48 protein-coding genes and 1 pseudogene (1 of these 49 running past the window's edge) are annotated in these 57,671 nt (G+C 70.0%); 34 read left to right on the forward strand and 15 right to left on the reverse strand.

The genetic code is table 11. The features are described from left to right. Positions 1–259 precede the first annotated feature (259 nt). The gene (locus tag SMA5143A_RS37560) at positions 260–655 is read right to left on the reverse strand and encodes a PLD nuclease N-terminal domain-containing protein (RefSeq protein WP_107467287.1); all 396 of its coding nucleotides are present in this window, start codon (positions 653–655) and stop codon (positions 260–262) included. A gap of 154 nt (positions 656–809) precedes the next feature. Here SMA5143A_RS37560 and SMA5143A_RS37565 point away from each other — a divergent pair, with 154 nt between their 5' ends. Genes SMA5143A_RS37565 through SMA5143A_RS37575 form a run of 3 tightly spaced genes read left to right on the forward strand, consistent with a single transcriptional unit; the run spans position 810 to position 3,786 of the window. Then, positions 810–2,267, forward strand: coding sequence for a menaquinone biosynthesis decarboxylase (locus tag SMA5143A_RS37565; RefSeq protein WP_107467288.1), 1,458 nt, complete (start codon positions 810–812; stop codon positions 2,265–2,267). Then, positions 2,264–3,166 (forward strand): menaquinone biosynthesis prenyltransferase MqnP, encoded by a 903-nt coding sequence (gene mqnP, locus SMA5143A_RS37570; RefSeq protein WP_107467289.1) that lies wholly within the window; start codon positions 2,264–2,266, stop codon positions 3,164–3,166. Before SMA5143A_RS37565 ends, mqnP begins: the two co-directional genes overlap by 4 nt. 47 nt (positions 3,167–3,213) lie before the next feature. Then, positions 3,214–3,786: a Uma2 family endonuclease gene (locus SMA5143A_RS37575; RefSeq protein ID WP_107467290.1), complete on the forward strand. Its 573-nt coding sequence runs from the start codon at positions 3,214–3,216 to the stop codon at positions 3,784–3,786. Here the strand turns inward: SMA5143A_RS37575 and SMA5143A_RS37580 are convergent. Further along, the gene (locus SMA5143A_RS37580) at positions 3,776–4,399 is read right to left on the reverse strand and encodes a rhomboid family intramembrane serine protease (protein WP_107467291.1); all 624 of its coding nucleotides are present in this window, start codon (positions 4,397–4,399) and stop codon (positions 3,776–3,778) included. The two genes, SMA5143A_RS37575 and SMA5143A_RS37580, sit on opposite strands and share 11 nt — an antisense overlap. A 90-nt stretch (positions 4,400–4,489) precedes the next feature. Between SMA5143A_RS37580 and SMA5143A_RS37585 the strand changes: the two genes are divergently transcribed. The 7 genes from SMA5143A_RS37585 to SMA5143A_RS37615 all read left to right on the forward strand — a co-directional run bounded on the left by SMA5143A_RS37585 (position 4,490) and on the right by SMA5143A_RS37615 (position 10,357). Beyond that, positions 4,490–5,206 carry a UbiX family flavin prenyltransferase gene (locus SMA5143A_RS37585; RefSeq protein WP_107467292.1) on the forward strand — a complete coding sequence of 239 codons (717 nt, stop codon included), beginning with the start codon at positions 4,490–4,492 and terminating at the stop codon, positions 5,204–5,206. Positions 5,207–5,298: 92 nt separating this feature from the next. Then, on the forward strand, positions 5,299–5,754 hold the full coding sequence (locus SMA5143A_RS37590) for an Lrp/AsnC family transcriptional regulator (protein WP_055513474.1): 456 nt from the start codon (positions 5,299–5,301) through the stop codon (positions 5,752–5,754). Between the two features lie 60 nt (positions 5,755–5,814). Next, on the forward strand, positions 5,815–6,978 hold the full coding sequence (gene mqnE, locus SMA5143A_RS37595) for an aminofutalosine synthase MqnE (RefSeq protein WP_107467293.1): 1,164 nt from the start codon (positions 5,815–5,817) through the stop codon (positions 6,976–6,978). Between the two features lie 253 nt (positions 6,979–7,231). Then, a complete protein-coding gene (locus SMA5143A_RS37600) occupies positions 7,232–7,756 on the forward strand; it encodes a GNAT family N-acetyltransferase (protein ID WP_107467294.1) in 525 nt (174 codons plus the stop codon). Positions 7,757–7,879: 123 nt separating this feature from the next. Further along, positions 7,880–8,269, forward strand: coding sequence for a DUF4229 domain-containing protein (locus SMA5143A_RS37605; RefSeq protein WP_107467295.1), 390 nt, complete (start codon positions 7,880–7,882; stop codon positions 8,267–8,269). A gap of 76 nt (positions 8,270–8,345) precedes the next feature. Next, complete coding sequence (locus SMA5143A_RS37610; protein WP_107467296.1) at positions 8,346–9,002, forward strand: TetR/AcrR family transcriptional regulator; 657 nt, start codon at positions 8,346–8,348, stop codon at positions 9,000–9,002. Positions 9,003–9,187: 185 nt separating this feature from the next. Further along, positions 9,188–10,357, forward strand: coding sequence for a DUF418 domain-containing protein (locus SMA5143A_RS37615; protein WP_107467297.1), 1,170 nt, complete (start codon positions 9,188–9,190; stop codon positions 10,355–10,357). A gap of 121 nt (positions 10,358–10,478) precedes the next feature. Here the strand turns inward: SMA5143A_RS37615 and SMA5143A_RS37620 are convergent, their stop codons facing one another. Continuing rightward, positions 10,479–11,399 (reverse strand): MaoC family dehydratase, encoded by a 921-nt coding sequence (locus tag SMA5143A_RS37620; protein ID WP_107467298.1) that lies wholly within the window; start codon positions 11,397–11,399, stop codon positions 10,479–10,481. A gap of 267 nt (positions 11,400–11,666) precedes the next feature. Here SMA5143A_RS37620 and SMA5143A_RS37625 point away from each other — a divergent pair, with 267 nt between their 5' ends. Further along, entirely contained in the window at positions 11,667–13,706 is a 2,040-nt protein-coding gene (locus SMA5143A_RS37625) for an AMP-dependent synthetase/ligase (RefSeq protein WP_107467299.1), read from the forward strand. A gap of 57 nt (positions 13,707–13,763) precedes the next feature. On the opposite strand, the gene SMA5143A_RS37630 is transcribed toward SMA5143A_RS37625, so the two are convergent. Next, entirely contained in the window at positions 13,764–14,246 is a 483-nt protein-coding gene (locus tag SMA5143A_RS37630) for a hypothetical protein (RefSeq protein ID WP_258193969.1), read from the reverse strand. Between the two features lie 155 nt (positions 14,247–14,401). Between SMA5143A_RS37630 and SMA5143A_RS43300 the strand changes: the two genes are divergently transcribed. From SMA5143A_RS43300 to SMA5143A_RS37650, 4 genes are all read left to right on the forward strand, one after another. Next, a complete protein-coding gene (locus SMA5143A_RS43300) occupies positions 14,402–15,130 on the forward strand; it encodes an ABC transporter ATP-binding protein (protein ID WP_181362210.1) in 729 nt (242 codons plus the stop codon). Between the two features lie 188 nt (positions 15,131–15,318). Next, positions 15,319–19,644: a LamG-like jellyroll fold domain-containing protein gene (locus tag SMA5143A_RS37640; RefSeq protein ID WP_107467301.1), complete on the forward strand. Its 4,326-nt coding sequence runs from the start codon at positions 15,319–15,321 to the stop codon at positions 19,642–19,644. Between the two features lie 203 nt (positions 19,645–19,847). Next, positions 19,848–26,741 carry a polymorphic toxin-type HINT domain-containing protein gene (locus SMA5143A_RS37645; protein WP_181362211.1) on the forward strand — a complete coding sequence of 2,298 codons (6,894 nt, stop codon included), beginning with the start codon at positions 19,848–19,850 and terminating at the stop codon, positions 26,739–26,741. A gap of 50 nt (positions 26,742–26,791) precedes the next feature. Then, on the forward strand, positions 26,792–27,286 hold the full coding sequence (locus tag SMA5143A_RS37650; RefSeq protein WP_107467303.1) for a hypothetical protein: 495 nt from the start codon (positions 26,792–26,794) through the stop codon (positions 27,284–27,286). A gap of 269 nt (positions 27,287–27,555) precedes the next feature. Here SMA5143A_RS37650 and SMA5143A_RS37655 read toward each other — a convergent pair whose 3' ends face one another. Together SMA5143A_RS37655 and SMA5143A_RS37660 are read right to left on the reverse strand one after the other, a co-directional pair. Beyond that, positions 27,556–27,792 carry a DUF397 domain-containing protein gene (locus SMA5143A_RS37655; protein ID WP_107467304.1) on the reverse strand — a complete coding sequence of 79 codons (237 nt, stop codon included), beginning with the start codon at positions 27,790–27,792 and terminating at the stop codon, positions 27,556–27,558. After that, positions 27,789–28,653: pseudogene (locus tag SMA5143A_RS37660) on the reverse strand (helix-turn-helix domain-containing protein). The gene SMA5143A_RS37655 and the pseudogene SMA5143A_RS37660 overlap by 4 nt, the downstream one beginning before the upstream one ends. Before the next feature lie 130 nt (positions 28,654–28,783). Between SMA5143A_RS37660 and SMA5143A_RS37665 the strand changes: the two are divergent. Then, positions 28,784–29,206 carry an ATP-binding protein gene (locus SMA5143A_RS37665; protein WP_107467305.1) on the forward strand — a complete coding sequence of 141 codons (423 nt, stop codon included), beginning with the start codon at positions 28,784–28,786 and terminating at the stop codon, positions 29,204–29,206. A 6-nt stretch (positions 29,207–29,212) separates the two neighbouring features. Here the strand turns inward: SMA5143A_RS37665 and SMA5143A_RS37670 are convergent, their stop codons facing one another. Together SMA5143A_RS37670 and SMA5143A_RS44645 are read right to left on the reverse strand one after the other, a co-directional pair. Beyond that, on the reverse strand, positions 29,213–29,806 hold the full coding sequence (locus SMA5143A_RS37670; RefSeq protein WP_146194018.1) for a hypothetical protein: 594 nt from the start codon (positions 29,804–29,806) through the stop codon (positions 29,213–29,215). A gap of 48 nt (positions 29,807–29,854) precedes the next feature. After that, positions 29,855–32,680, reverse strand: coding sequence for a helix-turn-helix transcriptional regulator (locus SMA5143A_RS44645; RefSeq protein ID WP_308812065.1), 2,826 nt, complete (start codon positions 32,678–32,680; stop codon positions 29,855–29,857). Between the two features lie 374 nt (positions 32,681–33,054). On the opposite strand from SMA5143A_RS44645, the gene SMA5143A_RS37680 reads away from it, so the two are divergent. Continuing rightward, the gene (locus SMA5143A_RS37680) at positions 33,055–33,873 is read left to right on the forward strand and encodes a hypothetical protein (protein WP_107467339.1); all 819 of its coding nucleotides are present in this window, start codon (positions 33,055–33,057) and stop codon (positions 33,871–33,873) included. Positions 33,874–34,200: 327 nt separating this feature from the next. Here the strand turns inward: SMA5143A_RS37680 and SMA5143A_RS37685 are convergent, their stop codons facing one another. Further along, positions 34,201–34,518, reverse strand: coding sequence for an AzlD domain-containing protein (locus tag SMA5143A_RS37685; RefSeq protein WP_107467308.1), 318 nt, complete (start codon positions 34,516–34,518; stop codon positions 34,201–34,203). After that, entirely contained in the window at positions 34,515–35,228 is a 714-nt protein-coding gene (locus SMA5143A_RS37690; protein ID WP_107467309.1) for an AzlC family ABC transporter permease, read from the reverse strand. Before SMA5143A_RS37690 ends, SMA5143A_RS37685 begins: the two co-directional genes overlap by 4 nt. 68 nt (positions 35,229–35,296) lie before the next feature. On the opposite strand from SMA5143A_RS37690, the gene SMA5143A_RS37695 reads away from it, so the two are divergent. Then, a complete protein-coding gene (locus SMA5143A_RS37695) occupies positions 35,297–35,905 on the forward strand; it encodes a helix-turn-helix domain-containing protein (protein WP_258193971.1) in 609 nt (202 codons plus the stop codon). 201 nt (positions 35,906–36,106) lie between these two features. Here the strand turns inward: SMA5143A_RS37695 and SMA5143A_RS37700 are convergent, their stop codons facing one another. Then, positions 36,107–36,310 carry a cold-shock protein gene (locus SMA5143A_RS37700; protein ID WP_003992177.1) on the reverse strand — a complete coding sequence of 68 codons (204 nt, stop codon included), beginning with the start codon at positions 36,308–36,310 and terminating at the stop codon, positions 36,107–36,109. 321 nt (positions 36,311–36,631) lie between these two features. Between SMA5143A_RS37700 and SMA5143A_RS37705 the strand changes: the two genes are divergently transcribed. The 6 genes from SMA5143A_RS37705 to SMA5143A_RS37730 all read left to right on the forward strand — a co-directional run bounded on the left by SMA5143A_RS37705 (position 36,632) and on the right by SMA5143A_RS37730 (position 42,696). Then, the gene (locus SMA5143A_RS37705) at positions 36,632–37,477 is read left to right on the forward strand and encodes a menaquinone biosynthetic enzyme MqnA/MqnD family protein (protein ID WP_107467311.1); all 846 of its coding nucleotides are present in this window, start codon (positions 36,632–36,634) and stop codon (positions 37,475–37,477) included. Positions 37,478–37,635: 158 nt separating this feature from the next. Next, positions 37,636–39,450: a serine/threonine-protein kinase gene (locus SMA5143A_RS37710; protein ID WP_107467312.1), complete on the forward strand. Its 1,815-nt coding sequence runs from the start codon at positions 37,636–37,638 to the stop codon at positions 39,448–39,450. A 47-nt stretch (positions 39,451–39,497) separates the two neighbouring features. Next, positions 39,498–40,070, forward strand: coding sequence for a GNAT family N-acetyltransferase (locus SMA5143A_RS37715; protein ID WP_107467340.1), 573 nt, complete (start codon positions 39,498–39,500; stop codon positions 40,068–40,070). Positions 40,071–40,075: 5 nt separating this feature from the next. Next, the gene (locus SMA5143A_RS37720; protein WP_107467313.1) at positions 40,076–40,948 is read left to right on the forward strand and encodes a prepilin peptidase; all 873 of its coding nucleotides are present in this window, start codon (positions 40,076–40,078) and stop codon (positions 40,946–40,948) included. 91 nt (positions 40,949–41,039) lie between these two features. After that, positions 41,040–42,239, forward strand: a complete 1,200-nt coding sequence (gene mqnC, locus SMA5143A_RS37725; RefSeq protein WP_107467314.1) for a cyclic dehypoxanthinyl futalosine synthase — start codon at positions 41,040–41,042, stop codon at positions 42,237–42,239. Positions 42,240–42,246: 7 nt separating this feature from the next. Next, positions 42,247–42,696, forward strand: coding sequence for a hypothetical protein (locus SMA5143A_RS37730; RefSeq protein ID WP_107467315.1), 450 nt, complete (start codon positions 42,247–42,249; stop codon positions 42,694–42,696). 52 nt (positions 42,697–42,748) lie between these two features. On the opposite strand, the gene SMA5143A_RS37735 is transcribed toward SMA5143A_RS37730, so the two are convergent. Then, positions 42,749–43,744, reverse strand: coding sequence for a chitinase (locus SMA5143A_RS37735; protein WP_375136596.1), 996 nt, complete (start codon positions 43,742–43,744; stop codon positions 42,749–42,751). 180 nt (positions 43,745–43,924) lie between these two features. Between SMA5143A_RS37735 and SMA5143A_RS37740 the strand changes: the two genes are divergently transcribed. Further along, on the forward strand, positions 43,925–44,623 hold the full coding sequence (locus SMA5143A_RS37740; RefSeq protein WP_107467316.1) for a demethylmenaquinone methyltransferase: 699 nt from the start codon (positions 43,925–43,927) through the stop codon (positions 44,621–44,623). A 139-nt stretch (positions 44,624–44,762) separates the two neighbouring features. Beyond that, positions 44,763–46,907, forward strand: coding sequence for a zinc ribbon domain-containing protein (locus SMA5143A_RS37745; protein WP_107467342.1), 2,145 nt, complete (start codon positions 44,763–44,765; stop codon positions 46,905–46,907). A 44-nt stretch (positions 46,908–46,951) separates the two neighbouring features. On the opposite strand, the gene SMA5143A_RS37750 is transcribed toward SMA5143A_RS37745, so the two are convergent. Continuing rightward, positions 46,952–47,275, reverse strand: a complete 324-nt coding sequence (locus SMA5143A_RS37750; RefSeq protein WP_107467317.1) for a PASTA domain-containing protein — start codon at positions 47,273–47,275, stop codon at positions 46,952–46,954. 147 nt (positions 47,276–47,422) lie between these two features. Then, complete coding sequence (locus SMA5143A_RS37755; protein WP_107467318.1) at positions 47,423–47,929, reverse strand: GNAT family N-acetyltransferase; 507 nt, start codon at positions 47,927–47,929, stop codon at positions 47,423–47,425. 119 nt (positions 47,930–48,048) lie between these two features. Here SMA5143A_RS37755 and SMA5143A_RS37760 point away from each other — a divergent pair, with 119 nt between their 5' ends. Continuing rightward, positions 48,049–49,353, forward strand: a complete 1,305-nt coding sequence (locus tag SMA5143A_RS37760; RefSeq protein WP_107467319.1) for a geranylgeranyl reductase family protein — start codon at positions 48,049–48,051, stop codon at positions 49,351–49,353. 465 nt (positions 49,354–49,818) lie between these two features. Here the strand turns inward: SMA5143A_RS37760 and SMA5143A_RS37765 are convergent, their stop codons facing one another. Next, positions 49,819–50,646 (reverse strand): C40 family peptidase, encoded by an 828-nt coding sequence (locus tag SMA5143A_RS37765; RefSeq protein ID WP_107467320.1) that lies wholly within the window; start codon positions 50,644–50,646, stop codon positions 49,819–49,821. A gap of 713 nt (positions 50,647–51,359) precedes the next feature. Between SMA5143A_RS37765 and SMA5143A_RS37770 the strand changes: the two genes are divergently transcribed. The 7 genes in view from SMA5143A_RS37770 to SMA5143A_RS37800 are tightly spaced (at most 29 nt apart) and all read left to right on the forward strand, a layout consistent with a single transcriptional unit that may run on beyond the window. Further along, a complete protein-coding gene (locus SMA5143A_RS37770) occupies positions 51,360–51,719 on the forward strand; it encodes an NADH-quinone oxidoreductase subunit A (protein ID WP_009310323.1) in 360 nt (119 codons plus the stop codon). A 15-nt stretch (positions 51,720–51,734) separates the two neighbouring features. Beyond that, positions 51,735–52,289 carry a NuoB/complex I 20 kDa subunit family protein gene (locus tag SMA5143A_RS37775; RefSeq protein WP_003998928.1) on the forward strand — a complete coding sequence of 185 codons (555 nt, stop codon included), beginning with the start codon at positions 51,735–51,737 and terminating at the stop codon, positions 52,287–52,289. Further along, complete coding sequence (locus SMA5143A_RS37780; protein WP_099969790.1) at positions 52,286–53,029, forward strand: NADH-quinone oxidoreductase subunit C; 744 nt, start codon at positions 52,286–52,288, stop codon at positions 53,027–53,029. Before SMA5143A_RS37775 ends, SMA5143A_RS37780 begins: the two co-directional genes overlap by 4 nt. Then, positions 53,026–54,348, forward strand: a complete 1,323-nt coding sequence (locus tag SMA5143A_RS37785) for an NADH-quinone oxidoreductase subunit D (protein ID WP_107467321.1) — start codon at positions 53,026–53,028, stop codon at positions 54,346–54,348. The genes SMA5143A_RS37780 and SMA5143A_RS37785 overlap by 4 nt, the downstream gene beginning before the upstream one ends. 29 nt (positions 54,349–54,377) lie before the next feature. Next, positions 54,378–55,259, forward strand: a complete 882-nt coding sequence (gene nuoE, locus SMA5143A_RS37790; protein WP_107467343.1) for an NADH-quinone oxidoreductase subunit NuoE — start codon at positions 54,378–54,380, stop codon at positions 55,257–55,259. After that, a complete protein-coding gene (nuoF, locus tag SMA5143A_RS37795) occupies positions 55,259–56,614 on the forward strand; it encodes an NADH-quinone oxidoreductase subunit NuoF (RefSeq protein WP_107467322.1) in 1,356 nt (451 codons plus the stop codon). The genes nuoE and nuoF overlap by 1 nt, the downstream gene beginning before the upstream one ends. Further along, positions 56,611–57,671: the 5' portion of an NADH-quinone oxidoreductase subunit G gene (locus SMA5143A_RS37800; protein ID WP_107467323.1), read on the forward strand. It continues 1,444 nt past the right edge of the window; the window shows 1,061 of its 2,505 coding nt (coding positions 1–1,061); its start codon is at positions 56,611–56,613; its stop codon lies off the right edge, out of view. Before nuoF ends, SMA5143A_RS37800 begins: the two co-directional genes overlap by 4 nt.

The raw sequence follows: 57,671 nt of genomic DNA on the forward strand, positions 1-57,671 counted from the left end.
GGGCGGTGCGGGGAGGGGCGGGGTAGGGAGGGCGGGGCGGGGAGCGGGGTGCGGGTGGTTCGGCGGGTGCGGGTGCGTCGTGGTTTCTCGCGCAGTTCCCCGCGCCCCTGAAGGGACCGGGCCTGCGGCCCGCCCTTCATGAAAAGCACGGGGCGTAGCCCCGGTCGCTTTTCAGGGGCGCGGGGAACTGCGCGACCAGCCCCCACGCACCCGCACCCGCCGACGAACCGCGCACCCCCGAGCTGCAAGGCGCCCGGCCCTACTCCTCGCCGTCCTTCTCCCGCTTCTCCTTCTCCTGCCGCTTCAGTTCCTCCTCGCGGCGCCGCAGATCCGCCTCCCAGCTCTTGAGGAGCGACTCGTCCTTCTTGTTCTCCTCGGACAGCGACTTCAGGAACTCGGGATTGTCGTCGGGAGCGACATACTCCGCGCGGTGGTTGCGGTGCCACTCGGAGGGCGTGCGCCCGTTCGCGGGGGCGTGGCGCAGCTTGCCCGCGGCGAGCCACGCGATCGGCCCGACGATCCAGAAGAGCAGGATGATGAACACCCAGGCGATCTTGGGCAGGTGCTTCGCCTCGTCCTCGGGGGTGTTGAGGCAGTCGATGAACGCGTAGATGGTCAGCGCCAACGGCACGAGGTACATCAACACCCTGAGCATGGAACGCCCCCTGAAAAGCGGTGGTGGGCCCGTCCGCCGGGCCCCCTGGTGACCGGCGGGACCGTGCGGCGCCGACCCTGTGCGGCGGAAAGCCATGACCCTACGCCGGGCCCCGTGACGGGGTCAGGGTAGCCCCTCGGGGATACTGGACCGCATGGCTTACGACGATCTTCGTTCCCTGCTCCGCGCCCTGGAGCGCGAGGGCGATCTCAAGCGGATCAAGGCCGAGGTCGACCCGTATCTGGAGGTCGGGGAGATCGTCGACCGGGTCAACAAGGCCGGCGGTCCCGCCCTCCTCTTCGAGAACGTCCGCGGGTCGAGCATGCCGCTCGCGATGAACGTCTTCGGGACCGACCGCCGCCTGCTGAAGGCCCTCGGCCTGAAGTCGTACGGCGAGATCAGCGAGAAGATCGGCGGGCTGCTCAAGCCGGAGCTGCCGCAGGGCTTCGTGGGGGTGCGCGAGGCGTTCGGGAAGCTCGGCTCGGTGGTGCACGTCCCGCCGAAGAAGGTGAAGGCGGACAGCGCCCCCGTGCAGGAGGTCGTCCTCCAGGGCGACGACGTGGACCTGGACCGGCTGCCCGCGCTGTTCACCTGGCCCAAGGACGGCGGCTCCTTCTTCAACCTCGGGCTCACCCACACCAAGCACCCCGAGACCGGCGTCCGCAACCTCGGCCTGTACCGCCTCCAGCGCCACGACAAGCGCACCATCGGCATGCACTGGCAGATCCACAAGGACAGCCGCAACCACTACCAGGTGGCCGCCAAGCGCGGTGAGCGGCTGCCGGTCGCCATCGCCTTCGGCTGCCCGCCCGCCGTGACGTACGCCTCCACCGCGCCGCTGCCCGGCGACATCGACGAGTACCTGTTCGCCGGGTTCGTCGCGGGCAAGCGGATCGAGATGGTCGACTGCAAGACGGTGCCGTTGCAGGTGCCGGCGAACGCCGAGGTCGTCATCGAGGGCTGGCTGGAGCCCGGCGAGATGCTGCCCGAGGGCCCCTTCGGCGACCACACCGGCTTCTACACCCCGCAGGAGCCCTTCCCCGCGCTGAAGATCGACTGCGTGACGATGCGGAAGCGCCCGCTGCTCCAGTCGATCGTCGTCGGCCGCCCCCCGACGGAGGACGGACCGCTGGGCCGCGCGACGGAACGCTTCTTCCTCCCCCTCCTCAAGATCATCGTCCCGGACATCGTGGACTACCACCTCCCCGAGTCCGGCGGCTTCCACAACTGCGCGATCGTCTCGATCGAGAAGAAGTACCCGAAGCACGCGCAGAAGGTCATGCACGCCATCTGGGGCGCCCACATGATGTCCCTGACCAAGCTGATCGTGGTCGTCGACTCCGACTGCGACGTCCACGACCTCCACGAGGTCGCCTGGCGGGCCCTCGGCAACACGGACTACGCCCGCGACCTCACCGTCGTCGAAGGCCCCGTGGACCACCTCGACCACGCCTCCTACCAGCAGTTCTGGGGCGGCAAGGCCGGCATCGACGCGACGAGGAAGTGGATCGAGGAGGGCTACACCCGGGACGGCGGCTGGCCCGACATGGTCGAGTCGGACCCCGACACGGCGGCGCTCGTCGACCGGCGCTGGAAGGAGTACGGCCTGTGAGCAGCGCATCCGCGGCGATCCCCCAGCCGGGCCGGACCAAGGCGTTCCTGCGGCTGGTGATGATCGAGCACTCGATCTTCGCGCTGCCCTTCGCGTACATCGCCGCGCTGACCGCCATGTTCCAGCTGGACGGCAACATCCACTGGGTACGGCTGCTGCTGGTCACCGTCTGCATGGTCGGGCTGCGCACGTTCGCGATGGCCGCCAACCGGATCATCGACCGCGAGATCGACGCGCGGAACCCGCGCACCGCGCACCGCGAGCTGGTGACCGGCGCGGTGTCCGTGAAGCACGCCTGGACCGGCGCCCTGATCGCCCTGGTGATCTTCCTGGGCGCGGCGGCGCTGCTGAACCCGCTCTGCCTGGCGCTCGCCCCCGTCGCCGTGATCCCGATGGTGGTCTACCCCTACGGCAAACGCTTCACCAACTACCCCCAGGCCATCCTGGGCCTCGCCCAGGCGATGGGCCCCGTCGGCGGCTGGCTCGCGATCACCGGCGAGTGGTCCTGGGACGCGGTGATCCTGGGTCTGGCCGTCGGCGTCTGGATCGGCGGCTTCGACCTCATCTACGCCTGCCAGGACGTCGACTCCGACCGCGACACCGGCGTCCTGTCGGTGCCGGCCCGCTTCGGCATCCCGGCGGCGGTGTGGGCGGCGCGGGTGTGCCACGCCCTCACGACTGGCTTGTTCGTCTGGTACGCGCTGGCGACGGACGCGGGTTCCTTCCTGTGGCTGGGCCTGGCGATCGTGGCGGGCGCCTTCGTCTACGAGCACACGATCGTGCGGCCCCACGACCTGTCGCGGCTGAACCGCGCGTTCTTCTCCGTCAACGGCTTCATCGGCATTGCCCTGTTCGTGTGCGCGCTGCTGGATCTTCTGGTTCGGGGTCTGACCCTCTGAATACGGTGCGGCCTACCATCGAGTGCAGAAACTCCAGGGAGGCCAGCGTGACCGTCTCGGGCATCGACCGCCTGCACTCGCAGCTCAGCCGGTTCGAGGACATGTTCCCCGGCTATCGCATGGAGATTGTCGAGGGCAGCATCATGATGAGTCCGGTCAAGCCCCACCACGCGGAGACCATCCGACTGGTGTGGAACACCCTGCGGGAGCAGGTGGCCGAGGAATGGGGCTTCACCAGCGATGTTGCCTTCCCCTTCGACGATGAGAACGAGTTCTGCCCTGACCTGGCCGTCATTCCCGCGGCGGAGGTCGAAAAGAACCAGGGGGCGTACTCACCCGACCTCGTCGAAATCGTCGTCGAGGTCGTGTCCCAGGGCAGCATCCGCCGCGACTACGAGCTCAAGCCACGTTGGTACGCCTCTCGCGGCATCGCCAACTACCTGATCCTCGACCCGCTCAAGGGCCACTGCGTCACGATGTGGAACCCCGGCCCCGACGGTTACCGGGGTCGCGACACGATCTCCTACGGCCCCGACGTCACCGTCGACTCGCCGCTGGGCAAGCTCACGATCGCCACCGGCCGCCTCCCCGTGGACCCGAAGGCACGCCCTACGCGGTGAGCACCGCGCGGTGTTGGCGGCGCCGGAACACGAACGCCGACACCACCCCCGCCACCAGCCCGATCAGGTGGCCCTGCCAGCTGACGCCTGCCGCGGTCGGTGCGATGCCCGCGAGGATCGAGCCGCCCCAGATCGCCCCGACCAGCACTCCCACCGCGACCCCTGCCAGCCGGCGCTCCACGAAGCCGCTGACGACGAGGAAGCCGAAGAGGCCGAAGACGACGCCGGAGGCGCCCGCCGTGTTGGTGTTGTCCGGGGATATCAGCCAGACACCCAGACCGTCGGCCACGATGATCAGCGCGCAGACCGCGGCGAACCGGCGGATCCCGCCCAGCGCCGCGAGGAAGCCGAGCACCAGCAGCGGCACGCTGTTGGCCGCGACATGGCCGAAGCCGAAGTGGATGAACGACGCGGGCACGACGTCGACCAGCTCGGGCACCGACCGCGGCATGATGCCGAAGTCGTCCAGCGCGTTCCCGCTGGCCACGTCGATCACTTCGAGGATCCACAGCAGGGCCACCCAGCCCGCCATCAGCTTGGCGGCGGCCTTCGCGCGGTCCCCGCGCGACCACTCCCGATCAGGGCTCAGCGCCCCGCGCACTCCACCTGCCATGTCAACCCCCGACTCAACTCGTCCCCTCAGTGGAACGGCCGTGCCCCCTTGACCGGTTCCCGCCCCACGGCGCCGGATAGGCTCGGTGTCGTGAACCGAGTCAAGCCAGGAGAGACGGCGCGTACGCCTTGGATCGTAGGGGTCTCCGGCGCATCCGGCACCCCATACGCCGCCGCCGTGCTGCGCGCGCTCCTCGCCGCGGACGAAAGCGTCGACCTCGTGGTGTCCCGAGCGTCGCGGCTGACCCTGCTGGACGAGACGGGCATCGCGTTCCGGGACGCGCACTGGCGTGACGACCTGCGGGAATGGCTGTCGCGCGGCGCCGACGGCAAGCCCGGCACCTTTCCGGTGGACGTCGACGGCGACCGTGTACGGCACTGGAGCGCCGGCGACCTGGCCGCCGGACCGTCCTCGGGCTCGTACCCCGTCAAGGGCATGCTGATCGTCCCCGCGTCGACGGCGTGCGTCGCGGGCGTGGCCCTGGGGCTCAGCAAGGACCTGCTGCAACGGGCGGCGAGCGTCACCCTGAAGGAACGGCGCCGGCTCGTCGTCGCCGTACGGGAGACGCCGCTGAACGGGCAGACCCTGCGGCATCTGGTGACCCTGGACGACGCGGGAGCGACCGTACTGCCCGCCTCCCCGGCCTTCTACGCGGGGGCCACGCACATCCAGGACCTGGTGGACTTCGTGGCCGGACGGGTGCTGGACGCGGCGGGCGTCCCGCACACCCTGTACCGGCGCTGGGAGGGCGAGATCGGCGGGTCCCGCCCCTCCGGGACGAGCGACACCACGCGCAGGGGCACCTGAGCGGCGTCCGCGCACCCCGCGCGTACGCGCACCACTGGCAACTCACCGAGCAATTCTTCAGTGCAACTCTTCAGCGGAAGGCAACCGATCGCATGGACGCGGTGGACAGGCAGCTCATCCAGGCCCTGAGGGAGAACGGCCGGGCCTCCTACGCGGAGCTGGGGCGCCTCGTCGGCCTGTCGGGACCCAGTGTCACCGACCGCATCAACCGGCTGGAGGCCGCCGGTGTCATCACCGGCTATCGCGCCACCGTCGACGCGGCCTCCCTCGGCCTCGGCGTGATCGCGCTCATCGGGATCTCGCTCTCCGACGCCGCCGACCACGAGGACGTGGCGAACCGGCTCCGCGACCTCGACGAGATCGAGGACTGCTGGTTCATCGCCGGCGACGACTCCTTCATGCTCAAGGTGCGCGCCACCGACGTCGACGGCCTGGAGAAGACGATCCGCCGGCTGTCCGGCACGAAGGGCGTCTCCCGGACCCGTACGACGATCGTGCTCTCCACGAAGTGGGAGAACAGGGTGGGTGAGCTGCCCGAGGAGCAGTAGACCTCGGGGAGTACGGTGGCGGGGTTGTCCATTGAGGGAAGACTGAGGGAAGGCGGAGGCATGGACGTCGGGCTCAAGCGCGAGCTGGAGGAGAAGGTCCGCTCCGGTGAGCGGCTGACCCGCGAGGACGGCATCGCGCTGTACGAGTCGGACGACCTGGCGTGGCTGGGCGGGCTCGCACACGAGGTGCGGACGCGGAAGAACGGCGACGTCGTCCACTTCAACGTCAACCGTCACCTCAACATGACCAATGTGTGCACGGCCTCCTGCGCCTACTGCTCCTTCCAGCGCAAGCCGGGGGAGAAGGACGCGTACACGATGCGCATCGAGGAGGCGGTGAAGCTCGCCAAGGCGATGGAGTCGGAGAACCTCACGGAACTCCACATCGTCAACGGCCTGCACCCGAACCTGCCGTGGCGCTACTACCCGCGCTCGCTGCGGGAGTTGAAGGCGGCCCTCCCGCACGTCTCGCTGAAGGCCTTCACCGCCACGGAGATCCACCACTTCGAGACGATCAGCGGGCTGTCGGCGTCGGAGATCCTCGACGAACTGATCGACGCGGGCCTGGAGTCCCTGACGGGCGGCGGCGCGGAGATCTTCGACTGGGAGGTCCGCCGGCACATCGTCGACCACCGCACCCACTGGGAGGACTGGTCGCGGATCCACCGCCTGGCGCACGAGAAGGGGCTGAAGACCCCGTGCACCATGCTCTACGGCCACATCGAGGAGCCCCGGCACCGCGTCGACCACGTCCTGCGGCTGCGGGAGCTCCAGGACGAGACCGGCGGCTTCCAGGTCTTCATCCCGCTGCGCTACCAGCACGACTTCGTGGACGTGAAGGACGGCAAGGTACGCAACCGGCTCCAGGCGCGTACGCAGATGGCGACGGGCGCGGAGGCGCTGAAGACCTTCGCGGTGTCGCGGCTGCTCTTCGACAACGTCCCGCACGTGAAGGTCTTCTGGGTGATGCACGGCGTCCAGACCGCGCAGCTCGCGCTCCAGCACGGCGCGGACGACATGGACGGGTCGGTCGTCGAGTACAAGATCACGCACGACGCGGACAACTACGGCACGCCGAACAAGCTGACCCGGGAGGATCTGCTGGACCTCATCCGCGACGCCGGGTTCCGGCCGGTGGAGCGGAATACGCGGTACGAGATCATCCGGGAGTACGAGGGGGCGGATCCGCTGCGGCGGGAGTCTCCTCAGCCGATGAGGGTGTGAGCCGGGCGCCCAGTGGGTCGGGGGTGCGGGTTCGTTGGCGGGTGCGGCTGAGTGGGGGTTTCTCGCGCAGTTCCCCGCGCCCCTGAAAAGCGACCGGGGCTGCGCCCCGTGCTTCTCAGGGGATGAAGGGCGGGCCGCAGGCCCGACCCTTCAGGGGCGCGGGGAACTGCGCGACCAGCCCTCACCCGCCCGCACGTGTCCACTGTCCGAATCTGTTTGACGCGCCGCCGAACGTAATGGCTAATCTCAACCCATGGCCCTTACCTTCCAGCTCGACCCTCCCCTCACGCCCGACCTCCGCGACGGCATCCTCCGCCTCTGGGCGGACGTCTCCAATGCCGGTGGCGCCGTCGGGTTCGTCGCGCCGGTGGCGCCGGAGGCGATACGGCCCGAGTTGGTGAAGCACATGGTGGGCATGGCGGAGGGGCGGCAGCGGCTGCTGGTCGGGTTCGACGCGGCCGGCGCGCCCGCCGCCACCGCGTTCTTCAGCTTCAACACGCACCGCCTGATGACGCACTGGGTCTGGCTGTACACGGTGATGGTGCACCCCGCCCACCAGGGCAAGGGCTACGGCCGCGACCTCATGACGGCGGCCGAGGAGGCGGCCCGCGGCTTCGACGGCATCGACGCCGTCCGTCTCACCTGCCGCGGCGGCCTCGGCCTGGAGCACTTCTACGCGGCGTGCGGCTACAAGGAGGTCGGCCGCGTCCCCGGCGCCATCCGGGTCGCCCCCGACGACCACCGCGACGACATCACGATGCTCCTGTCCCTGACCTGACCTGACCTGACCTGAGCCGCGCCCGCCCCGCCCGCACCCCCGTGCAAGATCGCCCCCCGACCGTGCTTCACTGGACGGTGGCCTTTGCGAACGTCCGGTACGGAAACGGAAGAGTGGATTGAGATGCTCCGCTACACACTGATGCGCCTCGGGATCTTCGTGGGCTGCTTCGTGGTCGTCTGGGCCCTCGTCTACTCCGGCGTCGCCCCGCGCGGCCTCGGCTCCTCCAACGGCATGTGGATGATCATGCTGGCCCTCGTCGTCTCCGCGCCGATCAGCTTCGTGGCCCTCCGCAAGGAGCGCGACCGGGCCTCGGAGCGGATCGCCCCGCGCCTCGACCGTTCCATCGACCGTGTGAAGTCCAACCTCGCCGCCAACCGCAGCCAGGAGGACGAGGCGGACGACGCGGCCCGCACCCCGGCCCCGTCCGGCGCCACCGCCGCGGACACCGACGCCGGGAACGCCAAGGCCGCCGAGAGCGGCGCGGAGGCCGAGGGCGTCAAGGCCTCCTAGCGGGACAGGGCGGCCGGCCGGTCCGCCCGGAAACGGCCGGGATCTTTCCCGGCGGCAGAACCGTACGCTTGCCCGCATGGGTGCTGTGAAGAACAAACGGATGCCCCGGGCGGTACGGGAACAGCAGATGCTGGACGCGGCCGTGCGGACGTTCGGGCAGCGCGGCTACCGGGCCGCCTCCATGGACGAGATCGCCGAACTGGCGGGCGTGTCCAAGCCGTTGGTGTACCTGTACCTGAACTCCAAGGAAGACCTCTTCACCGCCTGCATCCGCCGCGAGGCCGAGGCGCTCACCACCGCCGTACGCGAGGGCGTCAACCCCCGGCTGCCCGCCGACCGGCAACTCTGGGAGGGGCTGCGGGCGTTCTTCACGCACACCGCGCGCAACCCGGACGCCTGGGCCGTGCTGCACCTCCAGGCCCGTACGCACGGCGAACCCTTCGCCGCCGAGGTCGCGGCGATGCGCGAGGAGATGGTGGCGTTCGTGACGGGGCTGATCCTGGTCGCCGCCCGCGAGGCCCGCAGCGACCCGTCCCTCCCCGAACGCGAGGTCGCCGGCCTCGCCGAGGCGCTCGTCGGCGCCGCCGAGGCCCTCGCGGCCTGGGCCAACGCCACGCCCGGCCTGACGGCCCGGCAGGCCGCCGCCACCCTCATGAACTTCGCCTGGTCCGGCCTCGGCAACCTGATGGACGGCCACCCCTGGACCCCGCCGGCCGACGTGGCCGCGCCGTAGGCCCACCGGGTGCGCCGGCGCCTTGCCGGGCCGTCTCCGGGCGCGGGCCGACCGGGTCCGCCGACGCCTTGCCGGACCGGCCGCGGGTCGACCGGCTACCGGCGACGGCCGGTAGGGCTGACCCCACCACGGATCCTCGGGTGCACCGGCTCGTCGGTCGCTCCCGGCGTTCCTAGCGTTTTCGTATGACGGAAACGCTGCGATCGCCCACACCCACCCGGTTGTTAGACGTCGACGCGCTGCGCGGGTTCGCGCTGTTCGGCATCCTCGTCGTGAACCTCGCCTTCTTCGCCTCCGGCTACCCGTTCCACCTCGTCGCCGATCCGGCGCACGGCTCCTGGCTGGACGACTCCGCCGAGTTCGTGGTCCGGCTGCTGTTCGAGATGAAGTTCTACCTGCTGTTCTCGTTCCTGTTCGGCTACAGCTTCACCCTTCAGCTGGCCGCCGCGGAGCGGGCCGGCGCGAACTTCACCACGCGGTTCGTCCGTCGGCTCGGCGGACTCTTCGTGCTCGGCGGTCTGCACGCCGTGCTGCTGTTCCACGGCGACATCCTGACCACCTACGCGCTGCTCGGTCTCGTTCTGCTCGCCGTGCACCGGATCCGGCCGAGGACGGCGGTGATCACCGCGGGGGTGATCGTCGTCGTCATGGCGGCCGGTGCGGCGGTGGCCGCGCTGGCCGGCGCCGACCTGGTCACCGACCAGGGCGCCGCGCTCGCCGACGGTCGCGCCTCGACCGACGCGCTGGCCGGCGGCCTCGGTTCGGTGATCGGCGAACATGTGCGCTCGCTGCCGGTGATGGCCGGAAGCCTGGCCGTGCAGGGCCCGCTCGCGCTGTCCGCGTTCCTCGTCGGGCTGGCCGCCGGCCGGCATCAGCTGCTCGCGGACGGGATCGGCAGGCACGCGGTCGCGCTGCGCCGACTGGAGCGGGTCGGATACCCGGTCGGGCTCGCCGGCGCGCTGGTGTTCGCGATCGGCGGCGGCACGGTCGGACTGGCCGGTGTCGCGGTCTGCATCCTGACCGCGCCGTTGCTGACCGGCGCCTATGTGGCCACCCTGCTCCGGGTGTTCGCCACCCCGCGCGGCGCCCGGCTGGCGCGGGTGCTCGCACCGGCCGGCCGGATGGCGCTGTCGAACTATCTCGGCCAGTCCCTGCTGGGCGTGCTGATCTTCACCGGGGTGGGGCTCGGGCTGACCGGGGACACGCCACCGGCGCTCGTGCCGGTCGTCGCCGCCGGCATCTTCGCTCTCCAGCTGGAGCTGAGCCGACGCTGGCTCGCGCGGTACCGGTACGGCCCGGTCGAATGGGCCCTGCGGGCCGTCACGAACGCGGAGCGTCCCGCGATGCGCCGCTGACCTGCGCCGACATGCCGCCTGCTCCCGGCGCGGATCGTGGGCGCGGGCGGTCATGAGGAGGAGGGGGAGCCGAGCCCGGCGTTCCGCCGGAGCCGGTGTGCCGCCGGAGCCGGTGTGCCGCTCACTGGATCAGCGGGTACACGCCCCCCGTCACATGCACCCGCTGCCCGCCCTTCCGGTCCGTGCCGCGGAGTTCGAAGTCGCCGCCGGGGCGGCCGTCCGCCGCGTAGGTGACGGTGCTCGGGAGCGGGACCGGTGCGCGGAACTCGGCACGGACCAGGGCCGCCGGGGGTGTGCCGTGTTCGGCGAGGCAGCGGGCGACGGTCCACATGCCGTGGGCGATGGCCCGCGGGAACCCGAAGAGGCGGGCGCCGAGGGGGTGGAGGTGGATGGGGTTGCGGTCGCCCGAGACCGCCCCGTAGCGCCGCCCCACATCCGCGCCGAGTCGCCACTCGGCGAGCGCGGGGAGTGGCGCGGCCGTCGGCCGCCCCTTCTCGCCGGCGGGGTCCGGGGCGTCGTCCACCCGGTGCCGGGCGAGGTACGTGCTGCGGGACTCCCAGGCGATCTCGTCGCAGCCGCAGTCGCCGCCGATGTCCCGTACCTCCGTCACGACCGTGGCCTCGGTGCCCCGGCGGTGCGGCGTCAACCCGTCCACGTACACGGTCAGTTCGTACTCCCCGGTGGCCGGCAGCCGGCGGCGGCGGGTGATCTCGATCGAGGTGTGGACCAGCCCCAGCAGGGGCAGCGGGAAGTCGCGGCCGGACATGATCCGCATGGCGAGCGGGAAGCCGAGGACGTGCGGATAGGTGAGCGGGACGGCGTCCTCGCCGGTGGGGAAGCCGCAGACCCGTTCGTACGCGGCGAGACGCGCGAGGTCGATCCGTACGCCGGGCAGGACGAGCCGGTCGAGGCGGCCGACCGTGCCGTCGCCGTGCCGGGCGGCCGTACGGGGCAGTCTGCGGCTCTTGCACGGGGAGAGGAGGGCGCCCCGCGCGAGGAGGGGTGGGAGGAGAGGCGGGCCGGTGAGGGTGAGCTGAGGCATCGGACGGTTTCCCCTTCTCCCCGGTGCGGCGAACTTCTGTACTCGCCAGTCAGGTTACCCGAGGTAAGTCCTCCGTGAGCAGGGTGTGCGAGCAGGGGAGATGAACGACCCTCAAGTAATGTTCACGCCGCCTTGACCTGCGGCGGAGCACTGCACGACACTGCACATCCCCGCCCCCGGAACATCCCCGGACCACCCCCACACTCACACGAACCTCACACACCGGCCCCGTACGATCCGGGCACACCGAACGCCCAGGAGTCGCCCGTGTCCCACCTCGATCGCAGCGAACCCCTGCTCGTGGAACCCGAGTTGAAGCGGCTGGACGGCACGGTACGGGAGGCGTACGTCCCCCCGCTGGTCACGCCCGGCACCTACGGCTCCCTCGCGGACATCCCCTTCGACAACGCGGACCACGAGCCCGGCGCGGTCGTCCTCAGCCGCAAGGACAGCGGCAGGGGCGACGGCGGCAGTGGCGACGGCGGCAGGGGCGACGGCGGCAGGGCCGACGGCAAGGACGACCGGGGCGGCGGTGCCGGGGACGGCCGTGACGACGCGAGCGGCGGCGGCCATGGTGGCGGCAACCCCGGTGGGGGCGGCGGACGTTGGCGGGACGTGACGGCGGCCGAGTTCGCGGCGGAGGTGCTCGCCGTGGCGAAGGGCCTGATCGCCGAGGGCCTGATGCCGGGCGACCGTATCGCCATCATGGCGCGGACGACGTACGAGTGGACGCTCCTGGACTTCGCGGCCTGGGCGGCGGGCCTCGTCACCGTACCCATCTACCCCACCTCCTCCGTCTTCCAGACCCGCTGGATCCTCCAGGACTCCGGCGCCGTCGCCCTAGCCGTGGAGACGACCGCCCAGGCCGCCGCCCTCGGCCCCGAACTCGACCGCATCCCCGACCTCCGCCACATGTGGGTCTTCGACAAGGGCCACATGGAACGCCTCGCCGAGCGGGGCCGGGACGTGTCCGACCAGGAAGTCGCCGTACGGCGCGGGGTGCTGGGCCCCGACACCCTCGCGACCCTCATCTACACCTCGGGCACCACCGGCCGCCCCAAGGGCTGCGCCCTCACCCACGGCAACTTCTTCGCCGAGGTCGACAACGCGATCGACCTCCTCTACCCGATCTTCCGCGCGAAGACCGACGAGGAGGCGTCGACGCTCCTCTTCCTCCCGCTCGCCCATGTCTTCGGCCGCATGGTGGCGATCGCGTGCATGCGGGCCCGGATCCGCGTGGGCCACTCGCCGAGCTTCCGCACCGAGGACCTGCTGGCGGACCTGAAGTCGTTCCGGCCGACGTTCCTGCTGCTCATCCCGTACGTCCTGGAGAAGGTCTTCAACACGGCCCGCGCGTCCGCCGAACGCATGGGCCGCGCCTCGTCCTTCGACCGTGCCGCCGCCGTGGCCCGGCGCTACGGCGAGGCCCTGGAGGCCGAGCAGCACGGCACGGGCCCCGGCCCCACCGCCTTCCTCAGGGCGGCCCGGACCTTCTACGACCCCCTCGTCTACCGCCGCATCCGCAACGCCCTCGGCGGCCGGGTCCGTTACGTCATCTGCGGCGGCTCCCCGCTCGGCCGCCGCCTGGCCGCCTTCTTCGCCGGCGCCGGCATCGACGTGTTCGAGGGCTACGGCATGACGGAGACCACGGCGGCCGTGACGGTCACCCCGCCGGTCCGCCCCCGGCTCGGCACGGTCGGCTGGCCGCTGCCCGGCACGCGCGTGCGTATCGCCGCCGACGGCGAGGTGCTCCTGCACGGCGGTCAGATCTTCCGCGGCTACTGGGACCCGCAGGCCGGCGGGGTCGTCCCGACGGGCCCCGACGGCTGGTTCGCCACCGGCGACATCGGCCGGCTCGACGAGGAGGGCTACCTCACCATCACCGGCCGCAAGAAGGAGATCCTGGTCACCGACAGCGGCAAGAACGTGGCCCCGGCCCCGCTGGAGAACTGGCTCCGCTCCCACCCGCTGATCGCCCAGGCCATGGTCGTCGGCGACCGCCGCCCCTACGTGACCGCCCTGCTGACCCTCGACCCCGAGGGCATCACCCACTGGCGCCAGATGAACGGCAAGCACGCCGTGCCCGCGGAACTCCTCGTGGACGACCCGGAACTGCTCAGGGTCCTCCAACGGGCGGTGGACGAGGCGAACCGTCTGGTCTCCCGTCCGGAGTCCATCCGCCGCTTCACCGTCCTCCCCGGCGGCTTCACCGAGGAGGCGGGCCATCTGACTCCGTCGATGAAGCTGCGGAGGGAGGCGATCGGGGAGGCGTTCTCGGCGGAGATCGAGGGGTTGTACGAGAGGTAGCGGGGGCCGACCGGCCGACCCCGGACGACCGACCCGCCGGTGACGGTGACGAGCCGCCTACGCCCCACCTGCCGGGTCGCCCTCACCCAGCGCCAGCCACCAGTGACCGTCGTCCTTGACGAGGAGCAGCTCCTGCTGCTGACCCGTCTTCTCGAAGGTCACCCGGATCGGGTTGAGGTAGTCGACGACCCCCTCCAGCACCGTCACCTCGACGTGTCCGCTCGCCGCCTTCCCGTAGGTGTGCACCGTGTCGGCGGCCGCCGCCTCGGCTCCCCGGTACGAGGGTGCGGCGAGCCGGGTGAGTCCTTCCGCGTCCCCGGCTCCGAGCCGCTGGACGTAGACCCGGACGAGGGTGTCCACGTCCTCGGCGGTCTCCCGTACGTCGGGGTACCTGGACCTCTCCGCCCGCACGGTCACATCGACGCCCGGCGAGTCCGCGAGAGCGTACGGCGCACGGAACCAGTTCCACCAGACGCCTCCGGCGGCGAGGGCGGTGACGAGCACACCGCCGGCACACCACAGAAAGACCCGTCCCCGCATCAGTCCCGTCCCCTCGCTGGGCCCGCCGTCGGCCGTCCCGTCGGCTGTCTCCCTGGTAGATCACTGCCGAACGGCTCCGGTTGCACGGAGGGCGATTCCCGCCGGGATCGTCGCGGAGGAGCACACGGCGAAGCCCGCGGCGCTACCGTCCCCCCATGGGGCAGGACGCGAATCAGGTCGATGCCGGTGGTGACGGTGCGATCGGCGCCGGGCGGGACGTGCGTGCCGCGACGACGGGCGACCGCAGCCCGGCGACGTACATCGAGAACCTGTACGTGCGCACGCTCCCGGAGCCGGACGCCGTACCGCCGCCCGACGAGGAGGCGGAGCAGGCCGCGTTGAGGCAGTACGCGGTGCGCGTGCGGGAGCGCTACGGCCGGCTGGACCTCGACTTGCTGATCCCGACGGAGGAGGGCGAGCATCCCCCGGTCGCGCTGCATGAGGTGTTCGTGTCGCCGCTGGTACGGGCCGACCCGCCGCCCGTCGAACTGCCCCGCGACATCCTCAACCGCCTGGTGGAGACGGGTGACTGGCCCGTCGAACTGCCGCCCGGCGTGGAGCAGGAGTCGCTGGAACGGGCGCGGCAGGCGTACCAGGAGCGGCCCGCGCGGGACGTGCTCCAGCTTCTCGCCGCCCGTGACGCCGACCGGCTCGTCCTCCTCGGCGACCCCGGCGCGGGCAAGTCGACGCTGGCCCGGCACCTGGCGCTCGCCCTGAGCCCTGTGGATCCTGGCCTTCGGCCACCCCGCCGCCCCGGCCACGCTCCCCCTCCTCCACTCCCGGGCGACGACGGACGCCGACGAGACGGTACGGGTGGAGGCGACCCGTGCGGTGGCAGCGGCCGAGGCGCTGGCGCCGCTTGCGGATCAACTGCCCTGATTTGAGACAGACTTACCTGGATTTGTGGTGCAGATCACTCAACGGTCCGTGGCGTTTGGTTCTCTTGGGCTTGATGTCCCTTGTGGTGATCTAGATGTTTTGTTTATGTGCGCTTTACTCTCTCTTCACTGTTCGTAGATGACCAACTACGTACTGGCGGGGTCTGGGGAGTCCCTGCGGGGGAGGGTTCTTCATGCCTGTGAGCAAACGGCTGCGTGCTGCCGGAGCGGTTTTGTCCGTTGCGGTGGCATCTGGCCTTCCGGGGGCGTCACCCGCAGAGGCCGAGCCTCGCGCCAAGGCTCCGACAACGACGGCGCAGGAAGTTTCCGGGTCGGAGCAACCTGCTGCCACGGAGATCGATGCTCTGGCGAAGGCCAAGCGCACGGGCAAGCGCGTGGAGGTCGCTTCCCAGCGTGGAGAGAGCAGCGAGGTCTTCGCCACCCCGGACGGCAGACTCGAAGCGCGTGAGTACCTGCGGCCGGTGTGGGCGCGCGTGGACGGCGTGTGGAAGGCCGTCGACACCGACCTGGCGAAGTCCGGCAATGGCATGGTGGCCCCGAAGGTCGCCACCATCGGCCTGGAGTTCTCCGGCGGTGGTGACGAAGCGCCCATGGTGCGGATGGTGAAGGCCGGACGGCAACTCGAACTGTCCTGGCCCGGTAAGTTGCCCCCGCCCCGCTTGGACGGCGACACCGCGACCTACGTCGATGTCCTGCCCGGAGTCGATCTCCGCCTGGGAGCGCAGGAGGACGGTTTCACACAACTCCTGGTGGTGAAGTCGGCTGAGGCCGCGGACAGCAAAGAGTTGGCCGAAGTGCGGCTGGACATGGACGCCCGGGGACTGGACGTTCACGAGACCAGCGGTGGCGGCCTGGAGGCCCTCGACAAGGGGGCAGGCACGGCGGTGTTCGAGGCGCCGGAACCAGTGATGTGGGACTCCAGCCCAGGCCCGGGTGCCCCACCGGCGGGCGTCCGGAAGAACACAGGCGCACGGACCGCGGCAACGCAGGCCCCTTCGGCCGGCGAGACCGGTGACGGGGACAGCGAGCCGGGAGCCGGCGAGTCCGGCAAGCTCGCACCAGTCGGTGTGGACGTCCCCGCCGCCCAGGACGCTCTGGTGCTGAAGCCCGACACCGATGTACTGAGGGGTGATGACACGGTGTACCCGGTGTTCATCGACCCCCAGATGCACACCCCCGACGCCACCGCGTGGACGATGGCGTCGAAGTACTGGGCGTCGTCCCCCCAGTGGAAGTTCAACGGAGAGTCCGACGCGGGAATGGGCTATTGCGCCTGGTGGTACTGCCAGCCGCATGACACCAAGCGGCTCTTCTACCGCATTCCGGTCTCGAAGTTCGCCGGCAAGAAGATCCTTTCGGCCGAATTCACGGTGCGCAACACCTGGTCGGCGTCCTGTGAAGCCCGAGGCGTGCAGTTGTGGCGTACGGGCGACATCTCGTCGTCCACTACCTGGAATTCACAGAATCGTTCTGGCTTTTGGATAGACCACCTGACCACATCCTCATTCGCGCATGGCTTCGACGGATGCGCGGCCAAGGACGCAGAGTTCAACGTGAAGTCGGCGGTCCAGCAGGCCGCCGACAAGAAGTGGTCCACCATGACGTTCGGCCTGCAGGCATCCAATGAGGATGACCCGTACGGCTGGAAGCGGTTCTCGGACGACGCTTTTCTGCGGGTGTACTACAACCGCCCGCCCCCTCAACTCAAGATGTCGCAGCTGACGATGCGGTACGGCGGAACCTGCAAGAAGCCTGAGAACGCTCCACGAATCCGTTCTCTGGGCACGATCTACGCCAACGATGTGAAGGATCCGGACGGTGACGACGTCGCCGTCCAGTTCCAGGCGAAGTGGGACAGCGGCGACGGCAAGGGGCTGATCACCCGCTGGCGCCCTGAACTGAGCAAGTACAAGCCCTCCGGATCCGACTTCCCCATCACGCTGCCCTCCTCCGTGCCCACGAACAAACAGATCCATTGGTACGCAAGGGTCAAGGACAAGGGCCTGGACGATGTGGACGGCAACTACTCGCCGTGGTCCTACACCGGTGACGCCACAGGCTGCTACTTCGTGTACGACACGGCTGCGCCCAAACCGCCGACCATCACGTCCACCGACTACCCGGCCTTCGACACGGCTGATCCGAACGACCCTTGGTACGACGGCATCGGTAGGTACGGCGCCTTCACGGTGAAGGCCGGTGAGGCCGACGTCACCCGATACTGGTACGGCATCAACGTCGATCCCTTGTCCAGGAACGAGATCACCACGACCGCGGGTGCCGCCAGGACAATCAACCTATTGCCACCTCGTGTCGGCACCAACACACTGTTCGTCAAGGCCTTCGACTCCGCGGGCAATGCCTCCGAATCCAGCTATCGCTTTCGAGTGAAGGCCGGGCAACCCGACCGTGCCACCTGGCAGCTGGACGAGGGCGCCAACGCCAGCAAGGCCGAAGGATCGACGCCCGCCCGAATTCTGGACCTGAACGGAGGGGCGACGCCGGGGGCCGACGGCACGCTCGGCACAGCACTTTCCCTCAACGGCACGACCGGTTACGCATCGACCGACCTGTCAGTGGTCGAGACGACGACCGGGTTCTCGATCTCGGCCTGGGCCAAGCTGGACACCAAGCCCAGTCACGGGGCGATGGTGGCCACACAGATCGGCAACGACGCTGCGGGCTTCGAACTGCTCTACTCGTCCGCCTACGACCGCTGGGTCTTCGGCACACTCACCACCGACGCTCCAGGTGCCACTGCCAAACGCGCCATGGCAGGCACCGCGGGCGGCGCCGAAGCAGGGTCGTGGACACACCTGGTGGGCACCTATGATCCGGCGACCACGAAGATGCGGTTGTACGTCAACGGCAAGCTCGCCGGCGAGGTCACCCACGAGATCACCTGGAACGCACGGCGTGGCCTGCAGATCGGAGCGGGGCGCAGCAGTGGCTCCTTGAAGGACTTCTTCCCCGGCGCGATCGACGAGGTGCAACTCTTCGACAAGGCGGTCGCCCAGGACGAGGTCGACAAGCTGTACGCCAAGCAGACCGTCGGCGATCCCGGCCGCCCCGCGGTCGCGATCTTCCACCTCGACGAACCGGACACGGAAACCGATCAGATCGAAGGGCACGGCGGAGTCGTACCGGCCACGTATTCGGGCGGTGTGACCACCGGGGTCCCCGGAGTGGCCGGGAAGGCCGCCAAGTTCAACGGTGTCGACGGTTACGGCCGGATCGGCGGACAGCGAGCACCCCACGTCAATACGTCCCGCAGTTTCACCGTCTCGGCCTGGGCCAAGATGGACAAGAAGCCCGATGAAGCGGCGATCATCACGGCTCAGGCGGGCCAGTTCCGCTCCGGATTCGAGCTCTACTACTCCAAGACCTATGACCGGTGGGCGTTCAATCAGTACTCCGCAGATGCCGAGGACGCCACACCGATCCGCGCCATGCAGCCCGACGGCACTGCGGCGCGCGTCGGCGAGTGGGTGCACCTCGTAGGAGTGCACGACACGGTCATGAACACACTGACGCTGTACGTCAACGGAGCGAAGGCCGGATCAACCACCTTGACCAGCCCCTTCTATGCTGATCGGTCCATGTACATCGGTGCGGCCGGCTACAACGGGCAGGTCGTGAGCCACTTCCCGGGCACTGTCGACGACCTGAGGCTGTACGACCGGCCGCTGTCGGCCGAGGAAGTGCAGCAGATGGTCAAGCAGCGGCCACTGGTCAAGGGCCGCTGGACCTTCGAGCAGGGCTCGGGCGCACCGCAGGTGACACCGGACGCGTCGGCATCCGGCAACGCCATGACGTTGCGGGGCGGAGCCACGGTCGGTGGTGCGGCCTGGGTCGACGGCGGTGTCGTGTTCGACGGTGTCGACGACTACGGGACCACGGCCACCGCGCCGGTGGACACCGCCGGAAGTTTCACCGTCAGCACATGGGCGCAGGCGGCGGCCGTACCGGAAAAGAATGTGACGCTGCTGAGCGCACCCGGGGCGACGACCCGAAGCGCGTTCTCAGTGCGTTACGAGCCGAGTGATCACCCGACCACCGACCCGGGACGCTGGCAGGTCACGACAGCCGCCACGGACACGGCCGGCGCTGTCGTCACGACGGTCGACCACAGTCAGTTCTCCCGGGCCGACGACTGGACCCATCTGGCCCTCGTGTACGACGGGCTGACCAAGGAACTGACGCTCTACGTCAACGGTGAGCCGGAGAACGTGCCGTGTGAGGACGCGGATGGTGACGGTGAGCAGGACGTGCCCACGTGTACGGACGCTTTCTCCTCCGCCGAGAACGTGCAGTTGTTCAAGTCGACCCAGCCGTTGCACCTCGGTGCGAGCAAGACCGGAGCGACCACTGTCGGAGGTCACTGGCCCGGTGCTGTCTCCGACACCTGGGTCTTCCAGGGACCGCTGACCGAGGCGCAGATCCGCATGCTGGCCATCGGCCAGCCCGGCATGGCCACCGACGTTCCCGGTGGCTTCTGACGGATGGCCTTCGGCTGTGGCGGGCGGAAGCCGCCCCGCACAGCCGAGTGCGTCTCCGTTCCGTACCCCCCACTTCCGCTCCCAGACGACGCCGACCGCGCCGCGGGTGCGCCGAACCAAGGACGAAGGACAGGATGAACGGCAGATCCGGCAAGCGATCTCGAACACTGTGCCGACGCATCGCGCTGGCCTCCGCCGCGGTCATGGTCGGCACGCTTCTTCAGGGCGTGACACAACCGGCTGCGGCCGTGGATGACGGCAAGGGCAGCACCGCCGTATCCCGAAGCGAGAAGCCCCTGCCCGGTTCGGCAGTCAAGGTGAAGCCGCGCCCCGTGGGCAAGGGCCCGCGTACGCCGAGGACACCGCCTGACGCGGCATGGCCCAGGGCGGCGACGGCGGTGGTTCGGCTCGCGGAGGGCGGGGCCGAAGCGAAGACCAGTGGGTCGGCATCCGCACGCGCCAAAGGCCTTCCTCTGACTTTGGACGTTCGGGGCAAGGCCGCCAAACAACCGGTGACCGGCGACATCGAGGCACGTGTCCTGAGCCGCGCCGCAGCGAAGAAGTCGGGCACTGACGGGCTCGTGTTCTCGTTGCGCCCCAAGAAGATGGCCACGAACAAGCAGGTCGGCCGGGTGCGAGCCCACCTCGACTACTCCGGCTTCGCCGAGGCCTTCGGCGGCGGATACGCCTCCCGCCTCACCTTGGTCGAACTGCCTGCATGTGCGCTCACCACTCCGACCAAGCGGAAGTGCCGCACCACCCAGCCGGTCACGGCGGACAACAACGCCGAGAAGCAGATTCTGACCGCACCGGATCTGCTGTTGAGGTCCGGTGCGCCCACCGTACTCGCAGCAGTCGCCGACACGGAGAGCGCGAGCGGAGACTACAAGGCCACCTCGCTGGCCGCGTCGGCCACATGGGAGACCAATCTCAACACCGGCGACTTCACCTGGTCATATCCCATGGGTGTGCCTGATGTGCCGGGCGGAATGACCCCGAACATCGGGCTTTCGTACTCGTCCGGCGGTATCGACGGGCGAACGAGCAACACCAACAACCAGTCGTCCTGGACAGGTGACGGGTTCGATCTGTGGCCGGGCTACATCGAGCGACGCTACAAGTCGTGCGCCGACGACGACGTGAAGAACGCGGACGGCAACAAGCCGGGCGATCTGTGCTGGGCCTACGACAACGCCTTCGTCTCGTTCAACGGCAAGGGCGGCGAGCTGGTACCCGACGGAGCCAATTCCTGGAGGCTCAGGAACGACGACGGCACCAAGATCGTTCGACTCTACGGCTCCAGCAGCGACGTGCGGGACAACGGTGCCCGCAACGACGAGTACTGGCGGATCACCACTCCTGACGGGACGCAGTACTTCTTCGGTTACAACCGCCTTCCGGGCTGGGGGAGCGGCAAGGAGACCACCAACTCGACCTGGACCGTCCCCGTCTTCGGGGACGACGACAAGGACCAGTGCCACGCCTCGACGTTCGCCGACTCCTGGTGCCAGCAAGGCTGGCGGTGGAATCTCGACTACGTCGTCGACACCCACGGCAACGCCATCGCCTACTACTACGACAAGGAGACCAACTCCTACGGCCGCAACCTCAAGGCCGGCGACGACACCCGCTACGTGCGGGGCGGCACCCTCGACCGCGCCGAGTACGGCCTGAAGTCGTCTGCGGTGTACAGCACCAAGGCACTGGGGCTGGTCGACTTCACCAACAGCGAGCGCTGTCTGCCCAACGCGTCCACGACCTGCTCGTCCATCAGCACGGACGCGGCCTACTGGTACGACACACCGTGGGACCTGAACTGCGAGAGCGGCACTGATTGCGACGAGGGGCGCTTCTCGCCCTCGTTCTTCACCCGCAAGCGACTCACCGAGGTCACCACCCAGGTCTACGACGGCAGCGGTTACAAGAAGGTCGACTCCTGGAAGTTGTCCCACCGCTGGGGCCAGGCTGACGTCGACTACCAGTTGCTGCTGGACTCCATCCAGCGGACAGGGCACACCGCCGATACAGCGGTCACCCTGCCGAAGACCACCCTTGTCTACTCCCAGTACTCCAATCGACTCGACAAGGTGGGCGACGGCCACGCCCCCTTCGTCAAGGAGCGCCTGTCGAGCATCGCCGACGAGTCCGGCGGCCAGATCAACGTCAACTATTCGAACCCGGCCTGTGCCTGGGATGCGCTGCCGACCCCGAAAAGCAACACCAGTCGCTGCTTCCCCCAGTACATGGGCGGTAGCGCCACGGAGGACCCTGAACTCCACTGGTTCAACAAGTACGTGGTCGACTCGGTCGTGGCGTCCGACCGTACGGGCGGCGCCCCTGATCAGGTCACCTCGTACGACTACCTGGGGGGCGCCGCCTGGCACTACGACGATGACGACGGACTGACGAAGGAGAAGTCCAAGACCTGGTCCCAATGGCGCGGTTACGGACGTGTGCGTGTTCAGACCGGTGGACCGGGTGGCCCGTCCGCGATGAAATCGCAGCAGGAGACGTACTTCCTGCGCGGCATGGACGGCGACCGCAAGGAGCCCAGCGGCGACACCAAATCGGTGACCGTCACGCTCGGCGAGGGCGAGGGCGACCCGATCACCGACCATGAGTCAGCGGCCGGCTTCGCCTACAAGACGGTCAGCTACTCGGGGCCGAACGGCAAGGTGCTCTCCAAGACCGTGAACCGCCCCTGGCACCACGAGACGGCCAAGAAGGTCCGCGACTGGGGCACGGTGACGGCCAACTACACCGGCACCAGGCACACGAAGACGTTCACCTCACTGGACGACGGGGCCGGCGCCGAATGGCGCATCACCTCCACTGCCACGACGTTCGACGAGGTCGCCGGTCGAGTGACCCACATCGACGACTTCGGTGACAACTCGACCTCTGACGACAACCGCTGTACCCGAACCAGCTACCAACTCAGCAGCACGCTGAACAACATCCTCACGCTTCCCTCCCGTGTGGAGACCGTCGCCAAGTCCTGTGACAAGGCGGCCGGTCCCGGCGACGTCATCTCCGACGTGCGGAGCGCCTACGACGGGGGCGCTTATGGGGAGGCCCCCACCAAGGGCGACGCGACCGCCAGCGCACTGCTGAAGATGTACGACGGCACCACGGCCGTCTACCTGGAGTCCGGTGCCACGTTCGACTCCTACGGTCGCCAGCTGACCAGCACCGACCTCACGGCAGACGTGAAGGTCACCGCAGGTGGTGTCCTGACCCGGACGGCGCGCAGCGACGGCCGTACCACCAAGACCGAGCGAACCCCGGCTGCGGGCTTCGCAACCACCACGAAGGTGACGACGCCTCCCGCCACGGCGGGGAACGCGAGCTCGGCGCAGACCTCCACCACCGCGCACGACATCCGACGAGGACTGCCCCTGGCCCAGACCGACACCAACGGCAACGTCACCAACTTCGCCTACGACGCGCTGGGCCGCTCCTCCAAGGTGTGGCTGGCCGACCGGTCGACCGGCCAGACGCCGTCCTTCGAGTTCACCTACACCATCGCCGAGAACAAGGCGGTTACGGTCGGCACGAAGACGATCGGCAACGGCGGAGCCCAGAGAACGTCGTACGTCCTCTACGACGGCTTCCTCCGCCCGCGCCAGACCCAGGAGCCGGGACCGGCCGGACAAAGCCTGGTAACCGACGTCCTCTACGACGAACGTGGCCTGCTCAGCAAGGAATTCGCCACCTACTACGCCAAGACTGTCCCGTCCACTGTTCTGTTCGCGCCAGACGACGCACTGACCGTCGAGACACAGACCTGGTACCGGTACGACGGACAGGGACGGCAGATCGAGGCGAAGCAGGTCGCCGGAAACGGGGACGGCGGACAGGTCCTGGCCACCACCACGACCATTCACGGCGGTGACCGCACCACGGTCATTCCGCCGGTCGGAGGCACGGCCGGCACCACGATCTTCGACGCTCGCGGCCAGACCACCGAACTGCGCCAGCACCGAACGCGCAGCGCGACCGCCGCGTTCGACACCACCTCCTACGGCTACACGCCTCGCGGTGAACTGATGAAGGTCACGGACCCTGAGGGCAATACCTGGGAGTACACCTACGACCTGCTCGGCCAGCAGATCAAGTCCGTCGACCCGGACAAGGGCACGACGATCAGCGAGTACGACGACCGCGGCCAGCTCACCAAGGTCGACGACGCTCGTCCCGGGGCCGCCCGTGCACTGTGGTTCGGTTACGACAATCTGGGCCGCAAGACCGAGACCAGGGAGGGTTCGTCCGGCGGCACACTGCTGAGCAAGTACGTGTACGACACGATCAGCAAGGCCAAGGGCCACCTGGCCGAATCCACCCGCTACAGCGGTGGAAACGCCTACACGACCAAGATCCTCGCCTACGACCGCCTGTACCGCCCCCTGCGCACTTCTGTCACGATCCCGTCCTCGGAGGGGGCGCTTCAGGGCACCTACTTGTCGACGACCTCCTACGCGTTGTCGGGGCTGGTCGAGGGTGCCGGGTATCCGAAGGCCGGTTCCCTGCCGGCCGCGACGGTCGCCTATGCCTACGAGGACGCCACGCTGCGCCCGATCAGGATCGATGGGCCTCAGGGGCTCAAAGCCACGACCGATTACACGGTGACCGGACTACCACGGGACCACCAACTGTCCAGCAGCGGCGGTAAGAGTGTCCTCGTCAACAACGCCTATGAGTGGGGTACCAAGCGCCTTGCCAACTCGACCGTCCACCGCCAGGACGTCGCGGGCTTCGACAAGAGCAGTACCTACGACTACGACGAGGTGGGCAATGTCCTCTCGGTGTCGGACGTCTCCCGTTCCGGCACCGACACCCAGTGCTTCACCTACGACCACCTACGTCGCCTGACCGAGGCATGGACCCAGGGCACGACCACCTGCGCCACCGCCGCGAGTGGCAGTGTGCTGGGTGGACCGGCCAAGTACTGGCACTCCTACACCTATGACGCGGTGGGCAACCGTCGGACCGAGACGCTGCACGACGTCACCGGTGACGCCGCCAAGGACACCAAGAGGACCTACGCCTACCCCGGCGTGGGCAAGGCGAAGCCGCACGCCCTGACCTCCGTCACCGAGGCCCGCCCCGATGGCACGGCGTTGCAGAGCTACGGCTACGACGAGGTCGGCAACACCACGACCCGCACCATCGGCGGCGACACCCAGACCCTTCTGTGGGACACCGAGGGCCACCTCGCCAAGGTGACAGAGCCGGTCGAAGGAGGCCCGGACAAGGTCACGGAGTACCTCTACGACCCCGAGGGCAACCGGCTCATCGGCAGGACCTCGACCGAGACGACGCTGTACCTCGGAGCCACGGAAATCACCCTGGCCAAGGGCTCCACCACCCCGAAGGCCACCCGCTACTTCGACCTGGGCAGCGGCAATCAGGCGGTGCAGAAGGACGACGGGTCCATCTCCTTCACGGTCGCGGATCACCATGGAACGGGTGAACTGTCGATCGAGGCGGCCACCCAGAAGCTCACCCAGCGCCGCACTCTGCCCTTCGGAGGGATCCGGGGTGACGCCCCGACCAGCTGGCCGGGCACCAAGGGTTTCGTAGGCGGCACGGACGACACCAAGGTCACTGGTCTCACCCACCTCGGCGCCCGTGAGTACGACCCTGCCCTCGGCCGCTTCATCAGCGTCGACCCCCTCCTGGAGATCGACAAGCCCCAGACACTCAACGGCTACACGTACGGCGCTCAGAACCCGCTCTTCTTCACCGACGCCACCGGACTCGGTCTGGCCTGCGGGCCGGGATTCGACGCGGGATGCGGCACCGGAGTGGTCACCCACGGCGACGGCACGTTGTCCAAGGACGGTCGTCCTACCGGGGGCGGCACGATTTACAGGCCGCGCAGGGGGGTGAACGGCGCGCCCATGAACGGGCCCGTGACCATCCAGCCGTATGGCCAGTCAGTCACGATCCAAGGTGTCTACATCCCCACGCAGGAAGAACTCGCTGCGGAGTTCCCCTATTACCAAGAGAACACGGACTTCCAGCACAACCTGGAGAACTGGGCCAAGACTCAGTGCGGGCCCTCTCAGGCGTATGGAGATTTCTGCTCCGCAGTGGGCAAGCTCGGCTGGTTCGGAGGCAATCCGGAGATCGACGTCCTCGAAGTGATCGGGGTCCGCTCCTACGTCGACTGCTACAACGGCAAGGGCTGCAAGGACGCTGCAATCGATGCGGGAATCTCAGCTGTCGGTTACGGTCTGGGGAAGCTGGCCAAGGTCACGCTGAACGTCTTCCAGGCGGCCCTGAAACGTTCGGACAGCGCAGCCATCGGTTGCCTCATCGCGGCTGCGCACAGCTTCGTCGCCGGCACCGAAGTCCTCATGGCCGACGGAACGACCAAACCGATCGAGGAAGTCGAGATCGGTGACAAGGTCACGGTCACCGACCCGACAACAGGTGAGACCACGGTCCGTGAAGTCGCCGGGACCATCGTCACCGAGGACGACAAGCACTTCGTCGACCTCACCATCGAAACAGCCAACGGCACCGACTCCTTGGTCACGACCACGACCCACCCCTTCTGGTCCGACTCCGAGGACACGTGGGTCGACGCGGGCGATCTCAAGCCGGGCATGACCGTCCGCGCTACAGACGGTTCTGCCGTACCGGTGGTCAAGACACGCGATTTCGCAGAGCGGCAGCGCACGTTCGATCTGACGATCAGTGATATCCATACGTACTATGTGCTGGCGGGGCAGACTCCGGTCCTGGTTCACAACAGCAATGGCAGCTGTGGAATTGGTCGGGAGCTGATCGGCGACGAGAGGTCGGATCACATTCTTGATGGTCACAGGTATCCGGGGGCAACAGGTAAGGATGCTTTCCCGAAGGGGTGGTCCGATGACCAGATTCTGGATGCTGTTGCTGACGTGGTGACGAGTCCAAATAGTCAAAGAACCTGGTACAAGGGATCTGCTGTGCATGCCGAGAGAACCCTGAAGACCAGGAAGGGCGAACCCGCGGTTCAGAATGTGGTCGGGACCGTGGGAGGCGTGAGAATTCTGGTGCGTTACGAACCTCTCACTGGAAAGGTGCTCACAGCGTTCCCGCACTGAGGAAATAGTTCAATCAATCTGGGTGTGGCATCTTCGATGATTGGAGGATCATGGAGAGAGATGCGAGTCTGATGAAAATGTTGCATCGTCTGGATGATCCCGAATGGCCAGAAGCGCCGGCCGACTACAATGCAGCCGATGCTGCAGCTTCATTCAGTCGCCTGGCTGTGCAGGTAGGTTCTCGCTTCTCGACGCCTTGTGAGATCGATCGAGACATCCAGGACTCCGCTCAGTACGGACGAATCGAAGTGCCGGGGGAAGCCACGGCTTGCGGGACGAGGATCGTTGTCCTCGTGAGCAAGTTCAAGCCATTGGCAATGGTGGCGGCTGATAATCCTGGCGCCTTCTTGGGTACAGATGAAGCGCGCGCTGAAGGCGAGCTCGACGCGAGTGACCTTGAGAAGGTAGAGCAAGTTATTGCGGAATCGGGGTACGTCACGATTCCGGAAGAGCTTCTCACCAGTCGCTATGACGGATCCACTCTCCTGCGTTTCCATGGTTCTGGGGAGCCGAGTTGGTGGGACCGGTTCTTCGGTTCTTTCTGATGAATCTCAAGTATCTGGTTCCATAACCTTGGCTCTTATGGGTCGCATGGGATCCGATGTCCGATTCAACCCGGCCGCGCCATGATAAAGGATTATGCAGTGGCAAAGATCAGCCCCGCCGAGCTGTGCTAGGCGGGGCTGATCTGGTGTTTGACGGCAGTAGTCGACGGCAACGTCCGTGGAGGGTCAAACGAGCGGTGTAACTGGGGTGGTTGGGGTAACTGGCGGGCTGCGGAGAGTCGTCCGTCGAAGGTGGTAACGAGTTGCGGTTAACCCGTGCTGACCTCCGAATCGTTTGTGCGGCTAGCCGAAAAGTTGCCAGTCGGACGGCTGCAGAAGATAAGGAAAGTCGCCCAGGCTGTGGGGGAAAGGGCGAGGTGGGGGCCAGCGGGGTTCTTGGAGTCACGGATGCGGATGGCGTGGGGGCCGGGGAATATCTCCAGGCATTCGCCGCCTTCGCCCCCACTGTGGCTCGACTTGAACCAGGAGAGTTCCTCGACGCTCACAGTTCCCCCAGCTTCTTCTCGATCAACGCCTGGGACTCCGTGGGAGGGAGTGCCATGGCCCGCATGATCCCATAGCGGTCTGCGATCTTCCGGACCTCTTCAAGGTCTGTGATCAGTCGGGGAAAGCCCTGGATCTCCGTGTACGCCACCTGTGGGTGCCTCCTGGGCGTGAGCAAGTTGAACGCCCCGTCCATGTTGGGGTGTTCTGCCTGGCTGGTCGGCATCACTTGGATCTCAACGTTCCGCATGCCGCCGACCCGAAGCAACTGCCGCAGCTGCTCCGCGTGGACGGTCGCACCACCGATCGGCCGGTCCAGCACCACTTCCTCCAGCACGTAACTGAGCATGGGTGCAGGCCACTTGTCGAAGATTTGCTGGCGGTCCATGCGGTCAGCCACCCGCCTCTCGATGGTCTCGTCGTCGAGCAGCGGTCGACGACGCGAGAACACCGCCCGCGCATACTCCGGCGTCTGCAACAACCCCGGCACCCCCTGGTTGGCATAGAAGTGCAGCTCGCCTCCGCCTCCAACCCCGCATAGCTGCGGTACCACTCCGGGTGCCGGGTCCGCGCCTTCTTCATCCCCTCCTTGATCTCCGGGATCATCGCCCGCAACAGGCCACCCGCGTCGAGGAGTTCATCCGCCTTCTCCAGTACCTCGGGGCGGGAGACCCGTACCCCCCGCTCCATCGCACTGATCGCGTCCGGGCCGTAGCCGACCGCCTCACCCAGGTCCTTCTGCGTCAGCCCGGCCGGTTCTCCCGCAGTAGCTTCAAGAGCTTGCCGACCGCCGTGAAGACGCCGGTCGTACCGTCGGCCTCCGCCGGGGTCTCCGGGTTCCGTGCGTGAACCGCGTCCGCCATCGATCCCGACTTCGCCCTCGTCGTGGTCACGGCCGACGCCCCGACACTCGACGCACCGCACCCGTACGGCTACATAGCGTCCCGCCGTCGTATCTGGTCAGGCTGGAACCAGTCGACCACGTTGAGTGACATGAATCAGGAAATCCCCACCGCCCTCGGTGAATTCACCCAGCTGTTCACGCCCAGCCGCCGAGGCGCCCGGCTCGCGCGGAGAGTCGCCGCCCAGCGGCTGCACGCCTGGGGCATCACATACGGAAGCGACGAGCACGACAACGCCGTACTCGTCGTCGCCGAGCTGGTGACGAACGCCGCGATGCACGGTTACGTCTACGGGCACAGCTTCCTGCTGCGGATTGTCTTGGAGACCGCCACCCTGCGTATCGAGGTGGCCGACGCCTGCGGGACGCGGCGGCCGAGAACGCCTGGGCAGTCGGTGAGTGACGCCGAGTCCGGGCGCGGGCTGCTCATCGTGGAGGCGCTCGCCGACAAGTGGGGCGTAGAGGATCGCCCGCTCGGCAAGACCGTGTGGACCGAGCTGAGCGCCGGCCCGTAAGGGGGGTCAGGCCATCGGGCGGTCGATGACCGGCTTCAGCCGCACCTCGGTCACGCCCACCCCCTTCGGCGTGCCGAACGTCTCGATCATCGCGCCGAGGTATGTGCCGGTGACCTGGACCGCCAAGCGGTCGCCGGCCGGGACGCGCAGGTCGACCCGGGCCCGTGGGGAGCCGCTGAAGTCCGGCATGCGGTGGATCCGGGACGCCGGGTAGCCCAGCTCGATCAGCTTGGCGCGCAGCGCCTTGTAGCTGCGGTTCGCGCCGGCCTGCCAGAACCCCTCGTGGAGGCGCCGCTGGTGCTGTTCGCCCGCGCACCGCTCCACGGCGTTCAGCGGCACCGCGGCGACGGAGACCGGCTGCGTGGAGTCGAGGTTCCCGGACCTCGACACGGACGAGGTCGCGGCGGGACCGCTGATGACACCGCCGCTCGGCCGGACCGGGGTGCAGTAGTCCCTGATGCTCGTGGCCAATTCCACGAACCGGGTCTCGGCGTCGCCGGCGGTCGCGGCAGCGGCACCGCCCACACCGACGCAGGACAGGACGACGGCACCGCCGAGTGCGGCCACCAGCAAGGACTTGCGCAGAGGATTCGATCGCATGCCTGAACGATGCCGGTCGCTGACGAACCCTCACATGAGTACGCGTACTCAATCCACCAGGTCCGCCGCCGTCAGGAGTCTCGTCAGGTCCGTCCTCGAGCGGACCTTCAGCTTCCGGTAGATGCGGGTGAGGTGTGCCTCCACCGTTTTTCGCGACACGAACAGTGATGCCGCCGCCTCCGTGTTGTTCAGGCCCCTCGCGATCGCCCGTGACACCTGGAACTCCTGGGGTGTCAGTTGGTCCAGGACCCCGCCCATGCCGCCGGACCCGGGGCCGGATCCGGATCCGGCCCCGGACGGGGCGGTGGTCGGCAGACCCCCGGCCGCCGCCAGTTCGCTCGCCGCGCGCCGCGCCCACGGCACCGCGCCCAGGCGCTCGAAGCAGGCCAGGGCGGACGACAGGGGCGCCCGGGCGGCTGCCGGGCGCCGGTGGCGGCGTAGCACCTCCGCCTCGCACAGCAGCGTCCGTGCCCAGTCGAACGGGCCCGTCGTCCGCCCGTGCGCCTTCAGCGCCGCCCCGAAGCACGCCTCCGCCTCCTCCGGTGTCCTCGCCAGCAGGCCCCGTACGCGTGCGGCCGCCGCCTCCGCCGAGGCCAGGCCCGTTTCCGTCGCCCTCTCCTCCAGCCACGCGACCACCTCACCGGCCCGCGCCGCGTTCCCGGCCCGGACATGCGCCTCCGCCAGGTCCGCCGCGAACGGCACCACCTCCGGGTTGCCGATGCCCTGCTCCACGGCGAGTGACAACGTTTGCTCCAGCTGGTCGGCGGCCGCCTCGTGGTCGCCGTACGCCAGGGCCGACAGGCCGAGCACGGCCGTCATGTGGAACTCCTGGCAGCCGATGCCGTACGCCCCGCACTCCCGCCGCGCCCGCGCCACATGCTCCTCGCACTCCACGCGGTCGCCGCGCAGCGCCTCCAGGCGGGCCAGGCAGTACAGGGCGTAGCTGACGCAGGTGAGCTGGCCCAGCTCCTCCGCCCAGCGCAGCGCCTCCGTCAGGTCGCCGCGGGCGGACGCCCACTGGCCGGTCCGCGTCTCCAACTCGCCCCGCACGGCGAGGGTGAAGCCCAGGACTCCGACCGCGCTGTGCCGTCGCGCCGACTCCACCGCCGTGTTGAGCAGAGCACGGCCCCGCGTGAACTCCTCGACACGGCTCCACGCCTGCCCGGCGATCGCGTACACCTGCTGGTCGCGTACGGGGTCGCCCGCGCCGTGCCGGTCGGCGGACTCCAGCATCGCGCGGCCCTCGGCGGTGCGGCCGGCCATGACGAGGGCGCCGCCGAGGAGGGTGAGGCTGTACCAGCGTTCGGGGCCGGACTCGGAGGCGAGGGCCAGGGACTCCTCGGCGACGCGTACGGCCGCCGGGACGTGACCGTCGAGGCGGGCGGCGGCCGTCGCCTCGGCGAGGAGGAGGCAGGCGCGGGTCGGGTCGCTGTCGCGTACGGCGTCGGCGGCGTTCACGAGGAGGCCGTACGCCTGCGCGGTCTCGCCCTTCCACGTGTACATCCGGCCCAGCAGGCCCTGGATCGCGGCGCGCATCGCCGGGTCGGGGGTGATGCGGACGGCCTCCTCGCACCACTGGGGCCCGGCGGGGGAGCCGCTGAGGAGCGCGTCGGACGCGGCGTTGAGGAGGCGTCCGGCGCGCGCGGCCGGGTCGGGGGTGAGGTCGGCGGCCCGGCGCCAGGCCAGCGCCGCCTCCCCGAACGCGCTGCGGCGCCGGGCCTCCAGCGCGGCCTCCGCGAGGACGGCCGCCGTGTCCTCGTCGGGGCCGGGGGTCGCGGACGCCCGGTACCAGGCGTGCAGCGAACCCGTGCTCACCTCGGCCAGCGCCTGGAACGCGGCGTAGCGCAGGGCGAGGGGCGCGCGGCCCAGGACCAGGGCGCGCAGCACCGGATGGTGGAAGTCCAGGCCGTCCGCCGTCGCCGTGATCAGGCCGTCCTCCTCCGCGGGGGCGAGGGCGTCGAGCGACAGCCCGGCCGCCTCCAGCGCCTTGCGCAGCGGGCCCGCCGCCGTCGAGCGGCCGGCGGCGAGGACGACCAGCGCCCGGCGCGCCGCGTCGGGCAGCGCGTCGATACGGGTCGCCCAGGCGCGCTCCAGATGGCTGCCGAGGGACGGCGGGTCCAGCAACGGCCGCTCCCCGCGCGCCTGTTCCTCCGTCAGCCCGCTCGCGATCTCCCGCAGGGCGAGCGGGTTGCCTCCGCTGATACGCACGAGGTCCGCGAGCACGCTGGGCGCGACCCCCTGCCGCCGCACCGCCTCACCCGCCGCCCGGATGCCGACGCCACCCGCCCCCGCTCTCGTCCCCGCCAGCAGGTCCGCGCACTCCTCCGCCGTCAATCCGCCGACCTGTACGGCCGGGATGCTGCGGCGCGGTCCCGACTCCCCGTGGTCCTCGCGGGAGCCGAGCGCCAGGGCGACGCGTTCGCTGGAGAGGCGGCGGGCGACGAACAGGAGGACGCGCTGGGAGGAGGGGTCCACCCAGTGGAGGTCGTCGACGAGGACGACGACGGGACGCTCGTCGCCGAGCGCGGCGAGGACGTTCAGGGCGCCCATGCAGGCGGCGTACGGATTGCCCGGCGGGTCGGCGGGGTCACCGCCCAGCGCGAGACACGACTCCAGGGCGGCGCGCTGCGCTCCGGGGAGTTCCCTGAAAAGGGATGAATAGGGCATCAGGAGGTCGCCGAGGGTGGCGAACGGGAGCACGGTCTCGCTCTCGATGCCCCGGGCCCGCAGGAGCGTCGCCGGTGCGGAGCCCGCCGTTCCGGCCGCCGCCCGCTCCGCCGCGTAGTCGAGAAGAGCCGTCTTGCCGATGCCGGGCTCGCCCCACAGGAGCAGCGCCGCCCCACCGGCCCCACCCGCCACGAGCAGGTCGTCCATCAGCCGGCGTTCCCGCTCCCGACCGACGAGTCCCCGTAACAATGCGCCACCCCCTGGTGCCCGCCTGCGCCCGCCCCGCGTCGTCCATCATGCCGCGCGGAGGGCGGGCCAAGAAGGTCGAGGCCGGGATCGGCCGGGGCGAGATGTAGGGACTTCCCGGAAGCGGGCCCGATCCGTCCGGGGCTTCAATGATGTCTCGCGGGACCTCGTTGAACGGGGGATCGGGGAACCGCGCAGCACAGGGAATCAAGGGGAACAGCAGGGACTCAAAGGGGATCAGTGCAAGGGGGAACCCCGAAGGACTTCCCGAGGGATTCAGGGGACCGGGGGAAGACCAGGGGATGAACCAGGTCGCGGAACAAGGGGGACGGCTCATGCCGGCATCCGTGGAACGCGGGGATCCCACCTCCGGGTCCGACCGGCCGGGCCGGTCGGACCCGCTCGACCGGCTCGACTCGGTCGAGATCAAGGTGACGTTCTCGGGTGCGGGCGCGGCCGCCGCGACCCGGGCGCTGGCGCCGGACACCGGGGGAGCCCGGCGCCGCGTCTACTTCTGTGAGGCTCTCGCCCGCTCCACGGCGCCAGGTCATCTGCCGCTTCTGGACGCGGGGTTGATCCTGCGCCTACGGGCGGGGAGCGGGCGGGTCGGGGCCGCGACCGCGGAATTGCGGCCCTGTCGCCGGTCCCGGCTCTCGGAGCGCTGGCTGCGCTTCCGTGAGCAGGGACCGGACTCCTTCCACCTCTCGGACACCTGGTCCGGCGACCGCCGGGTCCTGTCCGCCGCCCTCGTCTCGGACTGCGACCGTACGGCGGTGGAGGCGGCGGCCACGGGGGCGAAGCCGCTGGAACTCGTCTTCTCCGACCGACAACGGGCCTTCCTCGCCGACTGCGCCGACGTCAGCGTCGGCTTCGGCTCGCTCGACGTCCTCGGCCCCGTCCACGTGGTCCGCCGGCGCGGCGTACGGCTCGACCACCACGAGGTCACGCTGGAGCACTGGATTCTGGACGGCCGCCCGGAGGGGGCCGAGCCGTTGGAGTGGCTGGAGGTCTCCGAGCGTGTCGCCCCCGAGGGCGCCGAGGTCGTCCGGGCATCCCTCGCCGCCCTCCTGAAGGCCAAGGGCCTCGACCCCGACCTGGGCCCGGGTGTCCGCGTTCGCCGGGTCATGGAGGAACTGGTCGCCCGGGGCGGATAGGTCATCGCGTACACACCCCGACGCCTCAGGGGCACGCCGACGCGCCCCGCCCCGCCGTCGGGCCGGGCTCCGCCGAAGCGCCCCGCCCCGCTGTCGGGCCGGGCCCCGCCGATGCGCCCCCGCCGTCGCGCCGGGCGCACGCCACCGGACCGCCGTCCCGGCCACAGCAGCGCCCTCCGGCTCGGCCGCACCCCACCGGACCGGCCCCCGCCTACGGCGCCGCCCTACGAGACCGTCGCACCCCACCGGACCGCGCCCTCCGCCTACGGCGCCCTCCGCCTACGGCGCCCTCCGCCTACGGCGCCCTCCGCCTACGGCGCCCTCCGCCTACGGCACCCCCAGTGCCCGCAGCACCCCCGCCGTCGCCGCCGCCCCCAGCACCACCACCGCGAACGGCGCCCTCCGCCACGCCAGTACGCCTCCCACCAGCACCCCCGTGGGGCGGGCCCAGCCGGCGAAGCCGCCCGACTCGGTCAGGGCGCCCGTGGCGAGCAGCGCCACCAGGAGCACCACGGCCGCGGCGGCCAGCAGTTCCCGGACGCGTGCGGGGACCTCGACCCGCCCGTGCAGCAGCGGCCCGGTGAGCCGGAGGGCGTACGTCCCCACCGCCAGGGCCAGCATCGCGACGATCACACCGCCGCTCATGCCGCCGCCTCCCGCCGCGCCGAGGGCCGCCAGAGAAGCAGGCCGGCCAGCGCGAGGAGGACGGGGACCCCCGTGGGGGTCAGCGGAGTGGCCGCCAGCGCCACCACCGCCCCGAGCAGCGCGGCCCGCCGTACCGGCGGCTGCTCGCGCAGGGCGGGCAGGACGAGCGCGGCGAGCACGGCGGGGAAGGCGGCGTCGAGGCCGTACGTGGCGGTGTCGCCCAGGGCGGACCCGGCGAGCGCGCCCGCGAGGACGCACACGTTCCACGTGGTGAACAGGCCGATCCCGGAGACCCAGAACGCGACCCGGCGCCGTACCGGATCCCGCTGGGCCAGGGCGAAGGCCGCCGTCTCGTCGGTGACGAGGTGCGCGCCCACCAGCCGGGCGAGCCGGCCCCGGCCCAGGGCGTCCGCGACGGCCAGGCTGAACGCCGCGTTACGGGTGTTGAGCAGCAGCCCCGTGGCCGCCGCCGCGAACGGGCCGCCCCCGGCCAGCAGGATCCCCACCGCGCTGAACTGCGCCGCCCCGGCGTACACCACGAGCGACATCACCACCGGCACCCACACCGGCAGCCCGCCCGCCACCGAGATTGCGCCGAAGGAGAGCCCGACGACACCGCCGGCCGCGCACACCAGGGCGATGTCGCGGAGCAGCTCGGGGTCGTGGACGTCCGGACGCCGGACGCGGCCTGTTCGGAGAAGCGAACGCATGTTTTCTACAATGAACAGCAGGCAGCATGTTCGTCAAGGCGAACGATCGTACTTCTGGAGCGAACGAAATGGCCGACACAGCACCCGAGAACGGAGCCGGAGAGGCGCGGGACGACGGGAAACCCCCGGCGCGCCTCCCGCTCGACTGGATCGCCGCCTCCCTCCGCCGGGAGCGCACACGCGCCGGACTCTCCCTGTCCGAGCTGGCCAAACGCGCCGGGATCGCCAAGTCCACGCTGTCCCAGCTGGAGGCGGCGAGCGGCAATCCGAGCATGGAGACGCTGTGGGCGCTGGGTGTGGCGCTCGGGGTGCCGTTCAGCGCGCTGATCGAGCCGCCCGCGCCGGCGGTGCAGGTCATCCGGGCGGGGGAGGGGCCCACGGTCCACTCCGAGCACTCCAGCTACACGGCGGTCCTGCTCTCCGCGAGCCCGCCGGGCGCGCGCCGCGACATCTACCGCACCCGGCTGGAACCGGGCTCGGTACGGGAGTCGCAGCCCCACATCCCGGGAACGGTCGAACACCTCACCGTGAGCACGGGCCGGGTGAAGGCGGGCCCGAGCGGCGAGGAGGTCGTGCTGGGGCCGGGCGACTACATGGCGTTCCGGGGCGATGTCCCGCACTCGTACGAGGCGCTGGCGCCGGGAACGTCGTTCGTGCTCGTCATGCAGCACGTCTAGGGCCTGTCGTTTGGATCACGCCTGGGCAGCCATTGGTGCCCGTAGCCCGAAGTCCGCATGATCCAAACGACAGACCCTAGGGCCCCAGCGGTGTGAACCGTTCCGCCGACGCCCGCGGGAAAGGCAGGAGCCCCTGCGCCGAAAGGCGAGGGGCTCCTTGGGTACTGCTCTCAGACGTCATTCAGAGGGGCATCCCTCAGATCAGACGGGGGTGACGTTCTCCGCCTGCGGACCCTTCGGGCCCTGCGTCACGTCGAAGGAGACCTGCTGGTTCTCCTCCAGCGAACGGAAGCCGCTCGCGTTGATGGCGGAGTAGTGAACGAAGACGTCGGGGCCGCCGCCTTCCTGGGCGATGAAGCCAAAGCCCTTTTCGGCGTTGAACCACTTCACGGTTCCGGTAGCCATAAGCCCTCCTTGGGCCCAAAGGGTTGCCCTGCTCCAGAACCCTGCAAGTGTGAAAACAAGATGCCGCACAACTGCATACGTCTGAAAACGACTAGAGCCCGCGGTTACATGCTCCGCAGGCTCTGTACTGCAAGGGAAACCAAACTGCAACTTGCGGCGAGCCTAGCACGCGGGCAGCCGAAAGCAATAGAGGTCAAGATCACGTCACCCAGATGTTTGAGTGATCGTTGCGCCGGATTGACGACCGTCCCCCGATCGCCTCGTGCCCGCCGCTCGGACCCCGGACCCCGGACCGTACCTCATGAGGTCTAGTCTCGCGATGTGGACAATTCTCGCACCAGGCCGCGCGTAGGCCACATCCAGTTCCTGAACTGCCTGCCCCTGTACTGGGGGCTCGCGAGAACGGGCACGCTCCTCGACTTCGAGCTGACCAAGGACACCCCGGAGAAGCTCAGCGAGCAGCTGGTGCGCGGAGACCTCGACATCGGCCCCATCACCCTCGTCGAATTCCTCCGCAACGCCGACGACCTGGTCGCCTTCCCCGACATCGCGGTCGGCTGCGACGGCCCGGTGATGTCCTGCGTCATCGTCTCGCAGGTCCCCCTCGATCGCCTGGACGGCGCCCGCGTCGCCCTCGGCTCCACCTCGCGCACCTCCGTACGCCTCGCCCAGCTGCTGCTGGCCGAGAACATCGGCGTGCGGCCGTCGTACTACACCTGCCCCCCCGACCTCTCGCTGATGATGCAGGAGGCGGAGGCCGCCGTGCTGATCGGCGACGCGGCGCTGCGGGCCAATCTGCTCGACGGCCCCACCTACGGCCTTCAGGTGCACGACCTGGGCGCCATGTGGAAGGAGTGGACGGGACTGCCGTTCGTCTTCGCGGTGTGGGCGGCGCGCCGGGACTACCTGGAGCGGAACCCGCAGGTCACCCGCCAGGTCCACGAGGCGTTCCTGGCCTCCCGCGACCTGTCCCTGGTCGAGGTCGCCAAGGTCGCGGAGCAGGCCGCCCGCTGGGAGTCCTTCGACGAGCGGGTCCTGGAGCGCTACTTCACCACCCTCGACTTCCGCTTCGGCGACCCGCAGCTGCGGGCGGTCGCCGAGTTCGCGCGCCGGGTCGGGCCCACGACGGGATTTCCGGCGGATGTGAAGGTGGATCTCCTTTCCTGAGCAATTCCTCCGCCGGCCACCGGGCCGTCGGAGGAAATTCGTTTGACGAATTCCGGGTTCTGTGGGACTGGCGGTCGGCGTTCGCATTCCCCTTCGGGCGTACGGCACTACGCTGCTGGGGAGTCCTGGAGTGGACGCACGGGGGAGGGGTGGGGGCGATGCAGCCGCTCGACGTCGGCGAACCCACGGTCGTGGGTCCCTACCGGTTGCTCGGCCGGCTCGGTTCCGGCGGGATGGGCCGGGTCTACCTCGGGCGCAGCGCAGGCGGCCGTACCGTCGCCGTGAAGGTCGTGCACCCGCACTTCGCGCTGGACGAGGAGTTCCGCGCCCGCTTCCGCCGCGAGGTGGAGGCCGCCCGGCGGGTGGGCGGCGCCTGGACCGCGCCCGTCCTCGACGCCGACCCGGAGGCGTCCGTGCCCTGGGTGGCGACCGGGTACGCGGCCGGGCCCTCCCTCTCGGCGGCCGTCGCCGACGGCGGCCCACTGCCCGAGCACACCGTCCGGGTGCTGGGCGCGGGCCTCGCGGAGGCACTCTCCGCCGTCCACGCGCTCGGCCTGGTCCACCGCGACGTGAAGCCCTCCAACGTGCTGCTCACCGTGGACGGCCCGCTCCTCATCGACTTCGGCATCGCCCGCGCCACCGACGGCACGGCCTCCCTCACCTCGACCGGCGTCTCCATCGGCTCCCCCGGCTACATGTCCCCCGAGCAGATCCTCGGCCACGGCGTCACCGGCGCCGCGGACGTCTTCTCCCTCGGCGCGGTCCTCGCCTACGCCGCGACCGGTGAGTCCCCCTTCCCGGGCGACTCCTCCGCCGCGCTCCTCTACAAGGTCGTCCACGAGCCGCCCCGGCTGGACGGTCTGCGGGGCGACCTGCGCGACCTGGTCGGGCACTGCCTCGCGAAGGAACCGGACGCCCGACCGACCCCCGACGAGATCGCCCGCGCCCTCGCCCCCGACGGCGCCGCCCGCCTGGTCACGGCCGGCTGGCTCCCCGGCCCCCTCGTCGAACAGGTCGGCCGCGGCGCCGTCCAGCTCCTCAACCTGGACGCGACGGAACCGGGCCCCTCCGGGCCGGTGGGATTCAGCAGCCCTTCGGTGAGGGAGTCGGCCACGCCGACGCCGATGTCCACGCCGACGGACGCCACACCGGGCGGCGGGGCGAGCGCGATGAGTGGGACGAGTGGGATGAGCGGGACGTTCGGGCCGCCGCCCGTCATGTCGCCGTCGGTGCCGTCGGTGCCGTCGGTGCCATCGGTGCCGTCGATGCCGTCGGCGCCGTCCGTACCGTCGGCGACCCCCGCGCACTCCGGTCCCGCCACGTACGTGCCCGGCGCACGTGCGGAGGCCGCGGTGGCGGACACCGTGCCGCCGCCGGCCGCACCCGGCAAGATCTCCGTGAGCGTGGCCGCCGCCTCGACGACCGAGGCCGGCGGACGCGGCCGGAGAGTGAGCTGTTCGATCGCCCTGGCCGTGGCGGGGGCCTTCGCGGCGGTGAGCGTGGGGTCGGTGTTCGTCTTCGGGATGCTCAAGAGCGAGGACGACCGCAACAGCGACAGCGCGGGCCCCGCACCGACGGCGAGCGCGAGCTCCTCCGAGCTGCCGGGCGACACGAAGGGCGACGTACCGGCGAAGTACCTCGGCACATGGGAGGGCGACGGCTACGCCCTGGGCGGCAAGCTCCCCGCCGGCACCTTCCGGGTCACCCTGAAACAGGCCGCCGTCGGAAAGGACCTCGGCACCTTCCGCTCGGTCGACCCCCTGGGCGGCGCCTGCGACGACAAGCTGGTCCTCAAGGAGGTGACGGGCACACACGTCCTCGCCACCAGCATCGCCGACACCGAGAACAACCCCGGCACCTGCACCAGCAACACCCACGTCGTCACCCTCACCCTCGACGGCGACACACTCCAGTACGCCGCGGACAACGCGGACGCCGGTGACCCGACGGCCCGGCTGAAGAAGCTGAAGTAGGAAATTCACTGGTCGCGGACGTGGGGTCGTGGTCCGATGCCGCGGTGATGAGCGACAGTGCCCCCACCGCGCCCCCGGTTCGCCCGCCGATCGTCCGGCCCAGGACCGACCACGACCTCGACGCCTGTACGCGGGTCCTGGCGGCGGTCCACGAGCAGGACGGCTATCCCGTGAACTGGCCCGAGCACCCGCACACCTGGCTGACCCCGGCCCCGCTCGTCGCCGCGTGGGTGGCGGAGCACGACGGCCGCGTCGTCGGCCACATCGGCCTGTCCCGTGCCGACGACACGGACGTGGCGCCCGGCCTCTGGGCCGCCCGCACCGGGGTGGGCGTCGAGACGACCGCCGTGGTCAACCGGCTGTTCGTGTCCCCGGCCGCCCGGGGCCACGGGATCGGCGCGCTGCTGGTGGCGCGGGCCACGGCGGAGGCACGGGCCCGCGACCTGCACCCCGTGCTGGACGTGGTGGAGTCGGACGTCGCGGCGGCATCCCTCTACGAACGCCTCGGCTGGCACCACCTGGCCACGCTCGAACAGCGATGGGGCCCCGAGCAGACGGTCAACGTCCGCTGCTACGCGGCGAAACCCTCGCGGCCCCCACATCCCACCCCCCTAGGCTGACCCCCGTGGATCCGGACCTCTGGCTGATCGCCCTGACGGCAGTCGCCGCCCTCTGGGGCGCGGCGGCGGGCACCCTCCTGCCCCGCCCCGCCTACCGCTTCGCCGTCGACGAAGACTCCCCCTGGCAGACCACGTGCCCCGCAGGCCACCCCCTCACCGGCCCGGCCCACGGCTGGCTGGGCCGAGCCCGCTGCACCACCCCCGCGCCCCCCACCGCAACCGCCCCCACCGCAACCGCCCCCACGGCGAGCCCCGCCACGGCGACCCCCGACTCCACGGCCCCCGCACGCCCCACCCCCGCACCCCCCGCCCCCACACGCCCCACCCCCTGCACCTACGGTCCGAGCACCCCCACCGTCGCCCTCCTCACCGCCCTCGTCTGCGCCACGCTCGCCCTGGCCACCGGCGTGCGCCCCGAGCTCGGGGTCTGGCTTCTCCTCGCGCCGCTCGGCGTTCTGCTCGTCCTGATCGACCTCAAGGTCCAGCGCCTCCCCGATCCGCTGACCCTCCCCTTCGCCGCCCTCGCGCTCCTCCTCCTGGCCGGCGCCGCCCTCACCCCCGAACACGCGGGCGAGTGGCGCACCGCGGCGTTGGGTGCCCTCACGCTCGGCGGCGCGTACTTCCTCCTCTTCCTCATCCGCCCCCTCGCCCTCGGCTTCGGCGATGTGAAGCTCGCCGTGGGCCTCGGCGCGGCTCTCGGCTGGTACGGCTGGGGTGCCCTGTACGTCGGCACCTTCGCCGGCGCCGTCGTCGGCAGCGTCTGGACCGTCGTCCATGCGGTGCGCGGCCGGGCGGCACGCCGACAGCTCGTCGCCCTGGGGCCGTTCATGATCGCGGGGGCGTACCTGGGCCTGCTCCTGGAGGCCTACGCGGCGTGACGTCCGGGACCTCCGGGCTGACGTCGGCCGTTCGCGGCGGCTGGCGTAGGCTGGCGTGGTCCGTTCAACCCTTACGAAAGGGACGCTCCCGGTGACCGAGAAGGCCGATCTCCAGTCCGTTCTCGACCGTGCCGCCGAGGGTGGGCGGATCACACCGGAGGAGGCGCTCGACCTCTACCGCGACGCTCCACTGCACGCGCTCGGCTCGGCCGCCGACGCCGTCCGCCGCCGCAGGTACGCGGGCACCGAGCACATCGCGACGTACATCATCGAGCGCAACATCAACTACACGAACGTCTGTGTGACGGCGTGCAAGTTCTGCGCGTTCTACGCCCCGCCCACGGCCAAGGACAAGGGCTGGACCCGCGACCTCGACGACATCCTGCGCCGCTGCGCGGAGACCGTCGAACTCGGCGGCACCCAGATCATGTTCCAGGGCGGCCACCACCCCGACTACGGCGTCGAGTACTACGAGAAGCACTTCGCCGCCATCAAGAAGGAGTTCCCGCAGCTGGTCAACCACTCCCTCGGGGCCTCCGAGGTCGAGCACATGGCCAGGATCTCCAAGGTGAGCGTCGAGGAGGCGATCCGGCGCATCCACGCCGCCGGCCTCGACTCCTTCGCGGGCGCCGGCGCGGAGCTGCTCCCCGAGCGCCCCCGCAAGGCCATCGCGCCGCTCAAGGAGTCCGGCGAACGCTGGCTGGAGATCATGGAGACCGCGCACAACCTGGGTGTGGAGTCCACCTCCACCATGCTGATGGGCACCGGTGAGACCAACGCCGAGCGCATCGAGCACCTGCGCATGATCCGTGACGTACAGGACCGCACGGGCGGGTTCCGCGCCTTCATCCCGTACCTCTACCAGCCGATGAACAACCATCTGAAGGGCCGCACCCAGGCCACGATCTTCGAGTACCTGCGGATGATCGCGATCTCCCGGCTGTTCATGGACAACATCGCCCACATCCAGGGGTCCTGGCTGACCACCGGCCAGGACGCGGGCCAGCTCACGCTGCACTACGGCGCGGACGACCTCGGCTCGGTCATGCTGGAGGAGAACGTCGTCTCGGCGGCCGGTGCCAAGCATCGCTCCAACCTCCAGGAAATGATCGACATGATCCGCACGGCGGGTCGGGTCCCGGCCCAGCGCTCCACGACGTACGAACACCTCGTGGTCCACGACGACCCGGCGAACGACCCGGTCGACGCGCGCGTGATGTCCCACATCTCCTCCACGGCGATCGAGGGTGGCACGGCCCATCCCGAGCTGAAGATCCTCGCGTCCAACTAGTCCTCCCATGCTGACGATCCACGCCGCCGACGAGGTACGCCTCACCTGGGACGACCCCGAGCCCGTCAAGGGCGGCGCCGTGGTCGTCGAGGGCATCCGGGTCCGGGCCGCGGGACCGCTGGAGGAGATCCAGGAGCGGTTCCCGGGCGCCCGCGTGCGCCGGTGGCCCGGGGTGCTCGGCCCCGCCCGCGTCCACGAGGGCCCGCTGCCCGACGCGCCGACCCCACGGGAACGCGTCCACGTGGTGCTGAAGTCCGGGGCGACCGCCGTGCTCGCGGACCACACGGACACTCCCGAACTCCGCGCCGCCGCCGAACGGAACGACGTCGTCGTGCTCGCCGGTCCCCGCCCGCCGGCGATCGTCGACAACGGCCGGGCGGACCTGGCGGTCTTCGACGAGGCGGGCATCTGCGTGGCGACGGTCTGCGCGGGCCGCCTGGTGCACCGCCGCCGCTGACGGCAGGGGCGCCCCGACGGCGGAGGCCGGGGCGGGGGCGCCGCCGCCCCGCTCATCCCGAGAACGCCTCCGCGAACGCGCCGTCCTCCTGCTCGACCCCGCTGCAGTCGGTCAGGGCGTCATGCGCCCCGTCCCCGCACTCCCGGTCCCGGAACGTCGCCCACATGGAGACCCAGGCGATCCCCTTCTCCTCCGCGAACTCCCTGACCTGCGCCGCGTCCTCCAGCGTGAACGTCTCGTTCTCCACGTCGTTGACGCCGAGCATCGAGGTGAGGGCGAGAGCCCGCCACGCCGTGCCCGGGGACGTTCCGAAGACGTCCCGCGCCTGCCGGTGCGTGGCCCTCGCGGCCCGTTCCGCGTAGTCGCCCATGTCGCCGTCGTACGAACGGGCGTAGTTCATGGTCATGATGTTGACGGTGGAGACCTGGACGGACGCGTCGTTCGCCGAGTGGAGCAGGGCGAGGGCGTCGGCGTCGAGACCGGACGGCATCACGGGGAGCGTGAACGAGACGGAGAGGCCGGGCCGGTCCCGCTGGAGGCGGGCGATCGCCTCGGACCGAAGGTCCACCGCGTCGGAGTCCTTCAGCGCGTCGCCCTCGACGTCGAAGTCGGCGGCCGTCGCACCGGCGGCGTCGAGCGCCGCGCCGTACGCGTCGGCGAGGTCGTCCGCGCTGTCGCAGGCGTCGGCCAGTTCCGTCCCCGACGCCCCGCCGAAGGACACCCGCACCGACGCCCCGGACTTGGTCAGCGCCGCGATACGGGACTTCACCGCCCGGTCGCCGAGGGGAGTGGTCCCGTTCCACGCGGGCACGCACGCGTCGCCGTCGGCGATCACGAAGGCGAGATGGTACGCGGCCGCCGCCCCGGCCTCGTCGAGGTCGGACGCCTCCGTGGCGTCCACGTAGGGGGCGTACACCGTGGAGGTCCCCGCCTCCGTCTCGGCGGCCGTCGCCTTCGCGTCGGGTGTCCTCGGCGCACCGCTCGGCGCGGACGCGGACTCCGTCGACCCCGCGGCGCAGCCCCCGCAGGTCAGGACCAGCGCGGACATCACAGATAGCGCGGATATCGCAGGTATCGCAGGGATCGCGGATATCAGTGCGGCGGCCGTTTTCGGGGCATTCCTCACGTTGCTCACTGGGGCAACCAATCACACCGGGCCGGGCGCCGTGCCGTGGTCGCCGGGACGGGCGCTGCGAGGCCGCTCGGCGCCTCCTGCCACAATGGGCCCGTGACCCGCGCATCCCTGGACAAGCAGCCGCACGAAGTCGCCTCGATGTTCGACCGAGTGGCGGAACGGTACGACCTGACCAACGACGTGCTGTCCCTCGGACAGGACCGGCGCTGGCGCAAGGAGGTCGCGCGGGCGGTGGACGCCCGCCCCGCCCAGAAGGTCCTGGACCTGGCGGCCGGCACCGGCACCTCCTCACAGCCCTTCGCGCGGACCGGCGCGTACGTCGTCCCCTGCGACTTCTCCCTCGGCATGCTCCGGGTCGGCAAGGAACGCACCCCCTGGCTGCCGTTCACCGCGGGCGACGCCACACGGCTGCCGTTCAAGGACGACACCTTCGACGCGGTGACCATCTCCTTCGGCCTGCGGAACGTCCAGGACACGGACGCCGCGCTGCGCGAGATGTACCGGGTGACCAAGCCCGGCGGGCGGATCGTGATCTGCGAGTTCTCGCACCCGACCTGGGCGCCGTTCCGGACCGTCTACACCGAGTACCTGATGCGCGCGCTGCCGCCGACCGCCCGCGCCGTGTCGTCGAACCCCGACGCGTACGTGTACCTCGCCGAATCCATCCGCGCCTGGCCCGACCAGGCCGGTCTCAGCGAGCGCCTGCGGAAGGCCGGCTGGGGCAGGGTCGCGTGGCGGAACCTCACCGGAGGAATCGTCGCCCTGCACCGGGGGTTCAAGGTTCACCCGTAAGGGGGATGCCGCCCAAGGCGCCCTGTTGATGGGAACCGGTCAACGGAAAACGTCGTCCGTTTGATACGTCACCGCACACGCGGCACCCGTGTGCCCACGTCCGATCACGGCACGAGTTCTCTGGATGACGGAGCGTTCCATGACGTCCTACTGTCCGCACTGCGGGACCCCCGGTCCCGACGACGCGCGTTACTGCATGAAGTGCGGGCGGGAACGCATACCGGTCCCCTCGGCGCCCCCGGCACCGGACGCGCCCGCCGTCCCGGCCACACCCCCGACTCCGCCGACCGCCCCGCCGACCGAGCCCGGGTCGGCCCCGCCGGCCGCTCCGCAGGCAGCCCCGCCGGCCGCCTTTCCGTCGGCCCCGCCCGGCACGCCTCCACCGCCGCCGCCGGGGTCGGCCACGGGCGTGCCCCCCGCCGGACCGCCACCTCCTCCCGAGTTCGCCCCGGTCCCCGCCCGCCCGTCGCCGCTGGGCGCCTTCCTGGGGCGGGCCTTCCGGGGCGACTGGGCCGGATCGGCGCTCGCGGCGCTCTGGCCGGTGCTGTTCCTGCTCGGCAGCGCCGTCGCCCTCGCCATCCCCGACTACGGCCAGGACGAGGAGGACATCGTCGGCTTCGGAGACCGCATGGGCATCGCCCTCGCCTCGCTCCTCCAGGGCGTCGGCGGCGGCTTCCAGGTCTCCGGGACCGGCGGCGGCTACTCCGGCGAACTCCGCACCGTCGAGGCCGGCTTCACCCTCACCCTGGTCCCGCTCACGGTGACCCTTCTGTTCGCCGTCGCGCTGTACCTGGGCGTACGTCAACTTCGCACCCGGCTGGCGACCCGTGCCGGGTACGCCGGCTTCGCCGGACCCGGCGTCGGCTGGACCGTCCCGGGCGGCGGCAGCCCCGGTACTCCCGGTGCGCCCGGCGTTCCCGGCGCAGGGGGCGTCCCCGGCCGTTCCGCCGGGCTCGAGGCGGCCGTGCGGGTCACACTGCTGGTGACCGTCGTCGTCCTGCTGCTCGGGCTGTTCGCCCAGCCGACCGTCGCCCTCGCCGAGGTCTCCACGTCACCCTGGCTCGCCGCGCTCGGCGCACTGGTGCTCACCGCCGCCGTCTCGGGCGGAGTGCTGCACCGTGACGACCTCGCCGCCTGGCTGACCGTGCGCCCCGGCCCGCGCTCCCTGTTCCGGGCGACCGGAACGGCCGTGCGCGCCATGGCGATCGTGCTCGCCCTGTGCTCGCTCGTCGCCCTCGTCACCGTCGCGTCGAGCGACGAGCTCCGGGCCGACTGGGAGAACGACGTCAATCCGCTGCTGATCGCGCTGTTCATCCTGCCCAACATCGCCGTCACCTTCCTCGGCATCTCCTGGGGCGCGTCCTTCGAGGGCGAGGCGGGCCGCTCGCGGTACGGGGACGACTCGTCGTACGGCGACGACTCGTACGGGAACGGTTCCTACGGCGACGGCTCCGGCGACTACGGACTCGGCGGGTCCAGCCCCTACGGCGGTGTCGAACGCGAGTCGTTCGGCCTGTCGGAGCTGGGTGACGCCGTCAACGACTGGGCGGTCGTGGGCGCGTTGGCGCTCGGCCTGGTCTGCGCCCTGGTCCTCGGTGTCCTCGCCGCCCGCCGGTCATCGGGCCGGGGTGAGCAACTTCTCGCCGCCGGTGTCTTCTTCGGCCTCTTCCTCCTCCTCGCCGGCATCAGCGGCTTCGCCATGGAGGCGTCCGGCTCCGCCTCGACCGACTTCGGGGGCGGCCTCTCCGCCGCCGGCCAGGTAGACGTGGGCCTCAACCTCGCCGAGGCCATGCTCTTCGGCCTCGTCTGGATCTTCGCGGCGGCGTTCCTGGCCCCCTATCTGGTGCAGATGGCCGGCTCCCGCACGGGCGTGATCGCACCCCCGTTCCCGGCGATGCCGAGCGGCCCCGCGACGTACGGCGCCCCGTCCTGGCCCCCGACCTCGCAGAGCCTGCCGGACCCGCCCAGCCTGCCGGACCCGCCCAGCCTGCCCGACCCGCCCAGCCTGCCCGACCCGCCCAGCCTGCCGGATCCGCCCAGTCTTCCGACACCGCACAGCCTGCCGGCCCCGCCCAGCCAACCGACCCCGCAGGGCCGGTCGGCGACGCATCCGTCCCAGCCCGTCGAGCCGTACGAGGTTCCGATGGTCGAGATCGGCCATCAGCTCCCGGCCGGTCCCGTCGCGAAGCCGCGGGGCAGGGCGCTGATGTGGATCCTCACCATCGCGGCGGCCTTCGTGGTCGGCGGGGGAGCGGCGGTCGCGATCCTGTTCCTCCAGAAGTAGCGGAGTTCCGGCGCGGTGGAGGGGCCCGCCGCGCCGCCGCGGCCCTACCGCCGCAGCGAGAAGGGTTCCCCAGGCTCGTCCAACTCCCTGCGCAACCCGGGGGGAGGGCCGCCGCGCCGGGGTTCGCGCACGCCCCCGCCGTCGTCGCCGAGCTCGAACCAGACGGTCACCACCGCGCCTCGCGGCACCGCCACGCCCGGCGGCGGGTACTGCCGTACGACGTAGTCCACGACGGCGAGTTCGACGTCGGGCCGGTCACCGGCGGCCAGCCCGACTCCGCTCGCCGCGGCCGTCTCACGCGCGTCCACGGCCATCAGCCCGACGAACCGAGGCACACGCACTTCGAATGACTTGGGTGTCAAGCGCACAGACGTTCACCCCCAGCGGTACCCGCAGAGTAGCCGCCGGGGGTGCCCGTCCGGAAGCGGTGCGTGGCGATCTGTCGAAAATCGCTACTCTGCGTCACGGAACGGGGATTGGGTGGGCCGGGAGTCCCGGTCGTGGCTCGTCGTGGCTCAGAGGGCCAGCCGGTAGCAGTGGCCCACCTGTTGTGAGACGGGCGTCGTGAAGGTCTCCGCCAGCTCCATGCCCAGCCGCCGGGTGACCGCTATCGAGCGCTCGTTGCGGGCGTTGACCATGGCGACGACGTTCTGGACGCCGGCCGCCCGCACCCGCTCCAGGGTCAGCAGGGCGGCGGCCGTCACATACCCCTTGCCCCAGTGGTCGCGGGCGAGCCGCCAGCCGATCTCGATCTCGCCGGCCGGACCCCAGGTCCGCGGCCACGGCTGGGCGCCGGTGAAGCCGATGGCCCGGCCCTCCTCGTCGAGCATGGTCCACAGACAGAACCCGTACTCGGCGTCGTGACGACGCTGGCGCGCCGTGAGCTCCTCGTAGACGGACAGCTCGGCGGCCCGGCCGCCGTGGAACTCCATGACGTCGGGGTCGTCGAAGATCCGGTGCCACGCGAAGGCGTCCTCGTCGGTGGGGACGCGCAGCCGTACGTCGGGCAGAGCTCGGTTCACAGGGGCAGCCCTTCAGCCGATGATCAGGTTCCGCTGAATAGACTGCCCATGTCCGATGCCTGTCGGCACATGTTTTCTGGTCTTCCAGTGCTCCAACTACCTCTTGGGGAGAACCCGTCGTGACCGAGCCCCAGCCCCTTACCGAACACACCGCCGATGTGATCGTCGTCGGGGCCGGGCCAGCCGGTTCCACCACCGCGTACTACCTGGCGAAGGCCGGGCTCGACGTGCTCCTGCTGGAGAAGACGAGCTTCCCGAGGGAGAAGGTCTGCGGCGACGGCCTCACGCCCCGCGCGACCAAGCAGCTGGTGTCCATGGGCATCGACATCTCCGAGGAGGCCGGCTGGCTCCGCAACAAGGGGCTGCGGATCATCGGCGGCGGGGTCCGTCTCCAGCTCGACTGGCCGGATCTCGCCTCGTACCCCGACTACGGACTCGTCCGCAAGCGCGACGACTTCGACGAGCAGCTCGCCCGCCAGGCCCAGAAGGCCGGGGCCCGCCTCCACGAGAACTGCAACGTGAGCGGCCCCGTCGTCGACGACCGCACGGGCCGCATCATCGGCGTCACGGCCAAGCTCGGCGACCCGGACTCGGGCGAGAAGCAGGAAGTCACCTTCCACGCGCCGCTGGTGGTGGCCGCCGACGGCAATTCCAGCCGCCTCTCCCTCGCGATGGGCCTGCACCGCCGCGAGGACCGCCCGATGGGCGTCGCCGTCCGCACGTACTTCACCTCCCCGCGCCACGACGACGACTACCTGGAGTCCTGGCTGGAGCTGTGGGACCGGCGCGGCCCCGGCGAGGACCGGCTGCTGCCCGGCTACGGCTGGATCTTCGGCATGGGCGACGGCACGTCCAACGTCGGCCTGGGCGTGCTCAACACCTCCGCCGCCTTCAAGGAGCTCGACTGGCGCGAGATCCTCAAGGCCTGGTGCGCCTCGATGCCGGAGGAGTGGGGCTACACCCCGGAGAACATGACCGGCCCGATCCGCGGGGCGGCCCTCCCCATGGCCTTCAACCGCAAGCCCCACTACACCAAGGGCCTGCTCCTCGTCGGCGACGCCGGCGGCCTCGTGAACCCCTTCAACGGCGAGGGCATCGCCTACGCCATGGAGTCCGGCCAGATCGCCGCCGACGTCATCGTCCAGGCGCACGCCCGCGCCACCCCCGGCCAGCGCGAACTCGCCCTCCAGCGCTACCCGCAGGTCCTCAAGGACACCTACGGCGGGTACTACACGCTGGGCCGGGCCTTCGTGAAGCTCATCGGCAACCCCAAGATCATGAAGCTCGCCACGCAGCGGGGCCTCACCCACCCGATGCTGATGAAGTTCACGCTGAAGCTCCTCGCCAACCTCACCGACCCGACCGGCGGCGACGCGATGGACCGCGTCATCAACGGCCTCTCGAAGGTGGCCCCCAAGGCCTGACGGGCCGAACACGCCCTGTTCCGGGCCCCGGACGCGAAAGCCCCGGGGCCCGGAGCCCTTCGGGGCCGTTCCCCGGCGTCCCTTTCGTCACGCAACGCCCGGAAGTATCAGCAGTTGCGGGGTCGGAGCGCCTGAAGCGTGTCGGTGAGCGCTCTCGCCGCCTCGGCCCTCAGCGCACCCTCGGTCCGGAGCGAACGGCCCTCCCAGGGCCCGTCACGGCCCGTACGTGGGCATGCCGGAGGGCCGCCTGCCCCAAGAGGCGGACGGCCCTTCCATACGGCGAGCGGTCGGTGGACCGGCTCAGAGCCTGTGAACAAACCCGCGCCCGGGCCCGAGGCGCCTGGCACCTCCGCCTCCGGCGTTGTCGTCAGTCGCGATGGCTCCGCCATCACTCCCTCCTCCGCCTTGGATCCGAAGGCGCCAGGCGCCTCGGGCTGATCCGGACGGGGCTTTGTTCACAGGCTCTCAGAGCACGCGCACCGCGCCCGACGCCGGGTAGCCCGACAGGTCCTGGATGACGACGCCCTTGGAGGGGTTCGCCGCGTCGAGGTACTTGCCGCCACCGAGGTAGACGCCCACGTGGTAGGCGGAACCCTTGCCGCCCCAGTACAGGATGTCGCCGCGCTGGATCTGGGACAGCGGGATGTCCGTGCCCTGCATCGACTGGTCCTGCGAGACCCGCGGAAGGCTCACGCCGACCTGCTTGAACGCGGCCTGCACCAGCGACGAGCAGTCCCACGCGTTGGGCCCCGTGGCGCCCATGACGTACGCGTCGCCCAGCTGGGCCTCGAGGAAGGCGATGACCGTCTCGACGCTGCCGCTGGCCGGCGGTGCCGTCGAGGCGGAGTTCGTGGTGAGGGTCGTGCGCGTGCTGTCCCGCGAGGCGCGCTCGGCGGCGGCCTTGCGCTCCGCCTCCTCGGCGGCCTTCTTGCGGGCCTCTTCCTTCTTGGCCTTCGCCAGGTCCTTGTCGGCCTGCTCGGCCGCCGCCTCCGCGGCCGCGTCACGCTCGGCCTGCAGCTGGTAGTCGGCCGCCATCTGCTGCGTCGCGTCCGCGGACTGCGCTGCCTGCGTGGCCAGGTCGGCCGTGAGGGTGGGCAGTTCGAGGGTCTGCGTCACCGACTCCGCGGCGACGGCCTGCGCTGACGCGCCGGCCACGGCCACGGTGCTGAGGATGCCACCGGCGACTCCGGCGCGCACCGCGATCGAGGACGACGCGTTGCGGCGGGGCTTCCGGTGGCTGCGTATGTGAGCGGTGTGGGACATGGGTACAAGCGGTACCAGGGGCTCCTCCATACCTACAAGCAACGTGTGGTGCGCCACAGTTGTTCAACGGAAGCCCCAAATTCCCTGCGCGTCACTCTTTATTGACGGCGTAACGGGCAAAGTGGACATGGTCGATCAAGCCCGTGATCATGCGCTTTCATGATTACGCCCGAATTGCCCTGCGCTTACCATCGATCGCACCGAGTGGCCAAGCCCGGTTGATTTGATCTCGATCGGATGTGGCGCAGGTCACAGAGTGATCACCGATGCGGCCTCTTCGCGCTCATGATCGCCGGTCGCTGACGCTCGTGAACGCGTGCACGCGTCCACATTCGTCACCGCGTCTCCCTCCGGGGTGTGAACGCGGTCCTCTAGCAAGCGCTCCCGTCCAGCACCAATTTGCATGCAGAGGAACCCTCTTGATATAGAGACGCACCCTCTCACCTGCGACGACGATCGAAAATGTCACTTCTGGTGATCACTCTGGCGCTTCGTGTATGAAGATCGCCGCTCATCCGACTTCATGATCCTTCGTCAGGTGGTGGAGATCACAAACTCGGTGCCGTACCCCGTGTCGCAGATCACAGACCCGCAGGCATAAGATGCGGGGCAGTTGGGCTTGTGACCTGCTTCACATGTTCGCGATCTTCGTCGGGACGGGCGGTGTTCGTGGGACGGGTGGGGTGGCGAGCCGGTCCACGCAACCGCCAGCAGTCAGTGCCGACTGAGAGGAGCGAGGAGCCGTGAACGCCTATGCGCCCATCCTCGTACTGGGAGCCCTCGGGGCAGGCTTTGCGATCTTCTCCGTGATCATGGCCACTCTGATCGGCCCGAAGCGCTACAACCGGGCCAAGCTCGAGGCCTACGAGTGCGGAATCGAGCCCACCCCCACGCCGGCCGGCGGCGGGCGTTTCCCCATCAAGTACTACCTGACGGCGATGCTCTTCATCGTCTTCGACATCGAGATCGTCTTCCTCTACCCCTGGGCCGTCACCTTCGACGCCCTGGGTGTTTTCGGGCTCGTGGAGATGCTGCTCTTCGTGCTCACCGTCTTCGTCGCCTACGCGTACGTCTGGCGTCGTGGCGGCCTGGAATGGGACTGAGGGGCTTCTAAGACCATGGGACTCGAAGAAAAACTGCCGAGCGGTTTCCTGCTGACCACCGTCGAGCAGGCCGCGGGCTGGGTGCGCAAGGCGTCCGTCTTCCCCGCCACCTTCGGCCTCGCCTGCTGTGCCATCGAGATGATGACCACGGGCGCGGGCCGCTACGACCTGGCGCGCTTCGGCATGGAGGTGTTCCGCGGCTCGCCGCGCCAGGCGGACCTGATGATCGTGGCCGGCCGGGTGAGCCAGAAGATGGCGCCGGTGCTGCGGCAGGTCTACGACCAGATGCCGAACCCGAAGTGGGTGATCTCCATGGGGGTCTGCGCGTCGTCCGGCGGCATGTTCAACAACTACGCGATCGTCCAGGGCGTCGACCACATCGTCCCCGTCGACATCTATCTCCCCGGCTGCCCGCCGCGGCCCGAGATGCTGATGGACGCGATCCTCAAGCTCCACCAGAAGATCCAGACGTCCAAGCTCGGCGTGAACGCGGAGGAAGCGGCCCGCGAGGCCGAGGAAGCCGCGCTCAAGGCGCTCCCCACCATCGAGATGAAGGGGCTGCTGCGATGAGCGCCGCGAACGGCAACGGCGGACCCAACCCCGAGAAGGACCTCTCCGCCTCCAACCTCCCCGGCCAGCGCGGCGACGGCGGCGAGGAGATCCGCGTCCAGCGGGGCATGTTCGGCGCCGACAAGGGCGGCGACACCTCCGGCTACGGCGGCCTCGTCCGCTCCATCCGGCTCCCCGGCCCGGCCACCCGCCCCTACGGCGGCTGGTTCGACGAGGTCGCCGACGAACTGGAGGGCGCCCTGGAGGAACAGGGCCTCGTCCCCGAGAACGTGATCGACAGGACCGTCGTCGACCGCGGGGAGATCACCTTCCACATCGAGCGCGAGTTCCTGCCGACCGTCGCCCGCACCCTGCGCGACGACCCGGCCCTCCGCTTCGAACTGTGCACGGGCGTGAGCGGCGTCCACTACCCCGGCGACAAGGGCCGCGAACTGCACGCCGTCTACCACCTGCGGTCGATCACCCACAACCGGCTGATCCGCCTGGAGGTCTCCGCCCCCGACGCCGACCCGCACATCCCGTCGCTCGTCGCCGTCTACCCGACGAACGACTGGCACGAGCGCGAGACGTACGACTTCTACGGCATCGTCTTCGACGGCCACCCCGCGCTGACGCGGATCATGATGCCGGACGACTGGCAGGGCTTCCCGCAGCGCAAGGACTATCCCCTCGGCGGCATCCCCGTCGAGTACAAGGGCGCCCAGATCCCGGCTCCGGACCAGCGGAGGTCGTACTCATGAGCACGCAGCACGCAACGCCGCGCGAGACCACCGAGGGCACCGTCTACACGGTCACCGGCGGCGACTGGGACGAGGTCGCCGAGACCGCGGCGAGGTCCGACGACGAGCGCATCATCGTCAACATGGGCCCCCAGCACCCGTCCACCCACGGTGTGCTCCGGCTCATCCTGGAGATCGACGGCGAGACCGTCACCGAGGCCCGCTGCGGCATCGGCTACCTCCACACCGGCATCGAGAAGAACCTCGAGTACCGCACGTGGACGCAGGGCACCACCTTCGTGACGCGCATGGACTACCTGACGCCGTTCTTCAACGAGACGGCGTACTGCCTCGCGGTCGAGAAGCTCCTCGGCATCGAGGACCAGGTCCCCGACCGCGCCTCGATCATTCGCGTGCTCCTGATGGAGCTGAACCGGCTCTCCTCCCACCTGGTGTGCATCGCCACCGGCGGCATGGAGCTGGGCGCCACCACGATCATGATCTACGGCTTTCGTGATCGTGAACTCATTCTCGACATCTACGAGCTCATCACCGGCCTGCGCATGAACCACGCGTACATCCGGCCCGGCGGACTCGCCCAGGACCTGCCGCCCGGCGCGGTGGACCAGATCCGCGAGTTCGTGAAGAAGATGAACAAGAACCTCCCCGAGTACGACAAACTCGCCACCGGGAACCCCATCTTCAAGGCCCGTATGCAGGACGTCGGCTACCTCGACCTGGCCGGCTGCATGGCCCTCGGCGCCACCGGCCCGATCCTGCGCTCCGCCGGCCTCCCGCACGACCTGCGCAAGGCCCAGCCGTACTGCGGCTACGAGACGTACGACTTCGACGTCCCGACCGCCGACACCTGCGACTCCTACGGCCGCTTCCTGATCCGGCTGGAGGAGATGCGCCAGTCGCTCAGGATCGTCGAGCAGTGCCTGGACCGGCTCCAGCCCGGACCGGTCATGGTCGAGGACAAGAAGATCGCCTGGCCCGCCCAGCTCGCCCTCGGACCGGACGGCCTCGGCAACTCCCTGGACCACATCAAGAAGATCATGGGCACCTCCATGGAGGCCCTGATCCACCACTTCAAGCTGGTGACCGAGGGCTTCCGCGTCCCGCCGGGACAGGCGTACGCGGCGGTCGAGTCCCCCAAGGGCGAACTCGGGGTGCACGTCGTGTCCGACGGAGGCACCCGCCCCTTCCGGGTCCACTTCCGTGACCCGTCCTTCACCAACCTTCAGACCATGGCGGCGATGTGCGAGGGCGGCCAGGTCGCCGACGTCATCGTCGCCGTCGCGTCCATCGACCCCGTGATGGGAGGCGTCGACCGGTGACCACCACCCCCGAGGGCGTCAGCCTGGGCATGCCCCAGCTGCCCGCGCCCGACTACCCGGACGACGTTCGAGCCCGGCTGGAGCGGGACGCGGCCGAGGTCGTCGCCCGCTACCCCGACTCCCGGTCCGCCCTGCTGCCGCTGCTGCACCTCGTGCAGTCCGAGGAGGGCCACGTCACCCGCACCGGCATGCGGTTCTGCGCCGAGGTGCTGGGCCTGACCACGGCCGAGGTCACCGCGGTCGCCACCTTCTACACCATGTACCGGCGCAGGCCGAGCGGTGACTACCAGGTCGGCGTCTGCACCAACACCCTGTGCGCGGTGATGGGCGGCGACGCGATCTTCGAGGCGCTCCAGGAGCACCTGAGCGTCGGCAATGGCGAGACCACCGACGACGGCAAGGTCACCCTGGAGCACATCGAGTGCAACGCGGCCTGCGACTTCGCGCCGGTCGTGATGGTCAACTGGGAGTTCTTCGACAACCAGACCGTCGACAGCGCCAAGCGGCTCGTGGACGACCTGCGGGCCGGCGTCCAGGTCGAGCCCACGCGCGGGGCGCCGCTGTGCACCTTCAAGGAGACCGCGCGGATCCTCGCCGGCTTCCCCGACGAGCGGCCCGGGGCCGTCGAGGCGACCGGCGGCGCCGGACCCGCCTCCCTGGTGGGCCTCCGCCTGGCCAGGGGCGAGGCCGGAACCGCGCGCGTGGTCCACCCGCGGGACGGCGGCCCGCACGACGAGCCGCAGGACACGGTGCACGAGCCGTCACCGGGCGAGCACCTCAGCTCGCACGACGCGCCGCAGGAGACATCGGCCTCCGACCCGTCCCACCCGTCACCCACCACCACCCGTGATGGAGGGGCTTCGCCCCGCGGCCTGGATGCCGCAGGGCCCACCGCCGAGGAGGGGGAGTGATGACGTTGGCACCCGAGATCAAGGGCACCAGCCCCGAGAAGCTGCTCGCACCCGTGCTGTCGGCCTTCTGGGACGAGGACAGGTCCTGGACGCTGGACGTCTACCGGCGGCACGACGGGTACGAGGGACTCCGCAAGGCGCTCGCCATGACGCCGGACGACCTCATCGCGTACGTCAAGGAATCGGGTCTGCGCGGTCGCGGCGGCGCCGGCTTCCCCACCGGGATGAAATGGCAGTTCATTCCGCAGGGGGACGGAAAGCCGCACTACCTCGTCGTCAACGCCGACGAGTCGGAGCCGGGGACCTGCAAGGACATCCCGCTCCTGTTCGCCAACCCGCACAGCCTCATCGAGGGCATGATCATCGCGTGCTACGCGATCCGGTCGTCGCACGCCTTCATCTATCTGCGGGGGGAGGTCGTCCCCGTCCTGCGGCGGTTGCACGAGGCCGTCCGTGAGGCCTACGAGGCGGGCCTCCTCGGCGAGAACATCCTGGGCAGCGGACTCGACCTCGACATCACCGTGCACGCGGGCGCCGGCGCGTACATCTGCGGTGAGGAGACCGCGCTGCTCGACTCGCTCGAAGGCCGCCGTGGTCAACCGCGACTGCGTCCCCCCTTCCCTGCCGTGGAAGGCCTCTACGCCTGTCCCACTGTCGTGAACAACGTCGAGTCGATCGCGTCGGTTCCCGCCATCCTGCACCGGGGCAAGGAATGGTTCCGGTCGATGGGCAGCGAGAAGTCGCCCGGTTTCACGCTCTACTCCCTCAGCGGCCACGTCGCCAGCCCCGGCCAGTACGAGGCCCCGCTCGGCGTCACCCTGCGCCAGCTGCTGGAGATGAGCGGCGGCATGCGCCCCGGCCACCGCCTCAAGTTCTGGACACCGGGCGGCTCCTCGACCCCGATGTTCACCGACGAGCACCTCGACGTCCCCCTCGACTACGAAGGAGTGGGCGCCGCCGGCTCCATGCTCGGCACCAAGGCGCTCCAGTGCTTCGACGAGACCACCTGCGTCGTGCGGGCCGTCACCCGCTGGACCGAGTTCTACGCCCACGAGTCCTGCGGCAAGTGCACCCCCTGCCGCGAGGGCACCTACTGGCTCGTCCAGCTGCTGCGCGACATCGAGGCCGGCAAGGGCGTCATGAGCGACCTCGACAAGCTCAACGACATCGCCGACAACATCAACGGCAAGTCGTTCTGCGCCCTCGGCGACGGCGCCGCCTCACCGATCTTCTCCTCCCTGAAGTACTTCCGCGAGGAGTACGAGGACCACATCACGGGCCGGGGCTGCCCCTTCGACCCCGCCAGGTCGACCGCCTGGGCCGACAAGGACAAGCACGCGGAGGTGAACGCATGACTGTGACCACCAGCGCTCCCTCCGGAGGGGGAGAGGCGGCGGTCCCGCCGGAGAATCTCGTCTCGCTGACCATCGACGGCGTCGACATCAGCGTGCCCAAGGGCACCCTGGTCATCCGGGCCGCCGAGCAGCTCGGCATCGAGATCCCCCGCTTCTGCGACCACCCCCTCCTCGACCCGGCCGGCGCCTGCCGCCAGTGCATCGTCGAGGTCGAGGGCCAGCGCAAGCCCATGGCGTCCTGCACGATCACCTGTACGGACGGGATGGTCGTCCGGACTCAACTCACCTCCCCGGTCGCCGAGAAGGCCCAGAAGGGGGTGATGGAGCTGCTGCTCATCAACCACCCCCTGGACTGCCCCGTCTGCGACAAGGGCGGCGAATGCCCCCTTCAGAACCAGGCCATGTCGCACGGCCAGTCCGAGTCCCGCTTCGAGGGCCGCAAGCGCACCTACGAGAAGCCGGTACCGATCTCCGCGCAGGTGCTCCTCGACCGCGAGCGGTGCGTGCTGTGCGCCCGCTGCACCCGCTTCTCCAACCAGGTCGCCGGCGACCCGATGATCGAACTGCTCGAACGGGGCGCGCTCCAGCAGGTCGGCACCGGCGAGGGCGACCCGTTCGAGTCGTACTTCTCCGGCAACACCATCCAGATCTGCCCGGTGGGCGCGCTGACCTCGGCGGCGTACCGATTCCGCTCCCGGCCCTTCGACCTCGTCTCCTCGCCGTCCGTGTGCGAGCACTGCTCCGGCGGCTGCGCCACCCGCACCGACCACCGGCGCGGCAAGGTCATGCGGCGGCTCGCCGCCGACGACCCCCAGGTCAACGAGGAGTGGATCTGCGACAAGGGACGCTTCGCGTTCCGCTACGCGCAGCGCCCCGACCGGCTCACCACCCCCCTCGTCCGCAACGAGGAGGGCGTCCTGGAACCGGCGTCCTGGCCGGAGGCCCTGGAGGCCGCCGCCCAGGGGCTGCTCGCCGCGCGCGGCAGGGCCGGTGTCCTGACCGGCGGCCGGCTCACCGTCGAGGACGCCTACGCGTACAGCAAGTTCGCGCGCGTGGC

The organism is Streptomyces sp. MA5143a (assembly GCF_900290235.1).
In the GTDB taxonomy this organism is placed as follows: domain Bacteria; phylum Actinomycetota; class Actinomycetes; order Streptomycetales; family Streptomycetaceae; genus Streptomyces.

What these genes read in the sequence shown, in the direction of transcription:
- SMA5143A_RS37560 (WP_107467287.1), bottom strand. Translation starts at nt 655, where the DNA reads ATGCTCAGGGTGTTGATGTACCTCGTGCCGTTGGCGCTGACCATCTAC.
- SMA5143A_RS37565 (WP_107467288.1), top strand. Translation starts at nt 810, where the DNA reads ATGGCTTACGACGATCTTCGTTCCCTGCTCCGCGCCCTGGAGCGCGAG.
- SMA5143A_RS37580 (WP_107467291.1), bottom strand. Translation starts at nt 4,399, where the DNA reads ATGGCAGGTGGAGTGCGCGGGGCGCTGAGCCCTGATCGGGAGTGGTCG.
- SMA5143A_RS37590 (WP_055513474.1), top strand. Translation starts at nt 5,299, where the DNA reads ATGGACGCGGTGGACAGGCAGCTCATCCAGGCCCTGAGGGAGAACGGC.
- mqnE (WP_107467293.1), top strand. Translation starts at nt 5,815, where the DNA reads ATGGACGTCGGGCTCAAGCGCGAGCTGGAGGAGAAGGTCCGCTCCGGT.
- SMA5143A_RS37600 (WP_107467294.1), top strand. Translation starts at nt 7,232, where the DNA reads ATGGCCCTTACCTTCCAGCTCGACCCTCCCCTCACGCCCGACCTCCGC.
- SMA5143A_RS37605 (WP_107467295.1), top strand. Translation starts at nt 7,880, where the DNA reads ATGCTCCGCTACACACTGATGCGCCTCGGGATCTTCGTGGGCTGCTTC.
- SMA5143A_RS37610 (WP_107467296.1), top strand. Translation starts at nt 8,346, where the DNA reads ATGGGTGCTGTGAAGAACAAACGGATGCCCCGGGCGGTACGGGAACAG.
- SMA5143A_RS37615 (WP_107467297.1), top strand. Translation starts at nt 9,188, where the DNA reads ATGACGGAAACGCTGCGATCGCCCACACCCACCCGGTTGTTAGACGTC.
- SMA5143A_RS37620 (WP_107467298.1), bottom strand. Translation starts at nt 11,399, where the DNA reads ATGCCTCAGCTCACCCTCACCGGCCCGCCTCTCCTCCCACCCCTCCTC.
- SMA5143A_RS37630 (WP_258193969.1), bottom strand. Translation starts at nt 14,246, where the DNA reads ATGCGGGGACGGGTCTTTCTGTGGTGTGCCGGCGGTGTGCTCGTCACC.
- SMA5143A_RS43300 (WP_181362210.1), top strand. Translation starts at nt 14,402, where the DNA reads ATGGGGCAGGACGCGAATCAGGTCGATGCCGGTGGTGACGGTGCGATC.
- SMA5143A_RS37640 (WP_107467301.1), top strand. Translation starts at nt 15,319, where the DNA reads ATGCCTGTGAGCAAACGGCTGCGTGCTGCCGGAGCGGTTTTGTCCGTT.
- SMA5143A_RS37645 (WP_181362211.1), top strand. Translation starts at nt 19,848, where the DNA reads ATGGTCGGCACGCTTCTTCAGGGCGTGACACAACCGGCTGCGGCCGTG.
- SMA5143A_RS37650 (WP_107467303.1), top strand. Translation starts at nt 26,792, where the DNA reads ATGGAGAGAGATGCGAGTCTGATGAAAATGTTGCATCGTCTGGATGAT.
- SMA5143A_RS37665 (WP_107467305.1), top strand. Translation starts at nt 28,784, where the DNA reads ATGAATCAGGAAATCCCCACCGCCCTCGGTGAATTCACCCAGCTGTTC.
- SMA5143A_RS37670 (WP_146194018.1), bottom strand. Translation starts at nt 29,806, where the DNA reads ATGCGATCGAATCCTCTGCGCAAGTCCTTGCTGGTGGCCGCACTCGGC.
- SMA5143A_RS44645 (WP_308812065.1), bottom strand. Translation starts at nt 32,680, where the DNA reads ATGGACGACCTGCTCGTGGCGGGTGGGGCCGGTGGGGCGGCGCTGCTC.
- SMA5143A_RS37680 (WP_107467339.1), top strand. Translation starts at nt 33,055, where the DNA reads ATGCCGGCATCCGTGGAACGCGGGGATCCCACCTCCGGGTCCGACCGG.
- SMA5143A_RS37685 (WP_107467308.1), bottom strand. Translation starts at nt 34,518, where the DNA reads ATGAGCGGCGGTGTGATCGTCGCGATGCTGGCCCTGGCGGTGGGGACG.
- SMA5143A_RS37690 (WP_107467309.1), bottom strand. Translation starts at nt 35,228, where the DNA reads ATGCGTTCGCTTCTCCGAACAGGCCGCGTCCGGCGTCCGGACGTCCAC.
- SMA5143A_RS37695 (WP_258193971.1), top strand. Translation starts at nt 35,297, where the DNA reads ATGGCCGACACAGCACCCGAGAACGGAGCCGGAGAGGCGCGGGACGAC.
- SMA5143A_RS37700 (WP_003992177.1), bottom strand. Translation starts at nt 36,310, where the DNA reads ATGGCTACCGGAACCGTGAAGTGGTTCAACGCCGAAAAGGGCTTTGGC.
- SMA5143A_RS37710 (WP_107467312.1), top strand. Translation starts at nt 37,636, where the DNA reads ATGCAGCCGCTCGACGTCGGCGAACCCACGGTCGTGGGTCCCTACCGG.
- SMA5143A_RS37715 (WP_107467340.1), top strand. Translation starts at nt 39,498, where the DNA reads ATGAGCGACAGTGCCCCCACCGCGCCCCCGGTTCGCCCGCCGATCGTC.
- SMA5143A_RS37730 (WP_107467315.1), top strand. Translation starts at nt 42,247, where the DNA reads ATGCTGACGATCCACGCCGCCGACGAGGTACGCCTCACCTGGGACGAC.
- SMA5143A_RS37735 (WP_375136596.1), bottom strand. Translation starts at nt 43,744, where the DNA reads ATGTCCGCGCTGGTCCTGACCTGCGGGGGCTGCGCCGCGGGGTCGACG.
- SMA5143A_RS37745 (WP_107467342.1), top strand. Translation starts at nt 44,763, where the DNA reads ATGACGTCCTACTGTCCGCACTGCGGGACCCCCGGTCCCGACGACGCG.
- SMA5143A_RS37765 (WP_107467320.1), bottom strand. Translation starts at nt 50,646, where the DNA reads ATGGAGGAGCCCCTGGTACCGCTTGTACCCATGTCCCACACCGCTCAC.
- SMA5143A_RS37775 (WP_003998928.1), top strand. Translation starts at nt 51,735, where the DNA reads ATGGGACTCGAAGAAAAACTGCCGAGCGGTTTCCTGCTGACCACCGTC.
- SMA5143A_RS37780 (WP_099969790.1), top strand. Translation starts at nt 52,286, where the DNA reads ATGAGCGCCGCGAACGGCAACGGCGGACCCAACCCCGAGAAGGACCTC.
- SMA5143A_RS37785 (WP_107467321.1), top strand. Translation starts at nt 53,026, where the DNA reads ATGAGCACGCAGCACGCAACGCCGCGCGAGACCACCGAGGGCACCGTC.
- nuoE (WP_107467343.1), top strand. Translation starts at nt 54,378, where the DNA reads ATGCCCCAGCTGCCCGCGCCCGACTACCCGGACGACGTTCGAGCCCGG.
- nuoF (WP_107467322.1), top strand. Translation starts at nt 55,259, where the DNA reads ATGACGTTGGCACCCGAGATCAAGGGCACCAGCCCCGAGAAGCTGCTC.